Origin of the sequence: Phenylobacterium sp. NIBR 498073 (assembly GCF_027286305.1) — a bacterium.
Taxonomy (GTDB): Bacteria; Pseudomonadota; Alphaproteobacteria; order Caulobacterales; family Caulobacteraceae; genus Phenylobacterium.
Genome location: NZ_CP114599.1, coordinates 2159098 through 2214643 on the forward strand (window position 1 = coordinate 2159098; position 55546 = coordinate 2214643).

General features: G+C 68.9%; 53 protein-coding genes and 1 tRNA gene (2 of these 54 running past the window's edge). 32 read left to right on the forward strand and 22 right to left on the reverse strand.

Features of this window, described 5'->3' with window-relative positions:
* Positions 1-201, forward strand: the 3' end of a protein-coding gene (locus tag O4N75_RS10800; protein WP_269625569.1) for a TetR/AcrR family transcriptional regulator. The gene continues 438 nt to the left of window position 1, outside the view; only the last 201 of its 639 coding nucleotides appear in the window; its start codon lies beyond the left edge, outside the window; its stop codon occupies positions 199-201.
* On the opposite strand, the gene O4N75_RS10805 is transcribed toward O4N75_RS10800, so the two are convergent.
* The 3 genes from O4N75_RS10805 to O4N75_RS10815 all read right to left on the reverse strand — a co-directional run bounded on the left by O4N75_RS10805 (position 198) and on the right by O4N75_RS10815 (position 3672).
* A complete protein-coding gene (locus tag O4N75_RS10805; RefSeq protein ID WP_269625570.1) occupies positions 198-2189 on the reverse strand; it encodes an oligopeptide transporter, OPT family in 1992 nt (663 codons plus the stop codon). The genes O4N75_RS10800 and O4N75_RS10805 overlap by 4 nt on opposite strands.
* 69 nt (positions 2190-2258) lie before the next feature.
* Positions 2259-3470: an acyl-CoA dehydrogenase family protein gene (locus tag O4N75_RS10810; RefSeq protein ID WP_269625571.1), complete on the reverse strand. Its 1212-nt coding sequence runs from the start codon at positions 3468-3470 to the stop codon at positions 2259-2261.
* Between the two features lie 128 nt (positions 3471-3598).
* Positions 3599-3672: transfer RNA gene (locus O4N75_RS10815), tRNA-Cys, on the reverse strand.
* Between the two features lie 157 nt (positions 3673-3829).
* Between O4N75_RS10815 and O4N75_RS10820 the strand changes: the two genes are divergently transcribed.
* The 6 genes from O4N75_RS10820 (at position 3830) to O4N75_RS10845 (ending at position 12237) form a co-directional block, all read left to right on the forward strand.
* Complete coding sequence (locus tag O4N75_RS10820) at positions 3830-4402, forward strand: protein-L-isoaspartate O-methyltransferase (protein WP_269625572.1); 573 nt, start codon at positions 3830-3832, stop codon at positions 4400-4402.
* 174 nt (positions 4403-4576) lie between these two features.
* The gene (locus O4N75_RS10825; RefSeq protein ID WP_269625573.1) at positions 4577-6055 is read left to right on the forward strand and encodes a TolC family outer membrane protein; all 1479 of its coding nucleotides are present in this window, start codon (positions 4577-4579) and stop codon (positions 6053-6055) included.
* A 135-nt stretch (positions 6056-6190) separates the two neighbouring features.
* Positions 6191-6733 (forward strand): DUF2497 domain-containing protein, encoded by a 543-nt coding sequence (locus O4N75_RS10830; protein ID WP_269625574.1) that lies wholly within the window; start codon positions 6191-6193, stop codon positions 6731-6733.
* Between the two features lie 159 nt (positions 6734-6892).
* The gene (locus O4N75_RS10835) at positions 6893-9556 is read left to right on the forward strand and encodes a valine--tRNA ligase (protein ID WP_269625575.1); all 2664 of its coding nucleotides are present in this window, start codon (positions 6893-6895) and stop codon (positions 9554-9556) included.
* Between the two features lie 178 nt (positions 9557-9734).
* On the forward strand, positions 9735-11489 hold the full coding sequence (locus O4N75_RS10840) for a class I adenylate-forming enzyme family protein (protein ID WP_269625576.1): 1755 nt from the start codon (positions 9735-9737) through the stop codon (positions 11487-11489).
* A gap of 16 nt (positions 11490-11505) precedes the next feature.
* Entirely contained in the window at positions 11506-12237 is a 732-nt protein-coding gene (locus O4N75_RS10845; protein WP_269625577.1) for a TlyA family RNA methyltransferase, read from the forward strand.
* Between the two features lie 6 nt (positions 12238-12243).
* On the opposite strand, the gene O4N75_RS10850 is transcribed toward O4N75_RS10845, so the two are convergent.
* The 3 genes from O4N75_RS10850 to O4N75_RS10860 all read right to left on the reverse strand — a co-directional run bounded on the left by O4N75_RS10850 (position 12244) and on the right by O4N75_RS10860 (position 13986).
* The gene (locus tag O4N75_RS10850; RefSeq protein WP_269625578.1) at positions 12244-12543 is read right to left on the reverse strand and encodes a hypothetical protein; all 300 of its coding nucleotides are present in this window, start codon (positions 12541-12543) and stop codon (positions 12244-12246) included.
* 361 nt (positions 12544-12904) lie between these two features.
* Positions 12905-13489: a hypothetical protein gene (locus tag O4N75_RS10855; protein WP_269625579.1), complete on the reverse strand. Its 585-nt coding sequence runs from the start codon at positions 13487-13489 to the stop codon at positions 12905-12907.
* 38 nt (positions 13490-13527) lie between these two features.
* Positions 13528-13986: a glycine zipper 2TM domain-containing protein gene (locus O4N75_RS10860; RefSeq protein ID WP_269625580.1), complete on the reverse strand. Its 459-nt coding sequence runs from the start codon at positions 13984-13986 to the stop codon at positions 13528-13530.
* 172 nt (positions 13987-14158) lie between these two features.
* Here O4N75_RS10860 and O4N75_RS10865 point away from each other — a divergent pair, with 172 nt between their 5' ends.
* Positions 14159-15445 (forward strand): class I SAM-dependent RNA methyltransferase, encoded by a 1287-nt coding sequence (locus O4N75_RS10865; protein ID WP_269625581.1) that lies wholly within the window; start codon positions 14159-14161, stop codon positions 15443-15445.
* Between the two features lies 1 nt (position 15446).
* On the opposite strand, the gene O4N75_RS10870 is transcribed toward O4N75_RS10865, so the two are convergent.
* Positions 15447-16532, reverse strand: coding sequence for a PA0069 family radical SAM protein (locus tag O4N75_RS10870; protein ID WP_269625582.1), 1086 nt, complete (start codon positions 16530-16532; stop codon positions 15447-15449).
* Between the two features lie 76 nt (positions 16533-16608).
* Between O4N75_RS10870 and O4N75_RS10875 the strand changes: the two genes are divergently transcribed.
* Positions 16609-17055 (forward strand): hypothetical protein, encoded by a 447-nt coding sequence (locus O4N75_RS10875; RefSeq protein WP_269625583.1) that lies wholly within the window; start codon positions 16609-16611, stop codon positions 17053-17055.
* Positions 17056-17058: 3 nt separating this feature from the next.
* Here the strand turns inward: O4N75_RS10875 and O4N75_RS10880 are convergent, their stop codons facing one another.
* A complete protein-coding gene (locus O4N75_RS10880) occupies positions 17059-18651 on the reverse strand; it encodes a lytic transglycosylase domain-containing protein (RefSeq protein ID WP_269625584.1) in 1593 nt (530 codons plus the stop codon).
* Between the two features lie 66 nt (positions 18652-18717).
* Positions 18718-19536, reverse strand: a complete 819-nt coding sequence (locus O4N75_RS10885; RefSeq protein WP_269625585.1) for a uracil-DNA glycosylase — start codon at positions 19534-19536, stop codon at positions 18718-18720.
* Positions 19537-19679: 143 nt separating this feature from the next.
* On the opposite strand from O4N75_RS10885, the gene O4N75_RS10890 reads away from it, so the two are divergent.
* The 3 genes from O4N75_RS10890 (at position 19680) to O4N75_RS10900 (ending at position 24074) form a co-directional block, all read left to right on the forward strand.
* Positions 19680-21368, forward strand: coding sequence for an electron transfer flavoprotein-ubiquinone oxidoreductase (locus O4N75_RS10890; protein ID WP_269625586.1), 1689 nt, complete (start codon positions 19680-19682; stop codon positions 21366-21368).
* Positions 21369-21476: 108 nt separating this feature from the next.
* Positions 21477-23180 (forward strand): tetratricopeptide repeat protein, encoded by a 1704-nt coding sequence (locus tag O4N75_RS10895; protein ID WP_269625587.1) that lies wholly within the window; start codon positions 21477-21479, stop codon positions 23178-23180.
* Positions 23181-23186: 6 nt separating this feature from the next.
* Positions 23187-24074: a 4-(cytidine 5'-diphospho)-2-C-methyl-D-erythritol kinase gene (locus O4N75_RS10900; RefSeq protein WP_269625588.1), complete on the forward strand. Its 888-nt coding sequence runs from the start codon at positions 23187-23189 to the stop codon at positions 24072-24074.
* A 72-nt stretch (positions 24075-24146) separates the two neighbouring features.
* On the opposite strand, the gene O4N75_RS10905 is transcribed toward O4N75_RS10900, so the two are convergent.
* Both O4N75_RS10905 and O4N75_RS10910 read right to left on the reverse strand, forming a co-directional pair.
* Complete coding sequence (locus O4N75_RS10905; RefSeq protein ID WP_348649492.1) at positions 24147-25565, reverse strand: ammonium transporter; 1419 nt, start codon at positions 25563-25565, stop codon at positions 24147-24149.
* Positions 25566-25602: 37 nt separating this feature from the next.
* Positions 25603-25941, reverse strand: coding sequence for a P-II family nitrogen regulator (locus O4N75_RS10910; RefSeq protein ID WP_269625589.1), 339 nt, complete (start codon positions 25939-25941; stop codon positions 25603-25605).
* Positions 25942-26287: 346 nt separating this feature from the next.
* On the opposite strand from O4N75_RS10910, the gene O4N75_RS10915 reads away from it, so the two are divergent.
* The 4 genes from O4N75_RS10915 (at position 26288) to ppdK (ending at position 32709) form a co-directional block, all read left to right on the forward strand.
* Positions 26288-26692 carry a hypothetical protein gene (locus O4N75_RS10915; protein ID WP_269625590.1) on the forward strand — a complete coding sequence of 135 codons (405 nt, stop codon included), beginning with the start codon at positions 26288-26290 and terminating at the stop codon, positions 26690-26692.
* An 80-nt stretch (positions 26693-26772) separates the two neighbouring features.
* A complete protein-coding gene (locus tag O4N75_RS10920; RefSeq protein WP_269625591.1) occupies positions 26773-27702 on the forward strand; it encodes a glycine--tRNA ligase subunit alpha in 930 nt (309 codons plus the stop codon).
* Positions 27703-27704: 2 nt separating this feature from the next.
* Complete coding sequence (gene glyS, locus O4N75_RS10925) at positions 27705-29999, forward strand: glycine--tRNA ligase subunit beta (protein ID WP_269625592.1); 2295 nt, start codon at positions 27705-27707, stop codon at positions 29997-29999.
* Positions 30000-30012: 13 nt separating this feature from the next.
* On the forward strand, positions 30013-32709 hold the full coding sequence (gene ppdK, locus O4N75_RS10930; protein WP_269625593.1) for a pyruvate, phosphate dikinase: 2697 nt from the start codon (positions 30013-30015) through the stop codon (positions 32707-32709).
* Between the two features lie 266 nt (positions 32710-32975).
* On the opposite strand, the gene O4N75_RS10935 is transcribed toward ppdK, so the two are convergent.
* Both O4N75_RS10935 and O4N75_RS10940 read right to left on the reverse strand, forming a co-directional pair.
* Positions 32976-33812, reverse strand: a complete 837-nt coding sequence (locus O4N75_RS10935) for a PEP-CTERM sorting domain-containing protein (RefSeq protein WP_269625594.1) — start codon at positions 33810-33812, stop codon at positions 32976-32978.
* 264 nt (positions 33813-34076) lie between these two features.
* Positions 34077-34649 (reverse strand): CAP domain-containing protein, encoded by a 573-nt coding sequence (locus O4N75_RS10940; RefSeq protein ID WP_269625595.1) that lies wholly within the window; start codon positions 34647-34649, stop codon positions 34077-34079.
* A gap of 250 nt (positions 34650-34899) precedes the next feature.
* Here O4N75_RS10940 and O4N75_RS10945 point away from each other — a divergent pair, with 250 nt between their 5' ends.
* From O4N75_RS10945 to O4N75_RS10955, 3 genes are read left to right on the forward strand one after another with little or no spacing between them, the layout of a single operon-like run.
* Positions 34900-35658: a DsbA family protein gene (locus O4N75_RS10945; protein ID WP_269625596.1), complete on the forward strand. Its 759-nt coding sequence runs from the start codon at positions 34900-34902 to the stop codon at positions 35656-35658.
* Between the two features lie 32 nt (positions 35659-35690).
* Positions 35691-36623, forward strand: a complete 933-nt coding sequence (gene yghU, locus O4N75_RS10950; protein ID WP_267234032.1) for a glutathione-dependent disulfide-bond oxidoreductase — start codon at positions 35691-35693, stop codon at positions 36621-36623.
* A gap of 8 nt (positions 36624-36631) precedes the next feature.
* Positions 36632-37258, forward strand: a complete 627-nt coding sequence (locus O4N75_RS10955) for a CoA pyrophosphatase (protein ID WP_269625597.1) — start codon at positions 36632-36634, stop codon at positions 37256-37258.
* A 6-nt stretch (positions 37259-37264) separates the two neighbouring features.
* Here O4N75_RS10955 and O4N75_RS10960 read toward each other — a convergent pair whose 3' ends face one another.
* Positions 37265-37843, reverse strand: a complete 579-nt coding sequence (locus O4N75_RS10960; protein WP_267234035.1) for a TetR/AcrR family transcriptional regulator — start codon at positions 37841-37843, stop codon at positions 37265-37267.
* Between the two features lie 43 nt (positions 37844-37886).
* Entirely contained in the window at positions 37887-38336 is a 450-nt protein-coding gene (locus O4N75_RS10965) for a globin domain-containing protein (protein WP_269625598.1), read from the reverse strand.
* Positions 38337-38421: 85 nt separating this feature from the next.
* On the opposite strand from O4N75_RS10965, the gene O4N75_RS10970 reads away from it, so the two are divergent.
* Positions 38422-38868, forward strand: coding sequence for an Rrf2 family transcriptional regulator (locus O4N75_RS10970; RefSeq protein WP_269625599.1), 447 nt, complete (start codon positions 38422-38424; stop codon positions 38866-38868).
* Positions 38869-38872: 4 nt separating this feature from the next.
* Here the strand turns inward: O4N75_RS10970 and O4N75_RS10975 are convergent, their stop codons facing one another.
* On the reverse strand, positions 38873-39346 hold the full coding sequence (locus tag O4N75_RS10975; RefSeq protein ID WP_269625600.1) for a VOC family protein: 474 nt from the start codon (positions 39344-39346) through the stop codon (positions 38873-38875).
* A 199-nt stretch (positions 39347-39545) separates the two neighbouring features.
* On the opposite strand from O4N75_RS10975, the gene O4N75_RS10980 reads away from it, so the two are divergent.
* The 3 genes from O4N75_RS10980 to O4N75_RS10990 all read left to right on the forward strand — a co-directional run bounded on the left by O4N75_RS10980 (position 39546) and on the right by O4N75_RS10990 (position 45114).
* A complete protein-coding gene (locus tag O4N75_RS10980; protein ID WP_269625601.1) occupies positions 39546-40832 on the forward strand; it encodes a cytochrome P450 in 1287 nt (428 codons plus the stop codon).
* A gap of 357 nt (positions 40833-41189) precedes the next feature.
* Positions 41190-42728 carry a M20/M25/M40 family metallo-hydrolase gene (locus O4N75_RS10985; protein WP_269625602.1) on the forward strand — a complete coding sequence of 513 codons (1539 nt, stop codon included), beginning with the start codon at positions 41190-41192 and terminating at the stop codon, positions 42726-42728.
* Between the two features lie 112 nt (positions 42729-42840).
* On the forward strand, positions 42841-45114 hold the full coding sequence (locus O4N75_RS10990; RefSeq protein ID WP_269625603.1) for a TonB-dependent receptor: 2274 nt from the start codon (positions 42841-42843) through the stop codon (positions 45112-45114).
* Positions 45115-45153: 39 nt separating this feature from the next.
* Here the strand turns inward: O4N75_RS10990 and O4N75_RS10995 are convergent, their stop codons facing one another.
* Together O4N75_RS10995 and O4N75_RS11000 are read right to left on the reverse strand one after the other, a co-directional pair.
* Positions 45154-45435 (reverse strand): DUF2277 domain-containing protein, encoded by a 282-nt coding sequence (locus O4N75_RS10995; protein WP_269625604.1) that lies wholly within the window; start codon positions 45433-45435, stop codon positions 45154-45156.
* 35 nt (positions 45436-45470) lie between these two features.
* The gene (locus tag O4N75_RS11000; RefSeq protein WP_269625605.1) at positions 45471-45917 is read right to left on the reverse strand and encodes a cupin domain-containing protein; all 447 of its coding nucleotides are present in this window, start codon (positions 45915-45917) and stop codon (positions 45471-45473) included.
* 90 nt (positions 45918-46007) lie between these two features.
* On the opposite strand from O4N75_RS11000, the gene O4N75_RS11005 reads away from it, so the two are divergent.
* The 5 genes from O4N75_RS11005 (at position 46008) to O4N75_RS11025 (ending at position 50181) form a co-directional block, all read left to right on the forward strand.
* On the forward strand, positions 46008-46688 hold the full coding sequence (locus O4N75_RS11005) for a GNAT family N-acetyltransferase (protein ID WP_269625606.1): 681 nt from the start codon (positions 46008-46010) through the stop codon (positions 46686-46688).
* Between the two features lie 66 nt (positions 46689-46754).
* Entirely contained in the window at positions 46755-47063 is a 309-nt protein-coding gene (locus tag O4N75_RS11010) for a hypothetical protein (RefSeq protein ID WP_267234050.1), read from the forward strand.
* A gap of 154 nt (positions 47064-47217) precedes the next feature.
* Positions 47218-48711: a hypothetical protein gene (locus O4N75_RS11015; RefSeq protein ID WP_269625607.1), complete on the forward strand. Its 1494-nt coding sequence runs from the start codon at positions 47218-47220 to the stop codon at positions 48709-48711.
* Between the two features lie 2 nt (positions 48712-48713).
* Positions 48714-49745 carry a mechanosensitive ion channel domain-containing protein gene (locus O4N75_RS11020; protein ID WP_269625608.1) on the forward strand — a complete coding sequence of 344 codons (1032 nt, stop codon included), beginning with the start codon at positions 48714-48716 and terminating at the stop codon, positions 49743-49745.
* 1 nt (position 49746) lies between these two features.
* Positions 49747-50181 carry a DUF488 domain-containing protein gene (locus O4N75_RS11025; protein WP_267234053.1) on the forward strand — a complete coding sequence of 145 codons (435 nt, stop codon included), beginning with the start codon at positions 49747-49749 and terminating at the stop codon, positions 50179-50181.
* A gap of 413 nt (positions 50182-50594) precedes the next feature.
* Here O4N75_RS11025 and O4N75_RS11030 read toward each other — a convergent pair whose 3' ends face one another.
* Together O4N75_RS11030 and O4N75_RS11035 are read right to left on the reverse strand one after the other, a co-directional pair.
* Positions 50595-50813, reverse strand: coding sequence for a hypothetical protein (locus O4N75_RS11030; protein WP_269625609.1), 219 nt, complete (start codon positions 50811-50813; stop codon positions 50595-50597).
* A 75-nt stretch (positions 50814-50888) separates the two neighbouring features.
* Positions 50889-52004, reverse strand: a complete 1116-nt coding sequence (locus tag O4N75_RS11035; RefSeq protein WP_269625610.1) for a beta-ketoacyl-ACP synthase III — start codon at positions 52002-52004, stop codon at positions 50889-50891.
* 215 nt (positions 52005-52219) lie between these two features.
* On the opposite strand from O4N75_RS11035, the gene O4N75_RS11040 reads away from it, so the two are divergent.
* On the forward strand, positions 52220-52747 hold the full coding sequence (locus O4N75_RS11040; RefSeq protein WP_269625611.1) for a porin family protein: 528 nt from the start codon (positions 52220-52222) through the stop codon (positions 52745-52747).
* Positions 52748-52830: 83 nt separating this feature from the next.
* On the opposite strand, the gene O4N75_RS11045 is transcribed toward O4N75_RS11040, so the two are convergent.
* Positions 52831-53049 (reverse strand): hypothetical protein, encoded by a 219-nt coding sequence (locus O4N75_RS11045; protein ID WP_267232521.1) that lies wholly within the window; start codon positions 53047-53049, stop codon positions 52831-52833.
* A 291-nt stretch (positions 53050-53340) separates the two neighbouring features.
* The gene (locus tag O4N75_RS11050) at positions 53341-54036 is read right to left on the reverse strand and encodes a hypothetical protein (RefSeq protein WP_269625612.1); all 696 of its coding nucleotides are present in this window, start codon (positions 54034-54036) and stop codon (positions 53341-53343) included.
* Positions 54037-54191: 155 nt separating this feature from the next.
* Here O4N75_RS11050 and O4N75_RS11055 point away from each other — a divergent pair, with 155 nt between their 5' ends.
* From O4N75_RS11055 to O4N75_RS11065, 3 genes are all read left to right on the forward strand, one after another.
* Entirely contained in the window at positions 54192-54851 is a 660-nt protein-coding gene (locus tag O4N75_RS11055) for a DedA family protein (RefSeq protein WP_267232519.1), read from the forward strand.
* A gap of 61 nt (positions 54852-54912) precedes the next feature.
* Positions 54913-55320: a hypothetical protein gene (locus O4N75_RS11060; protein ID WP_269625613.1), complete on the forward strand. Its 408-nt coding sequence runs from the start codon at positions 54913-54915 to the stop codon at positions 55318-55320.
* On the forward strand, positions 55317-55546 hold the 5' end (the start) of the coding sequence (locus O4N75_RS11065) for a sterol desaturase family protein (protein WP_269625614.1). 676 nt of this gene lie beyond the right edge of the window; only the first 230 of its 906 coding nucleotides appear in the window; the start codon lies at positions 55317-55319; its stop codon lies off the right edge, out of view. Before O4N75_RS11060 ends, O4N75_RS11065 begins: the two co-directional genes overlap by 4 nt.

Sequence of the window (55546 nt, forward strand, 5' to 3'; positions counted from 1 at the left end):
CTGGCCCAGGCCTTCGAGGAGGCGCGTCGCGCCGGCGACCTGGCGGGCGACTTCGACTCAGGCGTCGAGGCGGCGAACATGACCGCGGTGCTCGACGGACTGCGCCTGCAGTGGCTGCTGAGCGACGGGGCGGTGTCGATGGCCGGCGGCATGCGCGCCTATGTGACCGGGGTCATCGCCCGGCTGTCGCCGAAGCCCTAGCCCGCTTCCGGCGGCAGCTTGCGGGCTCGGGCTTCGGTCCAGAGATAGAGGCCCAGCACCGTCAGCGCGACGACGCCGGCGCCCGCCCACATGGTCTGCTCGGGGAACGCCTCGGGCGCTACGGCGATGGGCGAGGGGTTGTTGGTCGCCACGATCAGCCCGGCCAGCGCCACGTTGAACAAGCTCTCGCCGACGATGAAGCCCGAGGCCAGCAGCACGCCCAGTCGCTGCGCCGCCGCGCCATGCGGCTTGCGCGACACCCAGCGGTCATAGGCCCAGCCCACGACCGCGCCCAGTACGACGGGCAGGGTGACCGCCGCCGGCAGATAGATGGCGATGCCGACGCCCAGTGGCGGCAGGCTGTACTTGCCCGTGCGCCGCAGCAACTCGTCGACGACGACCAGCACGATGCCCAGCGCCACGCCGACGCCGATGTAGATCCACGGCAGGTCGCCCTGGATCACCCCCTTGGCCAGGGTCGAGATCAGCACCGCCTGCGGCGCGGCCAGCGGCTGGTCGGAGATGGCGTGCAGGTTAGGCGCGCCGGCGAAGCCGAAAGCCCGGTTGAGGATGTCGAGGATCGGCGGGATCACGCAGGCGCCGGCGACGACGCCGACGATCAGCGCCGCCTGCTGCTTCCAGGGCGTGGCGCCGACCAACTGGCCGGTCTTCAGGTCCTGCAGGTTGTCGTTGGCGATGGTCGCGACGTTGAGCAGCACCGCGGTGACGAACAGGGCGTAGGCGACCAGGGCGCCGTGGCCGGTCGGGCCCACCGTGTTGGCCGCCAGCAGCACCAGCAGCAGGGAGGCGCCCAGCACCGAGAGGATGGCCAGGCCCGAGACCGGGCTGTTGGACGAGCCGATCAGCCCGGCCATGTAGCCGCAGACCGCCGCCACCAGGAACCCGGCGATCACCACGTACAGCACCCCACCGGCGATCAGCGGCCAGATCACGCTCTCCAGCGGACCGGCGGCGAGGAAGCTGTGCAGCAGTACGGCCAGCGGCGGCAGGGCGCCCAGGATCACGGCCCCGACGATCCAGATCGGCATGTCGCGCTCGGTCAGCGGCAGGTCTGCGCCCTTGCCGGCGGCCCGCAGGCCGGCGGCGCGGATCGCGCCGGCCAGGCCCGCCCAGACCGGCCCGGCCAGCTTGGCGAGCGTCCAGATCGCCGCCGCGCCGATCGCGCCGGCCCCGATGAAGCGCACGTCCGGCGCCCAGGCGGCCTGAGCGATCTCGGCCGCGGTCCCCGTCGCGGCGGGGTTCATGTGGGTCATGATCGGCACCGCCACGCCCCAGGCGATGGTCGTGCCGACCAGCATGGCGATCCCGACCGCGATCCCCATGAGGTGTCCGGCCCCGATCAGCGCCAGCTGCAGTCCGCCGGCCAGTCCGGTGGCGGTGGTGGGCGTCGGCCGGAACCAGACTGCGATCTCGGCCGCCAGGGCGCGCATCCCGACCGCTGCGGCGATCGCCGCCGAGCCCAGCGATCCGACCACCACTGCGGCCAGGCCGGCCTTGGCTTCCGCGCCGCCCGCCGTCTCGCGCGTGCCCGACCCGACCTTCAGCACCTCGGCCGCCGCGCGGCCTTCCGGATAGGGCAGGTCCGAATTGGTCACCAGCGCGCGCCGCAGCGGGATCGTGTACATGACCCCCAGCACCCCGCCGATCACGCAGATCCAGAACGAGGTCCAGAACGGAAAGCCCGTCCACCAGCCGACCATCACCAGGCCGGGCAGTACGAAGATGATCGACGACAGCGTCCCGGCGGCCGAGGCCACCGTCTGGACGATGTTGTTTTCCCAGATGGTCGAGGTCTTCAGGCCCCGCAGGATCACCATTGAGATGACCGCTGCGGGAATCGACGAGGCGAAGGTCAGCCCGACCCGCAGGCCGAGATAGACGTTGGCCGCGGTGAAGACGACCGTGATCAGGCAGCCCAGGGCCAGACCCCGCAGGGTCAGCTCGATTCGCTTGTCGCCCTGGCCCATGGCCGAATCCCCGCAGAGGCGCAGTGTTCGGGTCAGTTGTGGCCGATCACATGCGCCCCCGCCAGCGGATCAGGTCGACTGGGTGTTGTCGGGCAGGCCCAGGATCCGCTTGGAGATGATGTTGTTCTGGATCTCGGCCGAGCCGCCGTAGATCGACATCGCCTTGCCGCCCAGCCAGCTGCGGACACTCTCAATCTCGTCCTTGCTGAAGGCCTCGCCCTCCCAGCCCAGGCCCTGGTGGCCCATGATCTCGAGCGTCAGCTCGGCGCGGGTCTGGGCGACGTTGGTGGCCGAGTTCTTGAGCACCGAGGCGGCGTTGGTCGCCCCCGACGCGCCTTTCGATTCGGCCGCGGCGCGGGCCAGGGTCAGGCGGTGGATCTGGGCGTCCATCAGGTGCTGGGTCAGCCGCGTGCGCAGGTCGGTGTCGGCGATGCGGCCGTCGGCGTCCAGCTCGAGGTAGCGCTTGGCGATGTCCTGCATCGGCGTCGCCCGCGGGCCGTTGGCCGCGCCCGTCTGGCTGGCCCGCTCGTGCTGCAGCAGCCGCTTGCCGACCGTCCAGCCGACGTTCAACTCGCCCAGCACCGCGTCCTTCTCGGCGCGGGCGTCGTTGAAGAAGGTCTCGCAGAACGGCGAGGCGCCGGCGATCAGCGCGATCGGTCGTGTCTCGATCGCATCCTGCTGCATGTCGATCAGCATGAAGGTGATGCCGTCGTGCTTCTTGGCCTTGGAGTCGGTCCGCACCAGGGCTCCGCACCACTGCGAATGCTGGGCGCCCGAGGTCCAGGTCTTCTGGCCCGTGATCGTCCAGTGGTCGCCGGCGTCGACCGCCTTGGTCTGCAGCGAGGCCAGGTCAGACCCGGCGTTGGGCTCGGAGTAGCCGACGCACCAGCGGATTTCGCCGCGCACGATCGGCGGGATGTGCTTGCGCTTCTGCTCCTCGGTTCCGTAGTCGAGGATGGTCGGCCCGACCATGGTCACGCCCATGCCGAAGGTCAGCGGGTTGAAGGCGCCGATCTTGGCCATTTCCTGCTGCAGCACGCGCGCCTGCTGGCCGCTGAGGCCGCCGCCGCCGTACTCGGCCGGCCAGGTCGGGGTGCCCCAACCCTTTTCGCCCATCCGATTCATCCACAGCAGGACGTCGCCCTGCGGCTTCTCGCCCTCCATCAGGGCGGCGGCGACGCCGGGCTTGCCGCGCAGCGAGGCGGGGAAGTTCTCCTCCAGCCAGGCGCGGGCCTGGGCGCGGAATTCCTCGAGCCCCTGCTCGATTCCGAAGTCAGCCATGTTCGTTCCTCCGCATTTGCGGACAAACTATTGGCTGTCGTGGGCGCGGCAAAGGCGCCCGTCGCGTAACCCTGCGCAGATTTCCCAGCATGGGCCGGGAAGCATCGATCGAATTTTTGGGTGAAATTTGGAGGCCTGACCGAGAATCGAACTCGGGTTCACGGATTTGCAGTCCGCTGCGTCACCACTCCGCCATCAGGCCGCCGCCGGCCGGGGCCGGGGAGGGCGCTTGGCTAACAGAACAGGCCGCTCCCTGCAATCCTCTCTCACAGGTCTCATGGGCCGATTGCCTTAACGGGAGGGGCGGACCTATAAGCGCGCCCAAGTTTCTTATTCTACGTCTGTCCCGTCGAGGAATCATGGCCGCCGATTTCGTCGCCGCCCGGCTCAACATGGTCGAGAGCCAAGTTCGCACCAACGACGTGACCGACGTGCGTTTGCACGACGCCATGCGCGCGATCCCGCGTGAGGCGCTGATCCCGGCGGATAAGGCCTTCCAGGCCTACGCCGACGTCGATGTCGAATATGCGCCGGGCCGCTTCCTGCTGCGCCCGCGCGAAGTCTCCAAGCTGCTGCAAGCGGCCAGGCCGGTCGAAGGCGAGCGGGCGCTGGCGATCGCCGCGCCCTATGCGGCCGCGGTGCTGGAGGCGGTCGGCCTGGATGTCACCCGCTTCGACGCCGGGGACCTCAAGGCGCTTCCTGGCGCGGGCTACGACCTCATCGTGGTCGAGGGGGCGGTCACCCGCGCGCCCCAGACTTGGCTCGACGCCCTGGCCCCGGGCGGACGCCTGTTGGTCATCGAACGGAACGGACCTACCGGCCAAGCTGTTTATTATGTCCGCGCCGACGACGGCGTCGGCCGTCGTACGCTGTTTGACGCCATGGCGCCTGTTCTGCCGGGCTTCGAACCGAAGGCGGGGTTTGCGTTCTAGGTCGAGGCGATCCTCGCGTGCAGATGGCGCACGTGAAACATGGCCGAAACCTTGGGGTGAAAAAAGCTTAAGGTCGCGCCCTCTAGTCCGGCGCTGAATAGGCGGTCATATAGGACCCGGTCTCACTACGCCGTTTCGGGGATAACCATGTTCAATAGTCGTCGCGGAGGTTTGTTGGCCGCGGTCTACAGCGCAGGACTTGCGCTCGCGATCGCCGCGCCGGCGTCCGCCGAAACCCTGGCCGAGGCCATCGCGCTCGCGTACGAATCGAACCCGACCCTTCAGGCCCAGCGCGCCACCCAGCGCGCCCTCGACGAGAACTGGGTCCAGGCGCGGACCGGCTATCGCCCGCAGGCCTCGGTCACCGGTTCGGTCGCCTGGGCCGATCTCCGCACCCCGGGCCAAGGCGACTTCGTCGACACCAACGGCGACGGCATCCGCGACACGCTCATCGCCGGCCGCCGCGACGACAACAGCGCCAGCGCCACCCTGCAGCTGAGCCAGCCCATCTATACCGGCGGCCGCGTCGCCGCGGCGGTGAACGCCGCCGAGGCCGACATTCTGGCCGGACGCGAGCAACTGCGCCGCACCGAAGCCACGGTGATGCAGTCGGTCGTCCAGGCCTATGCCGACACCCGGCGCGACCAGGAAGGCCTGCGCATCCGCGAGGAGAACGTCCGCGTCCTCCAGCGCCAGCTCGACGAATCCAAGGCCCGCTTCGAGGTCGGCGAGATCACCCGCACCGACGTGGCGCAGTCCGAGGCGCGCCTAGCCGCCGCCGAGGCGCAGCTGTCCCAGGCCCAGGCGCAACTGGCCTCTAGCCGGGCGGTCTACGCCGCCGTGGTCGGCCAGAATCCGGGCGACCTGGCCGCCGAGCCGCCGATCTCGTCGTTGCTGCCCGCCGATGTGGTCCAGGCCTACGAGGCCGCCGAGGTCAACAATCCGCAGATTCGTCAGGCCCAGTACGCCGAGCAGGGCAGCCGCGCCCGCCTGTCGGCGGCCCGCGCCGAACGCATGCCCAACCTCGGGGTCACCGGATCGGTCGGCTACAGCGGGATGGCGGATCCCTGGTCGGGCGAGGATTCGTCGCGCGCCGTGCGCGCCGGGGCGACCCTGACCATGCCGCTGTTCACCGGCGGTCTGGTCTCCTCGCGCGTGCGCGCGGCGATGGAGCGCAACAACGCCGACCGGATCAACGTCGAGGTGGCGCGCCGAGCGGTCATGCAGAGCCTGACCCAGGCGTGGAACCAGCATCTGGCCAGCAAGGCGAACATCTCCTCCACCGACCAGCAGGTGAAGGCCGCCCGAATCGCCGCCGAAGGCACCAAGCAGGAGCAGCAGGTCGGCCTGCGCACCACGCTCGACGTGCTGAACGCCGAGCAGGAACTGCGCAACGCTGAGCTGTCGCAGGTCAGCGCGCGCCGCGACGAGTTCGTCGCCAGCTCGCTGGTCCTGGCCCAGATGGGGCAGTTGGAAGGTCCGATGCTTGAGCCGGGCCTGACGCGCTACGATCCGACGACGAACTTCCGCAAGAACCGGATCACCTGGGGCTGGGTGCCCTGGGAAGAACCGATTGCAGTCGTCGATGGCGCGTTTACGCCCAAGACCGTCGAGAAGCCGGTCGCCGCTCCGCCGCCCGCTGCGCCGAAATAGGGTTAAAGTTTTCGTGCACGGTTTCGCCTGACAGGCGATTAGGCGCTTGCGCCTTCTGGCGGAAATTGCAGGATCACACCGTCGCGCCAAGCTTGGCGCGACGGATTCTCTACTCGCACCACCGGCGGCCCCGAAATGTCTGAACAGACCTCGCAAGAACCGACGATGGAGGAGATCCTGGCCTCCATCCGGCGGATCATCTCCGAAGATGACGCGCCGGCGGACGCCGCGGCTCCCGAGCCCGAGCCCGAAGCCGAACCCGTGCAGGCCGCCGCCCCGGTGTTCGAGCCGGAGCCGGAACCGGTCGCCGAAGAAGACGACGGCGCGCTGGAACTGACCGACAAGGTCGAGTCGCTCGGCGATCTCGACGTCTACACCCCCACGGTGAGCGAGGAGCCCGAGGCTCCGGCCTATGAGCCGCCGCCTGCGCCGCCCGCTCCGGCCGTGGACATCGGCGATGGGCTGGTCGGCGCGGTCGCTGCGAGCGCTGCGGCCTCGGCCTTCGGTCAGCTGTCGCGTTCGATCCAGATGCCGGCCGACGGCCGCACCCTGGAGGACGTGGTCCGCGAACTGCTCCGCCCGCTGCTCAAGCAGTGGCTCGACGAAAACCTGCCGGACATCGTCCAGCAGACCGTCGACCGCGAAGTCGAGCGGATCGCCCGCGGCGGCGTACGCTAAACGACCACAAGCACCGCTCAGCCCGGTTCGCCGGGCCCCAAGCCGGGTCTGCACTTTCGTTTTCGCGAGTCCGCTTGGACCCCGCCTGCGCGGGGATGAGCCGATTCCACCGTCATCGCGCTTCCACGCCGATGATCGAAAATGTATGCAGCGCCCCAAATGCTTGAAAAGAACTTCGACCCCAAGACCGCCGAACAGCGCCTCTACGCCATGTGGGAGGGCTCGGGAGCCTTCGCGCCCAGCGCCGACCCGGCCGCCGAGCCGTTCTCGATCGTCATCCCGCCGCCGAACGTCACCGGCTCGCTGCATATCGGCCATGCGCTGAACAACACGCTGCAGGACGTGCTGATCCGCTTTGAGCGGATGCGCGGCAAGGCCGCCCTTTGGCTGCCCGGCACCGATCATGCCGGCATCGCCACCCAGATGGTGGTCGAGCGCCAGCTCGCCGCGGCGGGCAACATCGGCCGGCGCGACATGGGCCGCGACGAGTTCATCGCCAAGGTCTGGGAATGGAAGGCGCAGAGCGGCGGAACCATCACCAACCAGCTGCGCCGCCTCGGCGCCTCCTGTGACTGGAGCCGGGAACGCTTCACCCTCGACGAGGGGCTGTCCGAGGCGGTCCGCAAGGTGTTCGTCACGCTGCACAAGCAGGGCCTGATCTACCGTGACAAGCGCCTGGTGAACTGGGATCCGCACTTCCAGACCGCGATCTCGGACATCGAGGTCGAGCAGAAGGAAGTCGACGGCGCCTTCTATCACTTCGCCTATCCGCTCGAGGACGGCTCCGGCGAGATCGTCGTGGCGACCACCCGCCCGGAGACCATGCTCGGCGACACCGCCGTCGCCGTGCATCCGAGCGACGAGCGCTACAAGGGCCTGATCGGCCGCGCCGTCCGCCTGCCGATCGTGAACCGTCCTGTCCCGATCATCGCTGACGAATACGCCGACCCGGAGAAGGGCTCTGGTGCGGTGAAGATCACCCCGGCCCACGACTTCAACGACTATCAGGTCGGCAAGCGCAACAACCTGCCGATGATCAACATCTTCACCGATGATGCGAAGATCAACGAGAACGCGCCGGCCGAGTATCGCGGCCTGGACCGTTTCGAGGCCCGCAAGAAGGTGGTCGCCGCCTTCGAGGAACTGGGCCTGCTGCGCGAGATCGAGAAGACCCGCCATGCCGTGCCGCACGGCGACCGCTCGGGCGTGGTCATCGAGCCCTACCTGACCGACCAGTGGTACGTCGATGCCAAGGTCCTGGCCCAGCCGGCGATCAAGGCTGTGGAGGAAGGCCGTACGGTCTTCGAGCCCCGGCACTGGGAAAAGACCTATTTCGAGTGGATGCGGAACATCGAGCCCTGGTGCATCTCGCGCCAGCTCTGGTGGGGGCATCGGATCCCGGCCTGGTACGGCCCGGACGGCAAGATCTTCGTCGCCGAGAGCGAGGAGGGGGCCAAGGCGCTCGCCCGCGAACACTACGGCCACGACGAGCCGCTGCGTCAGGACGAGGACGTCCTCGACACCTGGTTCTCCTCGGGCCTGTGGCCGTTCTCGACCATGGGATGGCCGGAAAAGACCAGCGACCTGGAGCGGTTCTACCCGACCAGCACCCTGATCACCGGCTTCGATATCATCTTCTTCTGGGTCGCCCGGATGATGATGATGGGCATCCACTTCATGGGCGAAGTGCCCTTCGACCGCGTCTTCATCAACGCCCTGGTCCGTGACGCCGAGGGCAAGAAGATGTCCAAGTCCAAGGGCAACGTCATGGACCCGCTGGAGCTGGTCGACGACTACGGCGCCGACGCCCTGCGCTTCACCCTGACGGCGATGTCGGGCCAGGCCCGCGACATCAAGCTGTCGCGCCAGCGCATCGAGGGCTACCGCAACTTCGGCACCAAGCTGTGGAACGCCGCCCGCTTCGCCCAGGTGAACGGCTGCGCCCGGGCCGAAGGCTTCGATCCCGCCAATGTGAAGGGCGTGCTGAACCGTTGGATCGTCGGCGAGACGGTGCGCACCGCCCATGCGATCAGCAAGTCGCTGGAAGGCTGCAGCTTCGACGGCGCGGCCAACGGCCTCTACCGGTTCATCTGGAACACCTTCTGCGACTGGTATGTCGAACTGGCCAAGCCGCTGCTCAACGGAACCGACGAGGCGTTGAAGGCCGAGACCCAGGCCACCGCCGCCTGGGCGCTGGACGTGATCCTGAAGCTGCTGCACCCGGTCATGCCGTTCCTCACCGAGGAGCTGTGGGCCCAGACCGCCGACCTCGGCGCCGCGCGCGGCGAGGGGATGCTGATCACCGCTCGCTGGCCGCAGCTGGCCGATACCCTGATCGACCCGGACGCCGACGCCGAGATCGGCCTGATCGTCGCCGCGGTCAGCGAGGGCCGCTCGGTGAAGGCCGAACTCAACGTCCCGCATTCGGCCCGTCCGCCGCTGCTGGTCGTGGACGCCACCGACGCCCAGCGCGCGGTGTTTGCGGCCAACGCCGCGGTCATCGCCCAGACCCTGCGCGTGGCCGAGGTCAGCTTCGTCGAGGAGGCGCCGCAGGGGGCCATCCCCTTCGTCGTCAACGGTGCGACCCTGGCCCTGCCGGTGGCCGAGTTCATCGACCTGACTGCTGAGCGCGCCCGCCTGGCCAAGGAGATTGCCGGCCACGCCTCCGACATCGCCCACGTGATGAAGAAGCTCGGCAACCCGGCCTTCGTCGCCAACGCCAAGGAAGAGGTGGTCGAGGAGAATCGCGAGCGCCTGGCCGAGTCCGAGGCCGCCAAGACCAAGCTCGAGCATGCGCTGAGCCTGCTTGAGGCTGTGGTCTAGCCCACCGGCGTTACGCCGCCCCGCCGATGAATGGTCGGCTGGGGCGGCGTTCGTCCAGCTTTAGTGCGATTACCTGCCGCCGCGTCAAACACACGTTTGCACCGGGCGCTAGGTTATGCTTGTTCACCTACGACGACGCGGGCGCGTTAAGGCCCGTGCGAGCATTAGGAGAACGCCCATGTCCGAGGCTGAGCTGCCCGCTGGTTGGCCCGCCATGTCCATCGCCCAGGCCCATGCGCTGATCACCGCGCCTGGATCGCCGGCTGAGATGGAGACGGTCGATATTCGCGGCGTTCCCACCCGGACCTGGAAGAACCTCCCGCCGTCGCTGCGCTCGATCGTCGAGCTGGGCCGCACCCACGGTGAAAAGGCCTTCCTCGTCTACGAAGACGAACGCGTCACCTACGAAGCCTTCTATCGCGCCGTCTCGGCGCTCGCCCGCCAACTGCAGGCCGATGGCGTGCAGAAGGGCGACCGCGTCGCGGTCATCATGCGCAACCTGCCCGAATGGGTGGTGTCGTTCTACGCTGCAGCCTCGCTGGGCGCGATCGTCACCCCGCTGAACGCCTGGTGGACCGGGCCGGAGCTGGAGTACGGCCTGACCGATTCCGGCAGCAAGGTCGTGCTGATGGACGCCGAGCGCTACGAGCGCCTGACCGAGCATCTGCCCAACTGCCCGGACCTCGTGCGCGTCTATGTCAGCCGCTCGCGCGAAGAGATCGCCCATCCCCAGGTCACCACCCTGGAAAGCGTGCTGGGCGGCGCCAATGAATGGGCGAACCTGCCTGACCAGCCGTTGCCGCCGGTCGACATCCATCCCGACGACGACGCCACCATCTTCTACACCTCGGGCACCACGGGTAAGCCGAAGGGCGCCCTGGCCACCCAGCGGGCGGTCAACTCCAACATCATGGCCGGCGCGGTGGCCGGCGCGCGCGCCTTCCTGCGCCGCGGCGAGAAGCCGCCGGAGCCGGATCCCAGCGCGCCGCAGCGCTCGTCGCTGATCTCGATCCCGTTCTTCCACGTCACCGGCTGCATGGCCGTGCTGAACCCGTCGCTGGCCGGCGGCGCCAAGCTGGTGATGATGCACAAGTGGGACGTGATCCGGGCCTTCGAGCTGATCCAGCGCGAGAAGATCCAGTCGGCGGGCGGCGTGCCGACCATCGCCTGGCAGCTGATCGAGCATCCGGCCCGCGCCAACTACGACCTCTCCTCGCTGGAATCGGTCTCCTACGGCGGCGCGCCGTCGGCTCCGGAGCTGGTCCGCAAGATCAAGGAAACCTTCCCGAAGTCGGCGCCCGGCAACGGCTGGGGCATGACCGAGACCTGCGCCACCGTCACCACCCACGGCGCTGAGGACTACGCCAACCGTCCCGACAGCTGCGGTCCGGCGGTCCCGGTCAGCGACCTGGAGATCCGTGACCCGGCCGACGGCGTCACCGTGCTCGCGCCGAACCAGGTGGGCGAGCTCTGGGCGCGCGGCCCGCAGGTCGTGAAGAACTACTGGAACAAGCCCGAAGCGACGGCCCAGACCTTCGTCGACGGCTGGGTCCGCACCGGCGACCTGGCGCGCCTCGACGAGGAAGGCTTCTGCTTCATCATCGACCGGGCCAAGGATATGCTGATCCGCGGCGGCGAGAACATCTACTGCATCGAGGTCGAGAACGTTCTCTACGACCACCCGGCGGTGATGGACGCGGCCATCGTCGGCATCCCGCACCGGACGCTGGGCGAGGAGCCGGCCGCGGTCGTCACCCTGAAGCCCGGCGCCTCGGCGACCGAAGAAGAGCTCCGCGCCCACGTCGCCGAGCACCTGGCCGCTTTCAAGGTGCCGGTGAAGGTCCGCTTCTGGCACGAGACCTTGCCTCGCAACCCGAACGGCAAGATTCTCAAGAACGAGCTGAAGAAGCTGTTCGTCGAGGAGCAGGCCTAACCCGCCTGGAGAAGGCTTGGGCAAGAAGCGCGCGGATGTCGTCCTGGTCGAACGCGGCCTGTTCGACAGCCGCGCCAAGGCCAGGGCGGCCATCGAGGCCGGCGGCGTCAGCGTCGCCGGCCGTGTGCTGTCCAAGCCGTCCGAACTGATCGACGAGGACGGCGAGATCGCCGCGCTCCCCGCCCATCCCTACGTCGGGCGAGGGGCTCTGAAGCTGGTCCACGCGCTCGATCTCTGGCCGGTGCAGGTCGAGGACCGCACGGTGCTCGACCTCGGGGCCTCGACCGGCGGCTTCACGGAGGTCTGCCTGCAGCGCGGCGCGGCCCGGGTCTTCGCCATCGACGTCGGCCGCGGCCAGTTGCATCCGAAGCTGGCGGGCGACCCGCGCGTCGTGGGACTTGAGGGCGTCGACGCCCGCAGCCTCGACCCGCACCTGATCCCGGTCGCGCCGGATCTCATCGTCACCGACGTCAGCTTCATCGGCCTGGCCAAGGCGCTGCCCGCGGCCCTGGCGCTCGCCGCCGGTGGCGCGGACCTCGTGGCCCTGGTCAAGCCGCAGTTCGAAGTCGGACCCGAGCACGTCGGCAAGGGCGGGCTGGTCAAGGATGAAGCCGCACGCGTCCGGGCGCTGGACGAGGTGGCGGCGTTCCTGCAGCGCTCGGGCTGGATCGTCCGCGCCACCGCCGACAGCCCGATCGCCGGCGGCGACGGCAATTTCGAGTACCTGCTGTGGGCGTGCCGCCCCTGACGTCCTTCAGATCGTGCGCCAGAAAGCCTGCTCGACGCTGAGGCTGTCGAACAGCTGCTTATCCTGCGCCGTCTTGATCGCCGCATGATAGTTCGGGTCGCCCTGGACCTTTTCCATGAGCGCCTCGAGCGCGGCCATGTTGTCGAGCCGCGACACCCAGATGATGTCGTTGTGACCGCCCACTCGGGTCGCCACCTCGATGGCGACGCCGGTCGCCTTGGTTACGACCTGCGCGATCTCCGCCGCCCATGCGACGGCCTCCGGAACCGCTCCTGCGACCCGGGCGCGTGTGGAGAAAATGATCATCTTCCGCTTCCTTGCGGCGCGTCGCGGACGGCGACGGACACGCTCGCCGGCTGCTCGGCGCGGTTCTGCGTCTGCAAAAGAACTGGATGCGGACCCGGGCGACGAGCGCGTCGGATCACAGCGACAGATGCTACCCGGACTCTTGAAATGTAAAGGAAAAAGCGGCTGTCAGGCCTGCCGGGAAACTTGGCGCCGGCCTATCTCAGGTCAGGGTTTCACCGATCCTGGGTGGGCTGGTGCGCCATCTAGTCGTTCAATCCGCACACCTGGGCGGGCGGACAAAAGTGAGAAGCCGCCCGCGCGGGGCGGCGCGGGCGGCTTCAGTCCGTCGAGTACGCCGACGGGCTCCCCCTTGGGAGGCTTAGTCGACGACCTGGAAGTTCCCGTTCGCGTCGGGGCAGACGCGGACGAAACGCTTCTGGGTGCGGCCGTCGGGCAGGTAGATCGGGCTCTCGGCCAGGGTGCAGCCGTCGGTAGCGGCCGGACGTTCGACCACGCGATAGGGCTCGCTGCGGTCGTAATAGCGGCGATCGTCATACGAACGGGCGTAGTAGCCGTTGTCGGCGGGCTGGCCGTAGTAGCCGTTGTAGGTGGTCTGCGGAGCGCGATAGGTCGTGCCGCCGCAGGCCGCCGAGTTCTTGCCGACCGCCGCGCCGCCCAGCGCGCCGAGCGCGCCGCCCAGCAGGGCGCCTTCCGTGCGGGCGTTGCGGGCCGCGGCGTTGGAGCCGATGGCTGCGCCCAGCGCGCCGCCGACCAGGGCGCCGACCGTACCTCGGTTGGTCGAGTCGCGACGGCAGGGGTCGTAGTACGTGTTACCGTAGCTATTGCCGTAGTACGGCGCTGACTGGGCCGCGGCGAAGGTCGGAACGGCGGCGGCCGCGCCGAGCGCCATGACGCCGGCCACGCCCGCGAGCACGCTCTTGGCGAAGGTCGAACGGAAGTTCATTGCAAGATACCCTTTGGGACTGATGCGAGGTCGTTGAGTTAGCTGCGGCCGCTCGGACGCCAGACGCCGTCACGGCCCCGGCAGACCTCGTAGCTGTGGTTGCGACCGCCGTAGTTGTCCTGGACCCAGCGGCAGTTGCTGGGCTGGCTGTAGCTGCTGCGCTGGTAGTTGCTGCTCGAGCGATAGGCGGCCGGGCGCGGCGCGGGGGCAGGGCGGTAGCTGCTGCACTTGCTGTTGCGCTTGCCGATTTCGTGGCCGGCCACCGCGCCGACGGCCCCGCCGAGCAGCGCGCCTTCGGTCTTGGCGCCCTTGGCGGCGACGCCGCCGCCGGCCAGCGCGCCGACCACGCCGCCGACGATGGTGCCCTTGTTGGCGCTTTGGCGTTGCTGCTCACGGCACGGGTCGTAGGACTGGGCCGATGCGATGCTCGGGAACGTCACGACGGGCGCGGTCACGGCGATCATCCCGGCGGCGGCGAGAGCAAGAGCGCGTTTCATCGGCTTATCCTTCATTCGAACTCGGAGGCGGCGCCGAGGCCCCGCCTGCGCTATGGAACTTGGCTGAACGAGTCTGAACGGTGCTTGAGCGGCCCGTTCATGTTCGTTCATCTTCGTTGACGCCTTGTCCCGCTTGGGATTGCGGGGTCGGCGCCATCAGCGAGTTTTGAGCATGCGACGTCCTCGGCCTCATCGGGCCCGCCCCACCGAAGCCCCGTCCGGTCCGCCGGTAGAGGTTCTGATCGAGGCTGTCGGCGGCGAAGGCGACGGCATTGCGGCCGGTCCGCTCTATGCGCCGTTCACCTTGCCGGGCGAGCGCGTACGCCTGGCGGCCGGTCCGCAGCGGCGCGAGGTCGAGGCCGTTCTTGAGGCCAGCCTGCAGCGGGTCTCACCGCCGTGCCCGCATTTCGGCGTCTGCGGGGGATGCGCCCTGCAGCATTGGGAGCACGAAGCCTACTTGGCCTGGAAGGTCGAGCGGCTGATCGGCACCCTGGCCCGCGAGCGGATCGAGACGCAGGTTCTGCCGGCCTTCGCCGCCCAGCCGCACACCCGCCGCCGCCTGGCCCTGCACGCCCGCCAGGGCAAGAAGGACGCCGCGCGCCTGGGCTTCAAGACCCGCAAGTCCTGGGACGTGGTCGACATCAGCGCCTGTCCGATCGCCGACCCGTCGCTGGAGGCGGCGCTCCCGGCGCTGCGCCGCCTGGCTGCGCCGCTGTTCGAGCACCCGAAGTCGGCCCCGACCCTGCACGTCACCCTGACCGACACCGGCATCGACGTCGATATCAGCGGGGTCGAGCGCAAGAGCGGCGGGCTCTCGGCCGACGCCCGCATGCGTATGGCCGAGGTCGCCGCCGAGGCTGACCTGGCGCGCGTCACGCTCGACGGCGAGGTCGCCTACCTGGCCCGCCAGCCGACGGTGCGGCTGGGCCCGGCGACGGTGGCGCTGCCGGCGGGCGCGTTCCTGCAGGCCACGCCCCAGGCCGAGGCTGCGATGGTGGCCATGGCCGCCGAGGCCGCCGCGGGCGCCGAGCGGATCGCCGACCTGTTCTGCGGGGTGGGGACCTTCACCTTCGCCCTGGCCCAGATCGCGCCGGTTTTGGCCGCCGATGGGGCCGCCCCCGCCGTTCGGGCGCTCAACGCCGCCGTGGCGACCGCGCCCGGTCTGCACGGCGTCACCGCCGAGGCCCGCGACCTGACCCGCCGCCCGGTGCTGGCCGAGGAGATGAAGCGCATCGACACCGTGGTCTTCGACCCGCCGCGGGCCGGGGCGGCCGAACAGTCGGCCGAGATCGCCCGCTCGGGCGTGGCCCGCGCCATCGCGGTCTCCTGCAATCCGGCGACCTTCGTGCGCGACGCCCGAACCCTGGTCGACGCCGGCTTCACCCTGGAACGCGTGCTGCCGGTCGACCAGTTCCTCTGGTCGCCGCACGTGGAATTGGTCGGGGTGTTCAGCCGCTAGCTCAGCCGGCGAACAGGTCGCCCTGGTCGCCGGCCTTCGCCGGAACCCTGAACTGCGAGAGGTCCAGCGACGACAGCTTGGCGTCCAGCCCCAGCCGCTTCTTGGCCGCATGGAAGCGCTGCGACAGAAGTTCGGCGATCGGGCCCTCGCCGCGCATCCGCTTGCCCCATTCGGGATCGTAGTCGAGCCCGCCGCGCATCTGGCGGACCAGCGACATCACCCGCCGGGCGCGGTCGGGATGGTCGGTCTCCAGCCATTCGCGGAACAGGTCCTTGATCTCGCGCGGCAGCCGCAGGGCGACATAGCCGGCCCCCTTGGCCCCGGCCTCGGCGGCCCGCTCCAACACCGCCTCCATCTCGTGGTCGTTCAGGCTGGGGATGGCGGGCGCGAACATCACCACCACCGGCACGCCGGCGTCGGCCAGCGCCTTGATCGCCGCGATCCTGCGTTCGGGCGTCGCCGCCCGCGGCTCCATGCTGCGCGCCAGCTTGCGGTCCAGACTGGTGACCGAGATGGCCACCCGGCACAGATTGCGCCGTCCCATCGCCCCAATGACGTCCAGGTCGCGCAGGATCAGCGCCGACTTGGTGATGATCGAGCAGGGGTGCCCGAAGCGCTCCAGCACCTCCAGCACCCCGCGCGTGATCCGCGTCGTCCGCTCCACCGGCTGATAGGGATCGGTGTTGCCGCCGATGTGGATGAACTCAGGCTTGTAGCGCGGCGAGGACAACTCCTTTTCCAGCAGCCGCGCGGCGTCGGGCTTGAAGAACAGCTGGCTCTCGAAGTCGAGCCCGGGCGACAGGCCCATATAGGCGTGGGCCGGCCGTGCGTAGCAGTAGATGCAGCCATGTTCGCAGCCGCGATAGGGATTGATCGAGCGCGAGAAGCCGACGTCCGGGCTGTCGTTCTTGTTGATGATCGTGCGGGCCTTCTCGGGGCTCAGCGTGGTCTTCAGCTGCTGGGGCTCGGCGTCTTCGAGCGTCCAGCCGTCGTCGAACGCTTCGCGGGCCTCGCTCTCGAATCGCCCGCTGGCGTTGGACCGCGCGCCGCGGCCGCGAACCGTGATCTGCTGGGTGAAGGTGCTCACCGTGAAAGCATAGGATCGGGCGCGAACAAAGCAAGAACAAGATTGACGCGGGGACCAAAGCGACACCTTTGGAGCCATGATCTCCGTCATCGTTCCCACGGCCGAATCCGAGCGTGACCTGGCCGCGCTGCTGTCGGTGCTGGTGCCGGCGGCGGTCGATGGCCTGGTGCGCGAGGTGATCGTCGTCGACGCCGGGCCGAGCCAGGCGACGGCGGCGATCTGCGAAGACGCCGGCGCCGACGTCCTCGCAGGCTTCGCCGACGCTCTGCGCCGCGCCAAGGGCGACTACGTGCTGGCGCTGCCGGCTTCGCTGCGCCTGCGGCCGGGCTGGGACGAGAGCGTGCGGCGGCATCTGGAGGATGGCGGCGGGGCGGCCCTGCTGGTGGCGCGCGAGCCGGGGCTGCTGGAACGCCTGGTGGGGCCGAAGCTGGCCGGCGTCCTGGCGCGCGCCCAGGGCCTCGACGGCGTCGGCGATCTTGCCGCCCTGCGCCGCCGCGTCGGCCGCGCAGCGGTCCTCAGCTAGCGGCTAGCGGTCGAGGCGGGCGTCGACGAAGCGGGCCCCCTGCGCCACGGCGTCGAGGGTCTTGGTGTCGAGGCCGAACTTCTTGCGATAGGTCCAGTAGCCCGCCATCACCTTCTCGACGTAGTTGCGGGTCTCCTGGCTCGGCAGGCTTTCGATCAGCATCAGGCTGTCGGCCTCGTCGCCGACCATCTTGGCGGTCTTCAGCAGGGTGCCGGGCCCGCCGTTATAGGCCGCCACCGTGCGCAGGATGTCGTAGCCGACGCCGCGCTCCATCAGCCAGGTCACATAGTCCTGGCCGACCCGCAGGTTGAACGCCGGGTCGAACATCGGGCTCATGTCGGCCTTCAGCTTGTCGTCGCCGGCCGCGCGGGCGGCGGCTTCGGGCATCACCTGCATCAGCCCGACGGCTCCGGCCGGCGAAACGGCCTGCGGGTTGAAGCGGCTTTCCTGGCGCACGATCGCGTAGACCAGCGCCCGATCGATGGTGAATCCGGACTTCGGCTCCAGCACCGGCGTCGGATAGTCCGGCTCGGCGAACGAGCGCGCGCCAGGCAGCGAGGCGGCGAGGTCGGCGTCCGAGGTCAGCGGCGCGTTCAGCGCCAGGATCAGCGACATCCACTGCGAGCGCTCGGCCTCGGTCTTGGCCATGGCTAGCCCGGCGCGCAGCTCCAGCCCGGCCTCGACCGGCATGCCGATCTGGGCCAGCGCGGTGGCGCGGTGGGCGCGGGCGTCGTCGCGGATGAACGGGGTGAGGTGCGCGCTGGGGGCCGAGGCGAAGGCCGCCGGCACGATCTCGCGGACGAGCGGCGGGGGCGGGGCCTCCGAGACGCGATCCAGCGCCTCCAGCCGCACGCGGCGCTCGGCGATCATGCCGTAGAAAGTGGTCGGATGACGCGCCGCCAGCTTCAGGAACCCCTGGGCGCGGGTGGTGTCGCCGGTCTCCTCCAGCGATCGCGCCGCCCAATAGGCCGCGCCCGAGCGCAGCCACGGGTCTTCCTGCTCGTCGCGGGCGACCTGGCTGAAGAAGCTCTGCGCGACCGCGTAGTTCTTGAGGCGATAGGCGGCCAGGCCCGCGATCCAGCGCTCGCCGACGGCTGGGGCCAGATCCATCGCGGTCTGTACGTCGCCGGAATAGAAGGCCTCGCGCGCCTTGCGGGTGCGGTCGGCCGGGGCCTTGCCGGAAATTCCCTGGGCGGTGACCTCGACGCGGCGCCAGTCGGCGCCGGCCAGCAGCGGGGCCTTCAGCGGCTTGCCGAGCGCCGGCTTGCGCTTGCTCGCCAGCATATAGATCCGCTCGGCGCCGGGCAGGTCGCTGTACTGGTCGAGCCACTTGGCCAGGTCGTCATAGCTGGCGACGTGCCCGCCCGGGCGCATCAGCTGGCGGAACGACAGGTGGCCGGCCAGCGAGCGGTCCTTGATCTCGGCGCTCTGCATCTCGGCGTCGATGAAGTCGCCGCGGTCGACGGCGTCGAACGCGGCGGCGTAACGCTTGGCGTCCCACGGGCTCAGGGCCTGTGGCGCGGCGTTCGTCGTTCCGGCGATGGCGGAGCAGATCATGGCCAAGACCGCGATCCGCATGCCCTTGCGTGCCCGCATGCGATCCCCACGTCGCCGCCTCTGCGCGCGGACGACGTGACCCTCAGTTCTCGTGACGGCTAAGTCTTAAGCGTCACGGTCAGGGCGATCAAGCCGTTCGGTCAGGGTCAGAAGGTCGCTCCAGGCCTTCTTCTTGGCCCCCGGCTGGCGCAGCAGGAAGGCCGGATGCAGGGTCGGCATGGCCGGAAGTTCGAAGTTTCCGCTCTCCGAGCGCCACTCGAACCAGCGTCCGCGCAGCGACAGGATGCCTTCGTCGCGCTTGAGCATCGACTTGGCCGACGGCGCCCCCACCAGCAGCAGCATCTTGGGGGCGACCAGCTCGATCGCGCGCTCCAGGAACGGTTGGCAGACAGCCTGTTCCTGCGCCGAAGGGGTGCGGTTGCCGGGCGGGCGCCAGAACACCGTGTTGGTGATGAACACCCGTCCGCTCAGGCCGGCGGCGGCCAGCATCCGGTCCAGCAGCTGCCCGGCCCGGCCGACGAACGGCTCGCCGCGGGCGTCTTCCTCGGCCCCGGGCCCTTCGCCGATCACCAGCAGCGGCGCGTCGGCCGCGCCGCGCGCGAACACCGCCTGCCGCGCGCCTTCAAATTTCAGCGAGCAGCCGTCGAATCCCGCGATCGCGGCCTTCAGCGCCTCGAGGTCCTGCGCGGCCGCGGCCAGCTGCCGCGCCTGGGCCACCGCCGCGGCGACGTCGGAACCCGCGCCGGCCCGGGCCGACGGAGGCGGCGCGGCAAGCGGCTTCTTCTCCGGCGGCTTGGGCGGCACGAACTTGCCCGCCTCGATCCGATCAATGGGCGTATCATGCAGCATGGCGTCGACGCCCGCTTCGGCCCAGAAGGCGAGCAGGCTTTCGGCGACACGATCGAAGGGCACGGCTTGGCTCATGGTACTCTTTAAAGAGCGTCTATAGCCGAGTTCGCGCTTGACCGCCCTTGTACAAGCTTCGGATAAGTCGCCCGACGGATCAACGCCGCGTGAAACAAGGGGGAGGGGAACCCCGCCGCGGCCTTTTGGGAGTTACGGGGATCATGAGCGAGACCATCGCCACTGATACGATTGAACGCGAAGCGATGGAATACGACGTCGTGATCGTCGGCGCCGGGCCCGCTGGGCTGTCGGCGGCGATTCGCCTCAAGCAGCTGGCCGAGGCCGCCGGAACCGAGATTTCGGTCGCGGTGCTCGAAAAGGGTTCGGAAGTCGGCGCCCACATCCTCTCGGGTGCGGTGATCGACCCCAAGGGCATCAACGAACTGCTGCCCAACTGGAAGGAACTCGGCATCCCGCTGGAGACCAAGGTCACCCGCGACAAGTTCGTCATGCTCGGCCCGAACGGCGAGCTCGACATCTCCTGGGTGCCCTTCCCGAAGTGGATGCTGAACCACGGCAACTACATCGCCTCGCTCGGCAACGTCTGCCGCGCCCTGGGCGCCCACGCCGAAGCGCTCGGCGTTGAGATCTATCCGGGCATGGCCGCCTCGGAAGTCGTCTACAACGAAGACGGCTCGGTGAAGGGCGTCGTCGCCGGCGTGTTCGGCATCGACAAGGACGGCAATCCGGGCCCCGACTATCAGCCGGGCATCGAACTGCACGCCAAGTACACCTTCATCGGCGAAGGCGTCCGCGGCTCGCTCGCCAAGCAACTGCAGGCCCGCTTCGGCCTCACCAATGGCCGCGACGCCCAGAAGTTCGGCATCGGCATCAAGGAACTGTGGCAGGTTCCGGACGAGAACTTCGAGCCGGGCCTGACCCAGCACACCTTCGGCTGGCCGCTCGACAACGCCACCGGCGGCGGCTCGTTCATGTACCACTTCGGGGACAACTACGTGGCCATCGGCTTCGTGGTCCACCTGAACTACAAGAACCCCTGGCTCTCGCCGTTCGACGAATTCCAGCGTTTCAAGACCCATCCGACCATCCGCGGCTACCTGGAAGGCGGCAAGCGCGTCGCCTACGGCGCCCGCGCCATCACCGAGGGCGGCTCCCAGTCGCTGCCGCAGCTCTACTTCCCGGGCGGCGTGCTGCTCGGCTGCTCGGCCGGCATGGTCAACGTTCCGCGCATCAAGGGCAGCCACAACGCGGTCAAGAGCGGCATGATGGCCGCCGAGGCCGCCTTCGAGGCCATCCAGGGCGGCCGCGCCAGCGACGAGCTGGTCGGTTATGAAACCGCCTACAAGAAGTCGTGGGTCCACAAGGAGCTGTGGGCCGTCCGTAACTTCAAGCCGCTGTGGTCGAAGTTCGGCACCATTCCGGGCCTCGTGCTCGGCGGCGCCGACGCGATGATCGCCAACATCCTCGGCGGCTGGTCGCCGTGGGGCACGCTGAAGCACGGCAAGTCCGATGCAGAGTCGACGGGCCTGGCCAAGGACTACAAGCCGATCGTCTATCCGAAGCCGGACAACGAGTTCAGCTTCGACAAGCTGTCGTCGGTGTTCCTGTCCTCGACCAACCACGACGAGAACCAGCCCGCGCACCTGAAGCTCAAGGATCCGAGCATCCCGGTGAACGTGAACCTGCCGCGCTATGGCGAACCGGCGCGCCTGTTCTGCCCGGCCGGCGTCTACGAGGTGCTGTACGACGAGGCGGGGAACAATCCGAAGTTCCAGATCAACTTCCAGAACTGCGTTCACTGCAAAACCTGCGACATCAAGGATCCGTCGCAGAACATCAACTGGACGACGCCGCAGGGCGGCGACGGGCCCAACTACCCGAACATGTAAGACCGAAGGGGGCCCTCGCGGCCCCCTTCTTTCATTGGACTCGCGATTTCACCTGAGTTCGTCGTGCACGCCTTGAACTCGCCCCCGAAAGCGCCGAGGTTCCCAGGCATGCGCCGTCTGCTTGTCGCCCTCGCTCCGCTGCTCCTGGTCACCGCCTGCGCGACCGCGCCACAGGGCGTCGCCTGGACGCCGCCGGCCGACGACGGCATGGGCGGTTCGGCCTACGGGGCGTTCCTGGCCGGCCAGGGGGCGCTGAACGACGGCGCCGGCGCCGAAGCGGCCGCCTATTTCGAGCGGGCCGAGATCGAGGGCGGTTCCAGCGACCTGCTGCGCGACCGCGCCTTCACCGCCGCGGTGCTGGCCGGCGACATCCCCAAGGCCGCCGTGCTCGCGCCTGACGGCGTCGACGCCTCCGAAGCCACCAAGCGCCTCGGCCAGCTGGTCAAGGCGGTCGAGCTGATGGCTCAGGGCCAGGGCAAGGAAGCCCAGGCCGCGCTGTCCGGCGACGCCATCGGCTTCCCGCACCGCGGCGCGGCGGCGCTTCTGGCGCCCTGGGCCGCGGCCATGGCCGGCGACACCGAAGGCTCGCTGGTGCGGCCCGAAATGCGCGGCGACCGCGTCGTCGACTATTTCGGCCAGCTCGGCCAGGCCTGGCTATATGAACGCGCCCGTCGCTACGACGAGGCCGAGACCGACTACAAGGCTCTGACCGGCGGCGATGCGCCCGGCGACATCGCCGTCCAGGCCTATGGAGCCTTTCTGGAGCGCCGGAACCGGCGCGCCGACGCCGTGGCGCTCTATGACGCGTCCCTGGCCCTGCAGCCGAACAACGAGAACCTGATCGCCGCGCGCGCCCGCGCGGCGGCCGGCAAGTCGGCCCCGGCTGCGCCGAGCCTGCGCCAGGGCGCGGCCCAGGTGCTGGTCGCTCCCGCCGCGACCATGCTGGCGGCCAAGCAGGAGCAGCTTGGCCTGGCCTATCTGCGGCTGGCGCTGCGGCTCGACCCGAACCGCGACACCGCCTGGCTGATGGTCGGCGACATCATGGAGGCGGCGGGCGACGTCAACGGCGCCCGCGCCGCCTACGCCCGGCCCAAGCCCGGTTCCAGCGACTACAGCGCCGCGCGCGGCAAGCTGGCCTGGAGCTACCAGAACGCCAAGCAGTCCGACGTGGCCCTGAAGATGGCGCAGGAGGCCGCCGCGACCGGCGACGCCGAGGCCAAGCTCACCTACGCCGACCTGCTGCGCGCCAACGAGCGCTACGACGACTCCGCCCAGGTGCTGAGCGGCCTGATCGAGCGCAGCGCCACCCCGGACTGGCGCCTGCTCTACATGCGCGGCGTGGCCTACGAGCGCGCCGGCCACTGGCCGCAGGGCGAGCGCGACCTGAAGGCGGCGCTGGAGCTGCGGCCCGACGAACCGGAGCTGCTCAACTATCTCGGCTACACCTGGATCGACCGCGGCGAGCGGCTGGCCGAGGCCCTGGGGATGGTCGAGCGGGCGGTGGCGGCCAACCCGCAGTCCGGCGCGATGGTCGATTCCCTCGGCTGGGCCCACTACCGGCTCGGCGACTACAAGAAGGCCGTCGACCTGCTGGAACAGGCCGTCGAGCTTGAGGCCGGCGACCCGGAGATCAACAACCACCTTGGCGACGCCTACTGGCGCGTCGGCCGCCGGATCGAGGCGGAATACCAGTGGCGCCGCGTGCTGACCCTGGATCCGGACGCGAAGATCAAGGCGGACGTGGAGTCCAAGCTCGCCTCCGGCCAGGGACCGAAAGGCCCGGCGGCGGCGCCGCGCATTGCCGGTCAGTAGCGCGCCATGAGCCCGATCGCCTTCGCCCCGGCGAAGATCAACCTGTTCCTGCACGTCGGCGCGCCGGGCGACGACGGCTATCACCCGCTCTGCAGCCTGATGGCCTTCGCCGACGTCGGCGACCGGGTGGTGCTGCACGAGGCCGACGTCCTTTCGGTGCGCGTGCACGGTCCGTTCAGCGGGATGCTGGCGGGCGAGGGCGACAATCTGGTGCTGAGGGCCGCGCGGGCCTTGCTGGCCCGGGCGCGGGGGCCTCAGCCCCTGGTCGGGCTCTCGCTGGAAAAACTGCTGCCGGTGGCCGCCGGCCTCGGCGGCGGCTCTAGCGACGCGGGCGCGGCCCTGCGCCTGCTGCGCACGGCCCTGGGCGTGCAGGTCGACGATGTGGAGCTCGAGGCCATCGCCGCCTCGCTGGGCGCCGACGGCGCGGCCTGCCTCTGGGGCCGGCCGGTGCTGGCGCAGGGCAGGGGCGAGCAGCTGTCGCCCGCGCCCGTCCTGCCGCCGATCGAGGCGGTGCTGGTCAATCCGCGGGTCGAGGTCTCCACCCCGGCGGTCTATCGCGCCTTCGACGGGCTCGGCGACTTCGGCGACGTGACGCCGCCGCCGATGCCGGACGCCTTCGAGAGCGTCGAGGAAATGGCCGCCTGGCTCGGTTTCATGCGCAACGACCTGCAGGCCCCGGCCATCGCCCTGGCCCCGGCGATCGGCGACGTCCTGGCGCTGCTGGCCGACGAGCGCGAGACCCTGTTGGCGCGGGTGTCCGGCTCGGGGGCGACCTGCTTTGCGATCTGCGCCAGCGACATCGAGGCCGACGCCCTGGCAGAGCGGGTCGCCGGCTTGCGGCCCGACTGGTGGACGGTCCGCTGCCGGCTCGGCGGTCCCTGGCCGGACGCCTGATCCGGGCCAACGTCCAAAAGAATACGGGGGACCCGAAGGCCCCCCGTTCCCATCCCCCCGTTTTGAGGCGATCTAGTCGTGCAGGGCTTCGCCGTGCTGCGACATGTCCAGGCCTTCGACCTCGGCCTCGTCGCTGACCCGCAGGCCGATCGTGAACTTCACGAGCATCAGGATCAGGAAGGTGGCGATGGCGGTGAAGACGATGGTGACGCCGACGCCCCAGGCTTGGGTCATCAGGCTCGCGCCTTCGCCCAGGCTGTTGACGGCCGGGTCGGCCAGCACGCCGGTCAGCAGGGCGCCGACGATGCCCGCGATGCCGTGCACGCCGAAGGCGTCCAGGCTGTCGTCATACTTCAGCAGGCGCTTCAGCCAAACCGCGCCGAAGTAGCCGGCCGCGCCGCCCAGCAGGCCGATGATCAGCGCGCCTTGCGGGTTCACGAAGCCGGCGGCCGGGGTGATGGCGACCAGGCCGGCCACGGCGCCGGAGGCCAGGCCCAGCATGCCGGGCTTCTTGCGCTCGACCCACTCGATCAGCATCCAGGCGATGGCCGCGGCGGCGGTCGCGACCTGGGTGTTCAGCATCGCCACGCCGGCCAGGGCGTTGGAGCCGACAGCCGAACCGGCGTTGAAGCCGAACCAGCCGACCCACAGAAGGCTGGCGCCGATCATGGTCAGCACCAGGTTGTGCGGAGCCATGTTCTCGCTGCCGTAACCCTTGCGGCGGCCGAGCACGAGGGCGCAGACCAGGCCCGCGACACCGGCGTTGATGTGGACGACCGTACCGCCGGCGAAGTCGAGGACGCCGTCGCCGCCCAGGAAGCCGCCGCCCCAGACCGCGTGGGCGGTCGGCGCATAGACCAGCAGGGACCAGAGCACGGTGAACACCAGCACGGCCGAGAACTTGATGCGCTCGGCATAGGCGCCGGCGATCAGGGCCGGGGTGATGATCGCGAAAGTCATCTGGAACATCACGAACACCGATTCCGGGATCGTGGCGGCCAGGCCGTTCGTGCTCTCCATGGTGACGCCCGACAGGAAGGCGTTCCCGAGCCCGCCGATGACGGCGTTGAGGCCCTCATTGGAGTTGGCGCTGAAGGCCAGCGAGTAGCCGGCGACCATCCAGACCACCGAGATGACCGCGGTGATGGCGAACGATTGGGCGACGGTCGCGATGACGTTCTTGCGGCGGACCATGCCGCCGTAGAACAGCGCCAGACCCGGAATGGTCATCATCAGAACCAGGGCGGTGGAGGTCAGCACCCAGGCGGTGTCGCCGGTGTCGAGGGCCGGCTTTTCGTCTTCGACCGGAGCTTGGGCCGGCGCGGGCTCGGTTACGGGCGCGGCGGCTTCAGGCGCGGCGGCGACCGGTGCGGCGGCTTCGGCCGCCGCCGGCGCGGCCTCCTGCGCGAACGCCGCCGGGGCGAGCATGCCGCCCGCGATCACGGCGGCGAGCGCTAGGCCCGTCAGCTTGTTGAATCTCAGTGTCGTCATTGTCGTTATCCCCTTGTCCCGATGAGTTCGGCGCGCGTCACAGCGCCGCCGTGCCGGTCTCGCCGGTCCGAATGCGCACGGCGTCCTCGACATCGAGGACGAAGATCTTGCCGTCGCCGATCTTGCCGGTGGCGGCCGCCCCCTTGATGGCCTCGACGGCCTTGTCCGCGGCGGCGTCATCGACGACCGCCTCGAGCTTCACCTTCGGAACGAAGTTCACCTGGTACTCGGCTCCACGGTAGATCTCGGTCTGGCCCTTTTGCCGGCCGTAACCCTTCACTTCCGAGACCGTCAGCCCCTCGACGCCGGCCGCCACGAGCGCTTCGCGCACGTCGTCCAGCTTGAAGGGTTTGACGACCGCTATGATCAGTTTCATCGCCTGCTCCTGCTCGCCCCAAGCCAGGGGGCGAGCGCTCGATTTGACCCGCATCCGCCGGAAGATGCGGCTGGCATCCCCCCTCCGACGGCTAAGGGCGACGCTATCGGCGTGCGGCGCGCGGAACGGCGCCTGGTAACTTCTGACCAATGAAAAGGCGCGCTCGGCACGATTGCTGTGCACAACGGGGGTGTGGCGCCTAAATTTGAGGCTAAACGGCGCTCCAGCGGGCGATTGTGGCCGGGCGACGTGGGGTTTGGAGCGGAACAAAAGCCGCGCCCCGAACGCTTGAACGGGACGCATCCTGGTAGTGGGGGCCAGGGGGCGTCATTCGGAGGCGATGACGATGACGATGAAAACCCTGCTCACCACCGCGGCCGCCCTGGCGCTGATCGGCGGCGCCGCCCATGCAGGCGAAGGCGCCAAGAAATCCAAGCCCGCCGACCCCGCCCAGATGCACGGTCAGATGCACGATCAGATGAGGGACGAGACCGGCAAGGCGATGACCCCGCCCGGCGCGGACGCCTCGGCCACCCCGGCCATGCCCGACACCAGCGTGAACCCGCCGGCCAACGACACCGCGGCCATACCGCCGGGCAGCCCCGACGCCTCGGCCGAGGGGGTTCCGGCCTCGGCGACGGTCAGCGCGAACGTCACGACCAACGGGCCCGTGGCCGACACGCCCGAGAACAGGGCGAAGTTCAAGCCGCTGTCGCGGGCCGGCCGGGCGACCACGCCGCGCGGCAATTAGAACAAGGCATTCCGCTTGAAGCGAAGGTCGGCGGGCCCTATGGTCCGCCGACTTTTTTTGCGCCTGCGAAACCCCAACCAATGCCAGCCGATAAGCCGCTTTCGTTTCAGGGTCTTATCCTGAAGCTGCATGACTATTGGAGCCGCCAGGGCTGCGTGATTCTGCAGCCCCATGACGTCGAGGTGGGGGCGGGTACGCTTCATCCGGCGACGGTGCTTCGCGCCCTGGGACCCAAACCCTGGCGCGCGGCCTATGTGCAGCCCTCGCGCCGCCCGGCCGACGGGCGCTATGGCGAGAACCCGAACCGGCTGCAGCACTACTACCAGTATCAGGTGATCCTGAAGCCGAACCCGGACAACCTGCAGGAGCTCTATCTGGGCAGCCTGGAGGCGATCGGCCTCGACACCCGCCTGCACGACATCCGTTTCGTCGAGGACGACTGGGAAAACCCCACCGTCGGCGCTTGGGGCCTGGGCTGGGAAGTCTGGTGCGACGGCATGGAAGTCACCCAGTACACCTATTTCCAGCAGGTGGGCGGCCTGGACGTCTGGCCGGTGGCCGGCGAACTGACCTACGGGCTCGAGCGCCTGGCCATGTACCTGCAGAACGTCGACCACTTCACCGACCTGGCGTTCAACGATCCGGACGGCCCGCTGCCGATGACCTATGGCGACGTGTTCCTTGAAAACGAACGCCAGCAGTCGGAAGCCAACTTCCACCTCTATGACGTCGACACTCTGAAGCGTCAGTTCGAGGATATGGAACGGCAGGTGCCGCGCATCCTGGAGGGCCGCGGCCCCCAGGGCCAGCGCACCGTGCTGCCGGCCTACGACCACGTGCTCAAGGCCAGCCACCTGTTCAACCTGATGGACGCCCGCGGCGCGATCGCCGTGGCCGAGCGCCAGAGCTACATCGGCCGCATCCGCGACCTGACCAAGATGTGCGCCGAAGCCTGGGTTGAAAACGAGGGCGGAAACGCCGCGAAGTCCGACGACGTGGCGAAGGCCTGACCATGCCGCAATTGCTGATCGAACTGTTCTCCGAAGAGATTCCCGCGCGCATGCAGGTGCAGGCCGCGCGCGACCTCGACCGCATGTTCCGCGAGCGGCTGGCCGAGCAGGGCCTGCTGCCGGAGGGGCTGAAGACCTTCTCCGGTCCGCGCCGCCTGACCCTGGTGGCCGAAGGCCTGCCGGCGGCCCAGGGTGACCGCCACGAGGAGCGCAAGGGCCCGCGCGTCGGCGCCCCCGACGCCGCCATCGACGGCTTCCTGCGCTCGACCGGCCTGACCCGCGACCAGCTCACCGAGAAGGACGGGGTGTGGTTCGCCCACATCCACCGCAAGGGCCGCCCGACCGCCGAGATCGCCGCCGAGATCCTCGACCACGTGATCCGCAACTTCCCGTGGCCGAAGTCGATGACCTGGGGCCGCGGCACGCTGCGCTGGGTGCGGCCGCTGAAGCGGATCGTCTTCCTGTTTGACGGCGCGGTCGTGCCGTTCAACATCGACGGCGTCGAGGCCGGCGACGTCACCGAGGGCCACCGCTTCATGGGCTCGGGCAAGCCCTTCAAGGTGAAGGACTTCGATTCCTACCGCGACAAGCTGGCCGCGCACTTCGTGATCCTTGATCCCGAGGAGCGCAAGGACCGCATTATGGACGGCGCGCGCACCCTCTGCTTTGCGCGCAACCTGGAATTGGTCGACGACGACGGCCTGCTGGACGAGGTCGCGGGCCTCGCCGAATGGCCGACTCCGGTGCTCGGCGACATGGACCCTGCCTTTCTGGACCTGCCGCCGGAGGTGATCCGCACCTCGATGCGCACGCACCAGAAGTACTTCGCCGTCTCCGATCCCAGCCGTGGGAACGGCAACGGCGGCCGTAAACTGGCTCCGAACTTCCTGACCGTCGCCAACATCGAGGCGGCCGACGGCGGCAAGGAGATCGCCCGCGGCAACGCCAAGGTGCTTTCCGCCCGCCTCAACGACGCGCGCTTCTTCTGGGACGAGGACCGCAAGGTCACCCTCGAGGAGCGGCTGTCCAAGCTGTCCGGCGTCACCTTCCACGCCAAGCTCGGCACCCTGGCCGAGCGTGTCGAGCGGCTGGAACTGCTGGCCAAGGCGATCGCGCCCCGGGTCGGCGCCGACGTCCCCAAGGCGGTGCTGGCCGCGCGCCTGTCCAAGGCCGACCTCGCGACCGGCATGGTCGGCGAGTTCCCCGAACTCCAGGGCCTGATGGGCGGCTACTACGCCCGCGAAGAGAAGATCAGCCCGGTCGTCGCCGACGCCATCCGCGACCACTACCGGCCGGTCGGCGCCAAGGACGAGGCGCCCGACACCCCGGTGACCATGGCTGTGGCCATCGCCGAGAAGCTCGACACCCTGGTCGCCTTCTTCGCCATCGACGAAAAGCCGACCGGCTCGCGCGACCCCTACGCCCTGCGCCGCGCCGCCCTCGGCATTATCCGCATCCTGCTGGGCTCCGAGGCCCGCGCCCCGGTGCGCGAGCTCGTCGCCGACTGGTACAAGTCGCTGCGTTGCTACGTCGATCCGGGCCGTGCGCTCTACGTCTCGACCCGCCGCACCACCGGCTATCTCGGCCCTGCCTACCGCTCGCCGTCGGAAGTCTTCGAGACCTATGTCGAGGAATTCGAGAACGCGCTGCTCGAAGGCGTGCCCTACGTCGTTTCGACGACCGAGGACTTCGATATCCGCTTCGACCGCTCGGCCGCGGCCGGGGATCCGCCGGAGGGCGAGGTCCAGTACCAGTTCCGCCCCTACGGCGTGGTCGCCGACGAAGTCATGGGCTTCATGGCCGACCGGTTCAAGGTCGCCCTGCGCGACCAGGGCAAGCGTCACGATCTGGTCGACGCGGTGTTCGCGCTCGGCGACGACGACCTGGTGCGCATCGTCGCCCGGGTCGAGGCGCTCGACCACTTCCTGACCGGCGCCGACGGCCAGAACCTGCTGGCCGGCTACAAGCGCGCCGGCAACATCCTCAAGGCCGAGGAGAAGAAGGGCGAGCTGCCGGTTGGCCCTGCCGTCGGCATGCCGGCCGCGCCGAAGGAGGAGGGGGCCCTGATCGCCGCCCTCCAGGCCGCCGAGCCGGCCGTGGCGCAGGCCTTGCAGCAGGAAGACTTCGCCGATGCCATGCGTGCCCTCTCGGGACTGCGCGCGCCGGTCGACGCCTTCTTCGAGGCGGTGCTAGTGAATTCTGAAAACGCGGCGGAACGTGAGAACCGCCTGCGTCTTCTCGTGCAGGTTCGCGATCTCATGGAACGGGTCGCGGACTTCTCGCAAGTGACGGGCTAAGGAGGCCTTAGGAATGTCGACCGATACGCTGACCAAGTCGCGCTGGGTCTATTCCTTCGGGGGCGGCAGCGCCGATGGCGACGCCTCGATGAAGAACCTCCTCGGCGGCAAGGGCGCAAACCTCGCCGAGATGTCTTCGCTGGGCCTGCCGGTGCCGCCGGGCTTCACGATCACCACCGAGGCCTGCGTCCACTACTATTCCAACGACAAGCAGTACCCGGCCGAGCTCAAGGACCAGGTCGTGGCCGGCCTCGCCGTGGTCGAGACGATCACCGGCAAGAAGTTCGGCGACACCGCCAACCCGCTGCTGGTCTCGGTCCGTTCGGGCGCCCGCGCCTCGATGCCGGGGATGATGGACACCGTCCTCAACCTCGGTCTGAACGATGAAACCGTCGAAGGCCTGGCCAAGCTGTCCGGCGACCGCCGTTTCGCCTTCGACAGCTATCGCCGCTTCATTCAGATGTACTCAGCTGTGGTGCTCGACCTCGACCACCACATGTTCGAGGAGATCCTCGACGAGCATAAGGAACGCCTCGACGTCACCGTCGACACCGGCCTGACCGCCGAGGACTGGGAAAAGGTCGTCGCCGACTACAAGGCCGCCGTCCAGCAGGAGCTGGGCCAGCCGTTCCCGCAGGACCCGCACGCCCAGCTGTGGGGCGCCGTCGGCGCCGTGTTCGCCAGCTGGATGAACGACCGGGCCAAGTTCTATCGTCGCATGCACGACATCCCGGAAAGCTGGGGCACCGCCGTCAATGTGCAGTCGATGGTGTTCGGCAATATGGGCGACTCGTCGGCCACCGGCGTCGCCTTCACCCGCAACCCGTCGACCGGCGAAGCGCGGCTCTACGGCGAGTTCCTGATCAACGCTCAGGGCGAGGACGTCGTCGCCGGCATCCGCACGCCCCAGGCCCTGACCAAGATCGCCCGCGAGGAGATGGGCGAGAAGGCGCTCTCGATGGAAGAGGCGCTGCCGGAGGTCTTCCTGCAGTTCAAGGCCGTCGTCGAGAAGCTCGAAAAGCACTATCGCGACATGCAGGACATCGAGTTCACGGTCGAGCAGGGCCGGCTCTATATGCTGCAGACCCGCAACGGCAAGCGCACCGCCAAGGCGGCGCTGAAGATCGCGGTGGACCTGGCCAGCGAGGGCCTGATCACGCAGGAAGAGGCGATCATGCGGGTCGAGCCCGCCAGCCTCGACCAACTGCTGCACCCGACCATCGACCCGGCCAGCCCGCGCGACGTGGTCACCACCGGCCTGCCGGCTTCGCCCGGCGCGGCCACCGGCAAGATCGTCTTCAACTCCGACGAGGCCGAGCGACTCGGCTCGGCCGGCGAGGCGGTGATCCTGGTCCGTGACGAGACCAGCCCTGAAGACATCCACGGCATGCACGCCGCCCGCGGCATCGTCACCGCCCGCGGCGGCATGACCAGCCACGCGGCGGTCGTCGCCCGCGGCATGGGCCGTCCCTGCGTCTCGGGCGCCGGCGAACTGCAGATCGACACCAAGGCCGGCGAACTGCGCGTGCGCAGCCGCGTCTTCAAGACCGGTGACATCCTGACCATCGACGGTTCGCGCGGTGAAATCCTCGCCGGCGCGGTCCAGATGATCGAGCCCGAGCTGACCGGCGACTTCGCCGCCCTTATGGGCTGGGCCGACAAGGTCCGCCGCCTGAAGGTCCGCGCCAACGCCGAAACCCCGCTCGATGCGCGCACCGCCCGCCAGTTCGGCGCCGAGGGCATCGGCCTCTGCCGCACCGAGCACATGTTCTTCGACGAGGACCGCATCGCCGCCGTGCGCGAGATGATCCTCGCCGACGACGAGGCCGGCCGTCGCAACGCCCTGGCCAAGATCCTGCCGATGCAGCGCAACGACTTCGTCGAGCTGTTCACGATCATGGAAGGGCTGCCGGTCACCATCCGGCTGCTCGACCCGCCGCTGCACGAATTCCTGCCGCACACCGAGGCCGATCTCCAGGCCGTCGCCGACGCCACCGGCCTCGACGCCGCCAAGCTGATGCGCCGGGCCAAGGAACTGCACGAGACCAACCCCATGCTGGGCCACCGCGGCTGCCGCCTGGGCGTCTCGTATCCGGAAATCTACGAGATGCAGGTCCGGGCCATCTTCGAGGCGGCCTGCGAGATCGCCGAAAGCGGCAAGGCCGCCCCGATCCCGGAGATCATGCACCCGCTGGTCGCCAAGGGCGAAGAGATGCGCTTCCTGCGCCAGCTGACTGACAAGACCGCACAGGCGGTGCTGAAGGAACGCGGCCGCGAGATCGAGTATCAGGTCGGCACCATGATCGAACTGCCGCGCGCGGCGATCCGGGCCGGCGACCTGGCCGACAACGCCGAGTTCTTCTCGTTCGGCACCAACGACCTGACCCAGACGACCTTCGGCATCAGCCGCGATGACTCCGGCCGGTTCCTGGGCGCCTATCTGGAAAAGGGCATCTTCGAAAAGGACCCCTTCGTCAGCCTCGACCAGGAAGGGGTCGGCGACCTGATCCGCATCGCCGCCGAGCGCGGCCGGGCGGTGCGTCCGAACGTCAAGCTCGGCATCTGCGGCGAGCATGGCGGCGACCCGGCCTCGATCGAGTTCTGCGAGACGGTCGGCCTCGACTACGTCAGCTGCTCGCCGTTCCGGGTGCCGATCGCCCGTCTGGCCGCGGCTCAGGCCGCCGTCGGCGGCATGGAGAAGGACCGCTAGTCTTCCGCGACCGGGCCCGCCTCGCGGCGGGCCCCAAATGCGCCAGACACGAAAAGGCCGCGCGATCAGCGCGGCCTTTGTTGTTTCAGACTTAGCCCCTGGAAGGTCTTAGGCGGCCTTGCCGCGGGCCCGCTCGTCGGCGCGTATGGGAAAGGCCTGCTAGGCTTCCACGAGCGGATGCGAAGCGGATCCCAACGCTCCAGCCACGAAAAAGGCCGCACGATCAGCGCGGCCTTTCTTGTTTCAGGCTTAGTCCTCGGAGGGTCCTAGGCGACCTTGCCGCGGGCCCGCTCGTCGGCGCGCGAGCGGCGCACCATCGAGCCCAGGCCGAAGAAGCCGACGATCATCATCAGCCAGGTGCCAGGCTCAGGGATCGGGCTGGGGCCAGGTCCGGGACCGGGACCGGGACCAGGGCCGGGGCCCGGATCAGGACCGGGGCCGGGACCAGGGCCAGGACCCGGATCAGGACCGGGGCCGGGGCCGGGACCTGGGCCCGGATCAGGGCCAGGACCGGGACCCGGATCAGGGCCGGGTCCGGGGCCAGGGCCAGGAGGCGTCGGTTCTTCTTCGCCGGGCGGGACGTACGTGCCGCCGCCGCCACCGCCGCCGCGCGGGCCGAACACCGACGGGAATCCACCGCCGCCGCCGACCGGCAGGGCGGCCAGGGTCATCGGCGGGGAGGCGTCGGCGATCTCGGCCGGCGGACCGGCGACTTCGTCCAGCAGGCGCTGGGCCGGCGGACGGGCTTCAGGCGGCAGGGCCGCCATGATTGACGGCTTGGTGTCGCATTCGGTCGACGGCGGGGCCGGCACATAGGCCGTGCGCATCGTGTACGACGACTCCGGAAGCTTCTTCATCGGCGCGGCGGGCTTGGCCGCGGCCACGGCGGTGCGCGGCTTGGCGACCGGCTTGCGGGCTTGCACGCTGGCGGCCGGCTTGGCCTTGGCGGGCTTGAGCGCGCGGGCCGGCTTGGCGGCCTTCGGCGCCGCCGGCTTGGCGACGGCGGGTCGCGAGACCTTGATGAAGCAATCTTCGGCGGCGGCCGGCGTAGCGGCGGCCGTACTCAGAATCGCACCCATGACGACATATTTGGCGATCGCCATGTCGTACCCCCCAGATTAACGAGCTCGCCGCTGACGACGACGACGCTCCATGAGGCGCTTTCGCGCCGGCTCGCCACTATCTAGAGGCGAACCTTTCAAACTCCACCTTATAGTATGACGACGTTCGGGGAAACCGGCGTAATCAATTGTAAAGCATGCAATCCCGTTAACGTTGCGCCGTTGCTACGCATCGTGCCTCACGCGCAAGTTTCGCGTTGCAGGAGAATCGCCATGAAGATGCGCCGCGCTGATTCGCCGGTAAGATTACTCGTCAGCGGCGAGTATTCTGTCCAGCTGCGCGGTGATGATGCGCGGCGAGGCCGCGGCGCTGAAGTCCATCACGCACATGGTCTCATAGTCGCGGTGCGGGCCGCAGCTGACGCCGGCCACCTTGAAGGCGGCGGTGAACATGTTGGTCCGGTGCCCGCGGTCGGGGACGCCGCTGTCGATGATCAGGGCGCGCACCACGTCCTCAGGGGAGGGCGGGCCGTAGGCGATGTTCTCGGCGGCCATCGCCGGCGCCGCGCCGTGCCGGCGCACGCGGTCGTAGAAGCGTTCGCCGTCGGCGCTGGCGTGGCCGATGGCCCCGACCGGCCCCTGCAGCGACACATGCTCCAGCGCTGCCGAGGCCAGGCTGTCGTCGGGCCGAAGCGGCGGCAGCGGACGCTGGCGCTTGAGGAACTGCACCGCTTCGATATAGGCGGCGTGGTCGGCCGGTTCGCCGGCGTCGATCAAGGCCTGCTCCCAGCGCGTGACCGGTTCACGCTCGAGGCGTCGGGCGTATTCCTGGGGGTAGGCGCGGGCGAAGTTGATCTCGGCGAGGATCGCGTCTTCCATCGGCCCGGCGCTCGCCGTGGTCGGTGCGCACAGGGCGGCCCCCAGTGCGGCGAGTAGAACGGGATGTAGGAAGCGCGGTTTCAATTGTTTCGCCCATCGATTTCCTGGGCGAAGACTGCAGTATCGCGATGTATTTCAACTTAAGAGTAATGGTTACAATCCTGGTTACCTTAACGCGAAGTCAATATCTGGAACGGCCTCGATTCGGCGTGGCGAGCGGATGCCGCCGATCGGGCAAGGGACGGGCGTGATGAACTTGAAGCAATTGTTGGTCGCCGCCGCCCTGCTGTCGCTGGCCGGCTGCGATGGGCCGCAGAAGGCGCCGGTCCAGAACGACCCGGCGTTTGATCGCCGCCTGCGCGCCTACCTGCTTGAGCACCCGGAGGTCATCCGCGACGCCGCGGCCAAGCTGCAGGCCGAGAAGGCCGCCAAGGCCCGGGCCGTGCTCGCCAAGGCGCAGCCGGCGCTGGAGCGCGACGCGCGCGACTTCGTCGCCAATCCCGACGGCCGCGCGACGGTCGTCCAGTTCTTCGACTACCGCTGTCCCTACAGCCGCGCCGTCGCGCCCGATGTCGAGCGGCTGATCGCGGCCAACCGCGATGTTCGCTTCGTCTTCAAGCAGTATCCGGTGTTCGGCAGCGCCTCGGACTATGCGGCCCGCGCGGCCCTGACGCCCCAGGGCAAGGCCAAGGGCCTGGTGCTGCACCGCGCGCTGATGGCGCAGAAGGACCTCAACCCGGCCCGGACCGACCGCATCCTTGGGCAGTTGGGCCTCAACGCGCGCGACGTAGAGGCCGCCGCCCGCGACCCGGCGATCGCCGAGCAGATCGCCGACACCCGCGAGCTGGCCTTGAAGCTCAATCTGAAGGGCACCCCGACCTTCGTCGTGGCCGGCGAGGTCATTCCCGGCGCCGACATCGAGCGGCTCGAAACGGCCATCGCCCGGGCCCGGGCCTCGGCGCTGTCCAGCGTCGGCGAGGTGCTGACCCGCAATCCGTTCGGGCACTAGCGGCGCGTCGCGCCCTTGGCGTGGGGCGCGCCATGCCCCACCTTGAACCGAACAAGCCGCAACTCGCGGGCGCCCGCCCGCACGCCTGGAGCCCGCTGATGACCGACTACACTCCGCCGAAGGTCTGGACCTGGAACAAGGAAAACGGCGGGCGCTTCGCCAGCATCAATCGTCCCATCGCCGGCCCGACCCACGACAAGGAACTGCCGGTCGGCCGCCATCCGCTGCAGCTCTATTCCCTGGCCACCCCCAACGGGATCAAGGCCACGGTGATGCTCGAGGAGTTGCTGGCCCTTGGCCACAAGGGCGCTGAGTACGACGCCTGGCTGATCAACATCGGCGCCGGCGACCAGTTCGGCAGCGGCTTCGTCGACATCAATCCCAACTCCAAGATCCCGGCGCTGCTCGACCGCAGCGGGCCGACCCCGATCCGAGTGTTCGAATCCGGCGCGATCCTGGTCCACCTGGCCGAGAAGTTCGGCGCCCTGCTGCCGACCGACCCGGCGGCGCGCGCCGAGACCATGTCCTGGCTGTTCTGGCAGATGGGCAGCGCGCCCTATCTCGGCGGCGGCTTCGGCCACTTCTACGCCTACGCCCCGACCAAGATCGAATACGCCATCGACCGCTTCGCCATGGAGACCAAGCGCCAGCTCGACGTCCTCGACCGCCGGCTGGGCGAGAGCGAGTACATCGCCGGCGCCGAGTACACGATCGCCGACATCGCCATCTGGCCCTGGTACGGCGGCCTCGCCAAGGGCGTGCTCTACGAGGCCGGCGAGTTCCTGGCCGTGCACGAGTACAAGAACGTTCTGCGCTGGGCCGACCAGATCGCCGAACGCCCGGCCGTCCAGCGCGGCCGCATGGTCAACCGCACCTGGGGCGAACCGTCGACCCAGCTCGCCGAACGCCACGACGCCGCCGATTTCGACACCAAGACCCAGGACAAGCTGCAATCGGTGGAGTAGGGCGGGGCATGAGCTATCCGTTCACCACCGCCTTCCGGACCGAACTGGCCGCCCGCTGCCAGGCGTTTCCCCGCCTGGCCTACGAGGGGCCCCAGCTCAAGCACGCGGCGGTGGCGATCACCCTGGTGGACGCCGGCGACGGCTCGGGGGAGACGGCTTTCCTGCTGACCCGCCGCTCGGCGACCCTGCGCGCCCACGCCGGCCAGTGGGCCCTGCCGGGCGGGCGCTGCGACGACGGCGAGACCCTGCAGCAGGCGGCGCTGCGCGAACTGCACGAGGAGCTCGGCGTCCAGCTGGCGCCGTCGAACATCCTCGGCGTTCTGGACGACTACGCCAGCCGGTCGGGCTATGCGATCGCCCCGGTCGTGACCTGGCTGGACGACGCCCGCGCGCTGGCCCCCAATCCGGACGAGGTGGCGTCCGTCCACCGCTTCCGGCTCGACCAGATCGCTGGGGACGACGCGGTGGCGTTCGAGACGATCCCTGAGAGCGAGCGGCCGCTGATCCGGCTGAATCTCGGCGAGCACCACATCCACGCGCCCACCGCGGCGCTGATCTATCAGCTGCGCGAGATCGTCGCCGGCCGCGTCACCCGCGTCGCCGACCTCGACCAGCCGGTCTTCGCCTGGCGCTGAGGCGGCTTAGTCCTCGGCGATCAGGGTGTTGAACACCGCCGTGACCTGCGCGACGAACACCTCGCGCTCGCGGCCTTCCAGAGCCTCGCCGCGGATCAGGCGTTCCACCAGGAAGCCGATATAGACGCCGGCCAGCACCCGGGCGCGGGCCTCGGCGTCGGCCCCGCCCATCCAGTTGCGGATCGGCGCCATCAGGCGCTCCTGCACCAGGGTGTTGAGGAACGGTGCCGTCGCCGGCGAGGTCGCCGCCCGCAGCAGGAACTGAAACCGCTGGGTCCGCGCCTCGTCGGCATGCGGGCTGCCGGCCAGCATCCGCGCCATCTCTCCGGCGAAGGTCGCCCGGTTCCAGTCCAACTGCTCATTGGCCTGGAAGGAGTCCTTCAGCGCCTCGACGAACAGCGCTTCCTTGCCGCCGAAGTAGCGTTTGACCAGCGCCACGTCCGCGCCTGCCTCGCCGGCGATGTCGCGCAGCGTGCAGTCATAGCCGGTGCGCGCGAACTGCTTCTTCGCCGCCTTCAGTATGGCCGCGCGGGTGGCTTCGGCGTCGCGCCGGCGGGGGCCTTGGCGTACCAGCGTCTCTGTCATCGAGCGTTGTGTACACCAAGCCGCGCGGCGCGACACCCCGGCCTCAGGCGGCTTCGGCGTCCTCGTAGGCCTGGGCCTCGGCCGCGATCAGGATGTCGGCCAGCATCCAATAGGCCTCGCCCCAGGCCGACAGCACCTCGTCGGTGGCGACGTCGGCGCCCAGCACCTCGCGGATCGCCGGCAGCAGGGCGTTGGCGACATGCGGATAGTGTTCGGGCTTCACGCCGGTGTCGACGTGCCGCGCCACCATGACCTGCACGGCCGGGCCGAGGTTCTCCAGGTGGTCGATGTTCTTGGCGTAGGCGAGGATGGCGCCGGCCAGCCGCCGCGGCTGTTCGCCGCTTTCCTGGGCCGCGCGATCGAACATCGCGGCGATTTCCGCATCTTGGAACAGCCGGGCGTACATCGCCGTCGTGATCTCCAGGCCATGCTTCTGAATGGCGGGAGCGGTGGACTTGACGATGGCCATGGCCTGAGCGGAAGCGACGCGCATTCGAGTCTCCATTAAAGTGGTATATAAAAAGCCGGTATTATAGTTGCTTGATTATCGCAAGCGCGTTTTCCACATAGATCCTGGCATGCAGCTCACCCAGCACACCGATTTCGGCCTGCGCCTCCTGATCGTCCTGACGCGGACGGGCGGCGGCCCGATCTCGCTGCCCAGCTTCGCGGCCGAGCAGCAGCTGTCGTACAATCACGTGGCCAAGGTCGCTCAGGCGCTGGTCCGGGCCGGCTTCATCCGCAGCCTGCGCGGCCGCAACGGCGGGGTCGAACTCGCCCGTTCGCCGGCGGAGATGACGGTGGGCGATGTCGTGCGCGCCCTGGAGCCGGGCATGCGCATGGCCGACTGCGCCAACTGCCAGCTGCGGCTCGGCTGCGAAACCAGCAGCATCCTGGCCGAGGCCGTCGGCGCGTTCATGGCCGTCCTCGACCGGACGACGCTGGAGGTTGCGGCCCAATCGGCGCGACCGGCCTTTTCCGCGTGGAGCGCGGCGACCCGTTCGGACCCGGCCTCGCCGGGCTGAGGGCTCAGCCGCGCCGGGCCGCGTCGATCGCCGCGACGTCGATCTTGCCCATGGTCATCATCGCCTCGAACGCGCGCTTGGCCTCCGCCCCGCCGGCGGCCATGGCCTCGGTCAGGGTCCGCGGGGTGATCTGCCAGGAGACGCCCCAGCGGTCCTTGCACCAGCCGCAGGCGCTCTCCGTGCCGCCATTGGCGACGATGGCGTTCCAGTAGCGGTCGGTTTCGGCCTGGTCGTCGGTGGCGATCTGGAACGAGAACGCCTCGTCCTGCTTGAAGGTCGGGCCGCCGTTCAGGCCGATGCAGGCGACGCCTGCGACGGTGAATTCGACGGTCAGCACGTCGCCTTCCTTGCCGGAAGGATAGTCGCCGGGCGCGCGGCGCACCGCGGTCACGGCGCTGTCGGGAAAGGTCTGGGCGTAGAAGCGCGCGGCGGCTTCGGCGTCGGTGTCGTACCAGATGCAGATCGTGTTCTTGGCCATGGCGGTCCCCTGGTCGCCCGCTGCGGGCGTCCGCTCATAACGTGCGCCACGCCGCCGCGTTCGCCGCATGCGTCCGATTGCTAAGTCAATCGCCGTTGACATAGGGCCGGTCTGCGCTCAACCTTCCGGAAAGTCCGCAGACCCGGCGGCGACGTCGCCGGGGAGAGCAAAAGAGGGCGGGCGACTTGGGAAGGAAGCCATGAATATCTCCGCCAAGATTACCGCTGCCGATGCGGCCGCCGAAATCGCCGCCATGCCGCTGGAGCAGCTCAACCCCGCCAAGGTGTCGCGCTTCTACGACGACACCATCTGGCCGGTGTTCGAGCGCCTGCGCCGCGAAGATCCCGTCCACTTCACGCCGGACAGCGAGTACGGCCCCTATTGGTCGATCACCAAGTGGAACGACATCATGGCGGTCGACACCGACCATGAGTCCTTCTCCTCGGCCGAGGGCATCACCCTGATCAATCAGGTGGCGATGGCCGAGCAGGAAAAGGTCATGGGCGTGCGCCGCCGCGGCGGCGCCGGCTTCATCACCATGGACGAGCCGCATCACAGCCATGCGCGCAAGGCGGTCAGCCCGACGGTGGCCCCCTCGAACCTGCACAACATGGCCCCGCTGGTTCGCGAGCGCGCCGGCCAGATCCTCGACTCGCTGCCGATCGGCAAGGAGTTCGACTGGGTCGACCTGGTGTCGAAGGAACTGACGGCCATGACCCTGGCCACCCTGTTCGACTTCCCGTTCGAGGACCGCCGCAAGCTGACCTACTGGTCGGACATGGTCACCAACCAGCCCGGGCACGGGCCGGTGAAGAGCTGGGAGCACAAGGGCCAGGCGATGATGGAGTGCTTCTCCGCATTCCAGGAGCTGTGGGACCAGCGCGTCAACGCCGAACCGGCCGGCGACCTGATCTCGATGCTGGCGCACAATCCGGCCACCCGCGATATGGAGCTGGCCACCTATCAGGGCAACGTCATCCTCCTGATCGTCGGCGGCAACGACACCACCCGCAACACCATCTCCAGCAGCGTCTACTCGCTGAACAAGAACCCGGACCAGTACGCCAAGCTGCGGGCCAACCCGGACCTGGTGCTCTCGATGGTGTCCGAGACGATCCGCTGGCAGACCCCGCTCGCCCACATGGCCCGCGTGGCCACGCGCGACGTCGAGCTCGGCGGCAAGACCATCAAGAAGGGCGACCGCGTCGCCATGTGGTACATTTCGGGCAACCGCGACGAAGAGATGGTCGATCGTCCGAACGAGTACATCATCGACCGCGAGCGGCCGCGCCAGCACATGTCCTTCGGTTTCGGCGTCCACCGCTGCGTGGGCAACCGAGTCGCCGAGATGCAGCTGACCATCATCTGGGAAGAAATCCTCAAGCGCTTCCCGGAGATCAAGGTCGTCGGCGAGCCCACGCTGAACTGGTCAGCCTTCGTGCACGGGTTCGAGACCCTGCCGGTGATCATTCCGCATCGAGTCTGACCCGGAGACGGGGAGGGGCGCGCCGGCTTCATGACGGCGCGGGGAGATCGGGGTCGAGCGTCTGGAGCGCTCGGCCCCTTTCGTTTTGAGCTCAGCTTTGGGCATGTCCTTGCTTCATGCGGCCAGAAGGCGGGCATGTTGTTTCTATGGTTACATTTGAAACTTTCCGGTCTCGGCCAAGAATAATGCAGTCTCCGGGCAACAGTCTGGCGGTTCTGTAGGCGTCAGGTCGCCCAGATCACTTGGCAGGCGGGGAACTTCTCTGTAGCGCCACTGTCGCGAGGCCTTAAGCTTCGCCATCGCGAGCTTGCGGATCGCGCAAGACAGTAAGACGAGCGCCGCTCACCGGGAGTAGAAATGTCCGACCAGTACGACCGCCCTTCGACCGACCGTCGCAGCTTGATGGCCGGCGCCGCCGCCGCCGCGGCCGGCGCGTTTCTTGCGCCCGGCCTGGCCAGCGCCGCGAGCGCCGACCTCGCGGCGATCCGCAAGGCCGCCGAGGCCGACAAGGCCGACGCCATCAAGCGCCTTCAGGAATGGATCGCGCTTCCGACGGTCGCCGCTGAGGGGCTGAACGTCACCGAAGGTCCGGCCTATATGGCCAAGATCGCCAAGGAGGCCGGTTTCAAGACCGCCGAGATCATTCCGACCGACGGCGTCGACGGCGTGTTCGCCACCCTCGACGTGGGCGCCCCGCGCTGGATCGGCGTCTACTTCATGTACGACGTGAAGCAGTTCGACCCCAAGGAATGGTCGAGCCCGCCGCTCGAAGGCCGCCTGGTCGAAAAGGCCCCGTTCGGCACGGTGATGATGGGCCGCGGCGCCACCAACTCCAAGGGCGGCCAGATCGCGCTGCTCAACGCCCTGCGGGCTATGCGCGCCGCCGGCAAGAAGCCGCCGGTCAACATCGCCCTGATCTGTGAAGGCGAGGAAGAGATCGCCTCGCCGCACTTCCGCCAGATCGCCACCCACCCGAAGGTCCTGCCGATCCTGCAGAAGTGCGAGGGCATCTACGTGCCCGGCCCGGCGCAGGACCGCACCACCGGCGAGGTTTCGTTCACGCTGGGCGCCAAGGGGCCGGTCGAGCTGCAGCTGATCGTCGACGGCGCCAAGACCGGCATCGGCCCGAAGACCGACATCCACTCGTCCGAGAAGGCCCGCATCGACAGCCCGATCTGGCGTCTGGTCCAGGCCCTGGCCACCCTGACCAGCGCCGACGGCAACACCCCGACGCTCGACGGTTTCATGGACAAGGTCCGGCCGCTGTCGGCGCGCGAAAAGGAGCTGATCGGCCAGCTCGCCCAGAAGACCAACGAAGCCGCGATCAAGCAGGCCTACGGCAACAAGGCCTGGATCGACAACCTGAGCTACGAGAAGTCGATCGAGCGGCTGCTCTCGCAGCCGACGATCAACCTGCAGGGCCTGGTCGGCGGCTACACGGGGCCGGGCGGCAAGAGCATCCTGCCGAGCCGCGCCGAGGCCAAGCTCGAGATCCGCATGGTGCCGAACCAGACCTACGAGGACACCGTCCGCCAGCTGCGCGAGCATCTGGACAAGCGCGGCTTCCAGGACGTCCAGATCAACGTCTCGGGCGGCTACGATCCCACCGAGACGGCCGAGGATGCCCGCGTCGTCCAGGCCGCGCTCGGCGCCTACAAGAAGATGGGCATCCCGGTGACGCTGTCGCCGCGCAGCCCCGGCTCCTGGCCGGGCTCGCTGTTCACCCAGCCGCCGGTGGCCAAGCCGGCGATCCACTTCGGGGTCGGCTTCGGGTCGGGCGCGCACGCGCCGGACGAGTTCATCGTCATCGACTCGGCCAACCCGAAGGTGGCCGGCTACGTCGACGCCACCATGGCCCAGGCGCAGTTCCTCTACGCCCTGGCGGAAATGAAATAGCCGAGGCCGCCCCCCGCCCGGGGGCGGCGCTCACGACCAGCAAGAGTTTTGACGACCGCCGCCGCGCCCGCCGGGCCCGGCGGCACGATACTTGGGGGAAGTTCACACAATCATGTCAGTCCAACGTTCATTCCGCGTAGCCTTGCTCAGCGCCTCGGCGAGCGTCGCCGTCGGCGGGGCGGCCCTGGCCCAGTCGGCTCAGCCGCCCGCGGTCGAGGAAGTCGTCGTCACCGCGCTGAAGCGCGCCACCAACCTGCAGGACACGCCGATCTCCATCTCGGCGGTGACCTCGGAGACCATCGCCAATTCGGGCGTGCAGTCGATCGCCGACCTCGGCGCGACGGTCCCCGGCCTGACCTTCGTCAACAGCGGCCCGTCGTTCAGCCGCGTCGTGATCCGCGGCATCAACGCCGCCGGCGAGCCGACGGTCGGCGTCTATTATGACGAAACCCCGGTGACCGGCTCGATCGGCGCAGGCAACAACGCCGGCGGCTCGACCCCGGAACTGCGCCTGTTCGACGTCGAGCGGGTCGAAGTGCTGCGCGGCCCGCAGGGCACGCTCTACGGCTCCGGCTCGATGGGCGGCACCCTGCGCACCATCTACAAGAAGCCGAGCTACACCTTCGAAACCGCCCTGGACGGCGCGGTCTCCAAGACCGAGGGGGCCGGCGACTGGAACTATGAGGCGCAGGGGATGCTCAATGTCCCGCTGGCCGAGGACAAGGCCGCGCTGCGTATCGTCGGCTTCTATCGCGAAACCGCCGGCTACATCGACAACACCTATCTCAACGACAGCGACATCAACGAGATGGAGACCTGGGGCGGCCGGGCGCTGCTGCGCCTGGAGCCGACCGAGAACCTGACCATCGACCTGGCCGCCTACATCAACCGCACCGAGGCCGAGGCCCCGAGCTGGTTCCCCGCGGTCGGCGAGTACAAGTCCGACGCCCGCACCCAGCTGCCGCAGACCGACGACCTGGATCTCTACAGCGTCACGGCCAATCTGGACCTGGGCCCGGTCACGGCGGTGGGCTCGGCCTCCTACATGCGCCGCGAGCTGATGAGCACCCAGGACGTGACCCAGTTCATGCAGGGCTTCCGCACGCCCGCCCGCTGCCAGGCGCTCTACAACCGCGGCGCCGCCTGCAGCACCGACCAGCTGTCGGCCTACTACGCCTATGTGGACACCCAGTACCCGTCGGTGCTGAAGCCGCAGCAGGAGATGGACACCTACACGGCCGAGCTGCGCTTCACCTCGAACTACGAGAGCGCGCTGCAATGGACCGCGGGCGGCTTCTTCTCGGACCGCAAGACTGTCGTCTGGAACCCGCAGGTCGGCGTCGATCCGCGCAGCGGCGCGCTCTATGAGCCCGAAGTGGTCATGACCGGCCGGGTGATCGACGACACCCTGAAGCAGTATGCGGCCTTCGGCGAACTGTCCTTCGACGTCAACGAGCAGCTCAACCTCACCGCCGGCGCCCGCTACTTCAAGTACACCAAGGACATCATCGGCGAGACGCTGGTCCCGTCGATCCTGGTGGGCGCGGTCGTCACCCCGCCGACCCACGTCCAGTCCAATGAAAAGGGCTGGGTGTTCCGCTTCAACGGCTCCTACAAGATCACGTCGGACGTCATGCTCTACGCCGAGGCCTCTCAGGGCTACCGTCCGGGCGGCGCGAACCAGGTGCTCGGCCTGCCGGGCAACCTGACCCCCTACGAGTCGGACCAGCTCTGGAACTATGAAGTCGGCGTGAAGTCGGCCTTCTGGGATCGTCGCGCGACCCTCAACGCCGACATCTTCCAGATCGACTGGAGCGACATGCAGGTTCGGATCCTGACCCCGAACGGCGCCTTCAGCTACATCGGCAACGCCGGCAAGGCCCGCATCCGCGGTCTGGAAGTCGAAGGCGCGGTGAACCCGATCTCGGGCCTGTCGATCACCGGCAACTTCTCGATCATGGAAGCCGAGCTGACCGAGAACCAGCCGGGCGGCGGGACCACCATCCCCAATGCCGGCCTGAAGGGCGACCGCATCCCCTACGTGCCGAAGTTCCAGGGCGCGATCTCGGCCCAGTACGTCTGGCCGCTGACCGAGGGCCTCAACGGCTTCGCCCGCGTCGACTTCAACCACATGGGCAGTTCCTACAACGAGCTGCGCACGAGCTACGTCTACGCCCGCAAGATCGACGCCTATGACCTGGTCAACACCCGGGTCGGCGTCGAATCCGACGCCGGCGGTTGGGGCGCCTACCTCTTCGTGACCAACCTGTTCGACGAGGCGGCGATCTTCTCCAAGAGCGTCGGCGCCACCTCGGCGGGCCGCACCTCGGTGTTCTCGGCCCCGCCGCGGACCATCGGGGTCAACCTGCGCAAGTCGTTCCAGTAACCGGCGACGGGGGCGGCGGCTGGCCCGCCGTCCCCGCAGCTATGCAGGTTGCCTGACGCCGAAACGCTCGGCCGAGCGCGCCTTGGCCTTGGCGGCCTCTTCCTCGCGGTCCTTGGGCCGCGCCGACGTCTCAAGTCCCTCGAACAGCCGCCCAGCGGCCGCGGCGACCTCGTCGACGGCGGCGTCGAAGGCTTGCTGGTTCGCCTTCGAGGGGGCGTTGAAGCCGGACAGCTTGCGGACGAACTGCAGCGCCGCGTCGCGGATTTCCTCGTCGGTGGCCGGCGGGTCGAAATTGAACAGCGTCTTGATGTTGCGGCACATGGCCCGGCGTCTCCCTGTCCTCGGCGGTCGCTCGCCTATCCCGCCGGAACCGCCACCGTCAGTCCATAGGGCCGGCCCAGCTCGATGAGCTTGTCGAGCTCCGGCGCGGTCGGCGAAATCTCGCGGTCGAAATCGGCGAACATGTGCGAGGCGCCCTCGCGCGAGGTCAGCGAGACCATCTCGCCGCCGCCCTTGCCGAACCGGAACCAGTGGGTGGTTCCGGCCGGCAGGTGAACGAAGGCCCCCGCATGGGCGACCAACTCCTGTTCGCCGATGCCGAAGGCGATCTCGCCGGCGACGACATAGAACGCCTCGTCCCAGGGATGGCTGTGCGGCGGCGGGCCGCTGCCTTCGGGACCGATCTGGTGAAAGACCTCGTAGCTGCCGGTGCGATCGCCGCTGGCGAGCACGGTGATCTGCTCGCCCACGACGTTCAGCGGGCGCACTCCGTCGGTCAGCTTGACGACGATTGGCTCGGCCATGTCGGCGCGCTCCTCTTTGAAGGCGTGAAGATAACATCGTTATGCGATGCTCGCCATGACGCCGGCAGCTGGCGGGGCTATGCAGGCGCCATGCCCCATCCGCTCGATCGCCCGGTCTGGTCGGCCCTGACCGACCGCCAGTCCCATCTCGCCCTGCAGCACGGCGCGGCGGTCCGATTTAGCCCCGACTTCGGGCTGTTCGCGGCGCTGCCGGACGCCGCGCCCGAGCGCCTCGCGGACCTAGCCGCCCTGGTCGCCGCCCAGGGCGACGTGGCGCTGGTCGAGGCCGAGCCGCCGCCGCCGGCGCCGGGGCTGGCGGTCCGCAGCCAGGCGCTGTGCTGGCAGATGGTCGCCGAGGCGCCGAACCCGGTGGGCGAGCCGGCTTTCGCCATCGAGGTGCTGACGCCGGCCGACGCCCCGCAGATGCTCGCCTTGGCGACGCAGACCGCGCCGGGCCCGTTCTTCGCGCGCACCCACGAGCTCGGCCGCTTCGTCGGGGTCAAGGAGGACGGCAGGCTGGTGGCCATGGCCGGCGAGCGGATGCAGCCGCCCGGCTACACCGAGGTCAGCGGCGTCTGCACCGATCCGGCCTATCGCGGCCGCGGTTTCGCCGCCGGCCTGATGCTCGAGGTCGCCGCCCGCATCCGCGCGCGGGGCGAGATCCCGTTCCTGCATTCCTACGCTCACAACACCGGCGCCATCGCGCTCTACCAGGCGCTGGGCTTCGATTTCCGCCGCGAGCTGGTGATGACCACCCTGACGAGCAGCTAGCGCTGCGGGCGCGTGCGGGGTTAGGCTCGCCCCAAGCCATAGGGCCCACGCCAAAGGGAGAGAGACATGGCCTTGGAACTGCGGGCCCGCCGCAACCCCGTCGCCGTCGTGGACGCCGCGCCGCGCCGCGTGCGCGCCCATCCGGTCTATGTCGGCCCGCGCGCGACGCCTGCCGGCGCCGTCGGCCTGGGGGCGATGGGCAGCCTGGCGCTGGGGGCCATCGCCTTCGGGGCCTTCGCGGTCGGGGTGCTGGCGATCGGCAAGCTGGCCGTCGGCCGCGTGTCGGTCGGCCGGGCCCGGATCAAGCGCCTGGAGATCGACGAACTGACCGTGCGGCGGCTGACCGTCCTCGATGACGGCGAGCCGCCCCGCTAGAGCATTTTCCGCCAAATCGGCCCCCGGTTCGGCGAAGAAAATGCTCAAACCTCAACGAGAGAGAAGCAAAATCCCGATCCCACGCGATCGGATTTGCTCTAGGTTCCGTGCAAACGCCGCCTTGGAGGCGGCTTCTCGGAGCTAAATCACTGACATGCGTAGGTTCGTTGCGCCGCTGATCGCGGCCCTTTGCCTGCCCACGGCCGCCATGGCCGCCGCCCCCGTCGCCAACGAAGGCCTGGCTCGCATCGAGATGCAGGTCGAGACCGGCTTCCTGAACGCCGAGGAGCGCCAGGTGGTCAACCTGCTGATCCAGGCGGCCGACGAGATGACCGCCATCTACAAGCGCCAGGCCGCGGGGCAGGGGCCGGGCCACGGCTTCTATCCGGACGGCCTGACCAAGGCCGAGCTCGACGCCTACATCGCCGCCCATCCGGACCAGAAGGCCGCGCTGATGGACGGCTACACCGTGGTCAAGCGCCAGGGCGACAAGTTGGTCACCACGCCTTACAGCGTCGAGTACAAGGCCGAGCTCGACCGCGCCGCCGCCCTGCTGGAGAAGGCCGCGGCCATCACCACCAACCCGAGCCTGAAGAAGTTCCTGACCCTGCGGGCGCAGTCGTTCCGGTCCAACGACTACTTCGAATCCGAAATGGCTTGGATGGACCTGGCGGGCACCCCGATCGAGGTCGCGATCGGCCCCTATGAGACCTATACCGACGAGCTCTACGGCCAGAAGACCGCGTTCGAGGCCTTCGTCACCCTGAAGGATCCGGCCGAGAGCAGCGCGCTGGACAAGTACAAGGGCTACCTGCGGGCCATGGAGGAGAACCTCCCGGTCGACGCCAAGTACAAGAACTTCGCCCGCGGCGGCGAGTCGCCCATCGCCGTGGCCGAGCAGGTGCGCGGCGGCGGCGACAACACCATCGGCCCGCAAACCATCGCCTTCAACCTGCCCAACGACGAGCGCGTGCGCGAGGCCAAGGGCGCCAAGAAGGTCGTGCTCTCCAACGTGCTCGGCGCCAAGTACGAGCGGATCCTCAAGCCGATGGGCGAGCGCGTGCTCGTGCCTGACCAGGCCGCCCTGGTCAGCAAGAAGTACATGACGCTTGAAACCCTGTTCCACGAGCTGTCGCACAGCCTCGGCCCGGGCTCGATCGTCGTCGACGGCCGCCCGACCACGGTCTCGGCCGAGCTCAAGGAAATCGCCGGCACGGCGGAAGAGGCCAAGGCCGACGTCATGGGCGCCTACAACATCCTCTTCATGATGGAGAAGAGCGAACTGCCCAAGGCCGAGCGCTCGCAGCTGTTCGCCAGCTACACCGCCGGCGTCTTCCGCGCGGTCCGCTTCGGGGCCGGCGAGGCCCACGGCCGCGGCGCTGCGCTGCAGTACGGCTACCTGAAGTCCAAGGGCGCCCTGGTCTGGGATCCGGCCGCAAAGCGCTTCCGGGTCGACGAGGCCGCCATGCAGGCTGGCCTCACCAGCCTGCTGGCCGAGCTGATCAAGCTGCAGGGCGACGGCGACTACGCCGGCATGAACGCCTTCTTCGACAAGTACGCCAAGCTTGACCCCGAGGCCGAGCGCGTGATCGCGACCTTGAAGGACATCCCGGTGGACATCGCCCCGGTCTATCCCGACAAGATCTGAGCATGAACAGCGAGATCGCCGCCGACCTGCAGGCCTTCCTGGCCTTCGAGCTTGTCCGCCTGGGCAAGACGGAGATCACCGTGGGGGGGCTGGCGGCGGCGATCTTTATCGTCTTCGCCTCGGTGATCGCCGGCCGCATCGCCGCCGGCGCCATCCGCCGCATCCGCGGCCGGGTCGACACCGACGCGGCGCCGTCGATCTACATCTTCGAAAAGCTCAGCACCTACGGCCTGGTGATCTTCGGGATCATCGCCGCCTTCTCGACCCTCGGTCTCGACCTGTCGTCCTTCACCCTGTTCGCTGGGGCCCTTGGCGTCGGCCTCGGCTTCGGCATGCAGGGCATCGTCAAGGAGTTCATCTCCGGCCTGGTGCTGCTGTTCGACAAGCTGATCCGCATCGGCGACTACATCGAGCTGCAGACCGGCGAGCGCGGCGTCGTCGCCGAGATCGGTCCCCGCGCCACCCGCATCCGCAACAATGACGACCTCGACGTCCTGATCCCCAATTCGCGGCTGATCGAGCAGCCGGTCACCAACTGGACCCACCAGAACGGCGCGCGGCGGATGCACATCCCGTTCCGCGTCGCCTACGGCGTCGACAAGGAGGCGGTGCGCGAGGTGGTGCTGCGCGCGGCCCACGCGGTGCCCTTCACCTTGAAGGACACCTCGGTCCGCAAGACCCAGGTCTGGCTGATCGGCTTCGGCGAAAGCGGCCTTGCCTTCGAACTCGTCGTCTGGCCGGCGCTGGAGGCGGTCAAGCGGCCCAACGCCACCCATGCGGCCTACACCTGGGCGATCGAGGACGCCTTGCGCTCCGGCGGCTTCGAGATTCCCCTGGCCCAGCGCGAGGTGCGCGTTCGCTCAGTGTTCGGCGAGGAGGGGGAGGACGCCCTCCAGACCCTGGGCCTGGCCGGTCACGCCGCCGGCCTGCGGCCAGGTCTCGCCAGGGCCAGCACCAATGACGCGGCCGAGGACCTGGCGCGCGGCGCAGAGCAGGACGCCGCCGAAGAGGCCCGCAAACCGAAGGGACGCTGAGATGAAGCCGTTGGCCACCATCGGCTACGAGGCCGCCACCCAGGACGCGGTCATCGACCGCCTGAAGGCCGCCGGCGTCGAACTGCTGGTCGATGTGCGGGCGGTGGCCGCCTCGCGCCGCGCCGGATTCTCCAAGACCGTGCTGGCCGCCAGCCTGGCGGAGGCGGGGATCGGCTATGTCCACCTGCGCCAGCTCGGCACCCCCAAGCCGGGCCGCGAGGCCGCCCGCAAGGGCCGCATCGCCGAGATGACCGCGATCTTCGAGGAGCACCTGGCCGAGCCCGCCGCCCAGCTTGAGCTGGCCGCGGCCAAGGAACTTGCGGCCGAGCGCAAGATCGCGCTGCTCTGCTTCGAGGCCGACCACCGCGGCTGCCACCGCAAGATCCTTGCCGACCGCATCTGTGAAGACCTCGGCTGCGCGATCGAGCATCTCTGAACCGACCTGAGCGACTATTCGCCTGACAAGCCGCGCCGGTTCTGCCTCCTTCGAGGGACTGGAGGAACGCACATGGCCCAGGTATTCGTGTCGCCCCGATTTAAGATTGGCCCTCTCACAACTTGAGAGTGGCCCGATATATCGAAGCGGGGGCAGAGGGTGCGTAGCCAGCCAGGCTTATGGTGGGCTGACAATTCGACCCCGCCGCCGCGACGCCCGGGCTGATGGGAATGGTCGCGCGTTCTTCCTGGTCGACCGATTGCTTTCCCCGGTGCTGCGCTGGACCGGCGCCAAGGGCGTGCAGGGACTGGCCGACCCCGCCGGATTCCCGGTCATCGGCGGTCGGCAGCCGCATCCGCATGGCGATGGATTGGAAGGCCGCGCAGATAAAGGTCGATGACCTCCACTAGCTGTCAGCCGAACCCGCGCTTCAGCTTTTCCAGCGCCGGCGTAATGGTGTCCCAGTAGGGGCGGGCGCATTCGCCGTGCCAGGGGCCGCTCAGACCGCGGACGCCGTCCGGGTCCTCGCGGAAATGCATGTGGGTGGTCGGCTCGCCTGGGCGGATCGGCAGCTTGCACTTGGGGCACCACCGGCCGCGCGGATCGCCGCCGGGAACGTCGTCATAGGCCATCTCGGTACTCCCCCGGGGAACTGAGGTTTAGCTTAGCCCTCAGCTTCCCGGAGGCCGACGCGGCACGGCGCCGCGTCAGCGTTTGCGCACGAACACCGTGCCGGCCGAATAGCCGGCGCCGAACGAGCAGATCAGGCCCGTCTCGCCGCTTTGGAAGTCCTCGTTGGCCTTGTGGAAGGCGATGATCGAACCGGCCGAGGAGGTGTTCGCATATTCATCTAGGATGATAACGTTTTCGCCCGGCGCAGGTTCGCGTCCCAGCACCCGCTTGCCGATCAGTTCGTTCATGTTGATGTTGGCCTGGTGCAGCCACATGCGCTTCAGGCCGGTCGGGTCGATGCCCAGGTCGCCGGCGTGGGCGACGATCATCTCCGAGACCATCGGCACGACCTCGCGGAACACCTTGCGGCCTTCCTGCACGAACAGCTTGTCGGCGGCGCCGACGCCCTCGGGGGCGGCGCGGTTCAGGAAGCCGAAGTTGTTGCGGATGTTGTTCGAGAACTGGGTCTTCAGCCGCGTGCCCAGGATGTCCCAGCCGCCGACGGCGTCCTCCGCCCGCTCGACGATCACCGCGGTGGCGACGTCGCCGAAGATGAAGTGGCTGTCGCGGTCGCGGAAGTTCAGGTGGCCCGAGCAGACCTCCGGATTGACCATCAGCACCGCGCGGGCCGAGCCCGAGCCGACGAAGTCGGCGGCGGTCTTGATCCCGAAGGTGGCCGACGAGCAGGCGACGTTCATGTCGAAGGCGAAGCCCTCGATGCCCAGCGCCTGCTGCACCTCGATGGCCATGGCCGGATAGGCGCGCTGCATGTTCGAGGCCGCGCAGATCACCGCGCCGATCTGGCTGACGTCCTTGCCCCAGCGCTCGATGGCCTGCTTGGCGGCCTCGACCGCGATCTCGGCCAGCACCGAGATCTGGTCGTTCGGGCGTTCCGGAATGATCGGCCGCATCAGGTCCGGATCGACCAGCCCGGTCTTGTCAATGACGAAGCGCGACTTGATGCCCGAGGCCTTCTCGATGAACTCGGCCGACGACGGGGTCAGGGCGACGACTTCGCCGGCGGCGATGGCCTCGGCGTTGGCGGCGTTGAACCGCTCGACATAGGTGTTGAAAGTCTCGACCAGCTCGGTGTTCGAGAGGCTGTGCGGCGGGGTGTAGAGGCCCGTGGCCGCGATCACGGCTTGATGCAAAACGCTGTCTCCGACGACCGCTCCTCTCGTCGAACGGGGAGCTTCGGATCACAGTGATAGCACGTTCGCTTACGGCGTCAGCGGTCGATGTGGCCGCAAGGCAACAGACACAATTCGTCTTCTGATTGTCCCGGCAGGGGCCCTTTCTCGCCCCGTTTGGGCGCGACCAAGCCCGCGTGGCTGGAGATCGCCACGCCTAAGTACGGAGTAAAAACATGAACAAGAACATTTCTCTCATCGCCGCCGTCGCCGCTGTCGCCATGGTCCCCGTCGCCGCCAACGCCCAGGCCGTCACCGGCTACGGCTCGGTCGGCTACAGCCACCACGACCTGGAAGGCGCCGACGTCGGCGCGATCCAGGGCCGTCTGGGCGCCCGTTTCAACCCCTACCTCGGCGTCGAGGGCGAGCTTGGCTTCGGCGTGAAGAAGGACGACGTCTCGATCGGCGGCGTCAACGGCAAGGCCGAACTGAAGAACTCGGCCGCCATCTACGGCGTCGGCTTCCTGCCGGTGGCCCCGAACGCCGACCTCTACGCCCGCGTCGGCTACGGCAAGAGCGAAGGCAAGGTCTCGGTCCCGGGCGCGATCGCCAAGGCCGACGGCAACAGCTGGAACTACGGCGTCGGCGGTCAGTACTTCCTCGACGACAAGAACGGCGTGCGCGCCGACTACACTCGTCACGATTTCGAGGATGACGCCGGCAAGGCCGACGTCTGGTCGGTCGGCTACGTGCGCAAGTTCTAAGCGGCGCATCTAGCCCGAATGGAAAGGGCCGCCTCCTTGCGGGGGCGGCCCTTTTTCATGGTCGCTTGCCTTTCGCGCCGCCGTCAGGCGGCCGCGCTGTGCAGAAAGCGTCCGGCCAGGTCGCCGTTGCGCAGGAAGATGCTCACCTCGGCGGCGCTTCCCGAGCGCGCATAGCGGTCGGCCAGGGCCCGGGCGGCGGCTTCGGCGCGTCCCCCGGCCTCGAAGATAAGTTCGTTGTCGAAGGCTTCGGAACGAACGGCCCAGCCTTCACCGGCGGGCGCGACAAGAATTTGCAGAGCCATGTGAGCTCCTTTTTTTACGCTACTGATTTTTCGGGGTTCGTGACGCCCCTACTAGGCGTCACGATCGAGCATGCAGGCGGCCATTGCATGGCCCCCGCTGGGCGAGGTCAGGCCGGCATTCGGCCCTGTTTAAGATGACATCGACACATGTGCGTCGCTCGCTGGCTCGCTTCCGATGCGAGCAGAGATAGTGCTCCCGTGACGTTTCGCCACCCCAGAAACCCAGAAAAGCGCGTGAAGTTTCACTGAAGGCGCGCTTGCCAGCGCCAAACGGGGCGGCGAGGGTAGGGGCTACGCGCCTGGACCCGACCAGATCGGCCCGGCCAGGATCGCCCCGCTGGTGAAGTCCTGCAGATAGACCTCGAGGCCGCCCTCGCGGGGCTCGTCCTCCTCGCGATAAGCCTTCGGCGCCAGCCGCGCGGCCCGCCAGCGCAGCACGTCGAACTGCAGCCGGGCGACCTTGACCTCGTCCTCGCGGGCCTCGCGGGCGATGGCCCAGGCCAGGTCCGCCAGCATCTCGGCCTGCATCCGGCGGGCCTGCCGGTACATGGCGGCGAAGTCGTCGTGCCCGCGCAGCCACTCATAGACCGTGCCGGTGACCGGCATGTCGTCCTCGCCGCAAATCTCCAGCAGGCTGCGGCCGCTGGCCAGTCGGCGGCAGATTTCCTCGCCGACCTCGGCCCGATAGGCGTCGGGGCGCGCCCAGGGGCGGGCGCGCTTCCAGGCCCGGTCGGCCGCCTTGGCGCGATAGGCGTCCCGCCGCCCGGCCTGCGCTGCGGCCTGCGCCTGTCGCAATGCCGTCCCGAACGCCGGCCGCACGGCGGCCCAGCGGTGCACGGTCGCCGCGCCGGGCATGTCGCGCGGCTTGCAGATCGCTCGCAGGCTTTCGCCGGCCGCGACGCGGCTGCAGATCTGCGCGGCGGTCGCCTCGCAGAACGGCGTCGCCGCGCGTTTGCGCGGGCGCTCGGTTTCGGTGGATTCATGCATCCCGCCAGTATAGCGTGCAGGTGAAACAAAGCAAGAACATACAACGTTCGACGCCGTCATCTGAGGCATCCGCGCCACAAGCTGAAAAACTTGCCGGCCGCGGCCTTGCGACCCCTCGCGCACAGGCGGGAGCAGGCCCATATCGGGCTTCTCCCATGGAAGCGTTCATTCAGAGTCTCGCAGATTTCATCGCCCGGCACGCCGCCTGGGCCGGCCTTGTGCTGGGCGTCGTCACGCTGCTGGAATCGCTGGTCCTGATCGGCGCCTTCATTCCGGCCACCGCCCTGATGGTGATGGCCGGTGGTCTGATCGCCGCCGGCGTGCTCGATCCGGTCCAGGTGGTGCTCTGGTGCGTCGCCGGCGCGATCGTCGGCGATGCGGTTTCGTTCGAACTCGGCCGCCGGCTGGGCCCGCGCGCCCTGCGCCATCCGATGTTCCGGGGGCATCGCCGCAAGGTCGCCCGCACGCGCCTGTTCAACCGCCGCTACGGCGCGGCCTCGATCTTCATCGGCCGGTTCTTCGGCCCGCTGCGCGCCTTCGTGCCGCTGGTCGCCGGGCTGCTGCAGATGCGCCGCCGCACCTTCCAGCTGGCCAACGCCGTGTCGGCGGCGATCTGGGTTCTGGCCATCCTCGCGCCCGGCTATTTCGCCGCCAAGGGCCTGGCCGAACTCGAGGCCTTGGGCGAAGCGCACCTCACCACCATCGCCGCCATCACCCTGGGCGGCCTGGTGATCGTCGGCCTGGTCGCCCGCGAGGTCTTGCGTCGCCGCGTTGCGGCCGGGGCGCCGCCGCTGCTTGCGAAGCCACGCGCCTAGATAGGCTGTCACTTGACGGTCACGTTCGGCGGGCGGACCCTGCCGGCGGGGAGGACCACAAGTGTCGCAAGCATTCTTCGTGCAGTTCGCTGCGTCGGCGGGGGCGATCGCCCTGCTGGTGGGGCTGGCCGCCTGGGCCAAGATCGCCAAGCCGATGACGCCGCTGACCGACGCCAAGGCTCTGGACCTGCTCGCGCAGGAGTTCCCCGGCCGCCCGATCGAGCGCATCTGGGTAGCGGTCGACGGCCGCGGCGCCCTGGCCAAGTCGGGCGCGGCCGCCCTGGTGCTGTGCGAGGTCGGCGACGGCTATGTCGCCCGCCATATCCCCTGGACCCAGGCGGTGGCCTCCTCGTTCCGTGACGGGGTCGTCCGGCTCGACCTGTCCGACGTCGCCGCGCCGCTGGCGCGGCTGGCGCTGCAGAACTGGCCGCCGGCCCCGGGCCCGGACGAGGACCGCCGCGCCGCATGAGCTTCGATCCCGTCACCCTGGCGACGCCGTTCTTCATCCTGGCGATCATCCTGGAGGTGGTGCTGGCGCGCATGGGCCGCACCCGCACCAACTACGAGCCCAAGGACACCGCCGCATCGCTGGTCATGGGGTTGGGCAGCACGCTCGCCGGTCTGCTGACCGGCGGCCTGGTCGTCGCCGCCACGTTGTACGTCTACCAGCACCGCCTGTTCGACATCCCGATGAC

Bases quoted from the DNA above. Each gene is read 5' to 3' on its own strand.
- O4N75_RS10970 (WP_269625599.1), top strand. From the start codon at position 38,422: ATGCAGCTCACCCAGCACACCGATTTCGGCCTGCGCCTCCTGATCGTC.
- glyS (WP_269625592.1), top strand. From the start codon at position 27,705: ATGCCGCAATTGCTGATCGAACTGTTCTCCGAAGAGATTCCCGCGCGC.
- O4N75_RS10990 (WP_269625603.1), top strand. From the start codon at position 42,841: ATGTCAGTCCAACGTTCATTCCGCGTAGCCTTGCTCAGCGCCTCGGCG.
- O4N75_RS10805 (WP_269625570.1), bottom strand. From the start codon at position 2,189: ATGGGCCAGGGCGACAAGCGAATCGAGCTGACCCTGCGGGGTCTGGCC.
- O4N75_RS11055 (WP_267232519.1), top strand. From the start codon at position 54,192: ATGGAAGCGTTCATTCAGAGTCTCGCAGATTTCATCGCCCGGCACGCC.
- O4N75_RS10895 (WP_269625587.1), top strand. From the start codon at position 21,477: ATGCGCCGTCTGCTTGTCGCCCTCGCTCCGCTGCTCCTGGTCACCGCC.
- O4N75_RS10910 (WP_269625589.1), bottom strand. From the start codon at position 25,941: ATGAAACTGATCATAGCGGTCGTCAAACCCTTCAAGCTGGACGACGTG.
- O4N75_RS10850 (WP_269625578.1), bottom strand. From the start codon at position 12,543: ATGATCATTTTCTCCACACGCGCCCGGGTCGCAGGAGCGGTTCCGGAG.
- O4N75_RS10890 (WP_269625586.1), top strand. From the start codon at position 19,680: ATGAGCGAGACCATCGCCACTGATACGATTGAACGCGAAGCGATGGAA.
- O4N75_RS10935 (WP_269625594.1), bottom strand. From the start codon at position 33,812: ATGGCGATCGCCAAATATGTCGTCATGGGTGCGATTCTGAGTACGGCC.
- O4N75_RS10980 (WP_269625601.1), top strand. From the start codon at position 39,546: ATGAATATCTCCGCCAAGATTACCGCTGCCGATGCGGCCGCCGAAATC.
- O4N75_RS11015 (WP_269625607.1), top strand. From the start codon at position 47,218: ATGCGTAGGTTCGTTGCGCCGCTGATCGCGGCCCTTTGCCTGCCCACG.
- O4N75_RS10900 (WP_269625588.1), top strand. From the start codon at position 23,187: ATGAGCCCGATCGCCTTCGCCCCGGCGAAGATCAACCTGTTCCTGCAC.
- O4N75_RS11040 (WP_269625611.1), top strand. From the start codon at position 52,220: ATGAACAAGAACATTTCTCTCATCGCCGCCGTCGCCGCTGTCGCCATG.
- O4N75_RS10905 (WP_348649492.1), bottom strand. From the start codon at position 25,565: ATGACGACACTGAGATTCAACAAGCTGACGGGCCTAGCGCTCGCCGCC.
- O4N75_RS10860 (WP_269625580.1), bottom strand. From the start codon at position 13,986: ATGAAACGCGCTCTTGCTCTCGCCGCCGCCGGGATGATCGCCGTGACC.
- O4N75_RS10865 (WP_269625581.1), top strand. From the start codon at position 14,159: ATGCGACGTCCTCGGCCTCATCGGGCCCGCCCCACCGAAGCCCCGTCC.
- O4N75_RS11010 (WP_267234050.1), top strand. From the start codon at position 46,755: ATGGCCTTGGAACTGCGGGCCCGCCGCAACCCCGTCGCCGTCGTGGAC.
- yghU (WP_267234032.1), top strand. From the start codon at position 35,691: ATGCCCCACCTTGAACCGAACAAGCCGCAACTCGCGGGCGCCCGCCCG.
- O4N75_RS10940 (WP_269625595.1), bottom strand. From the start codon at position 34,649: ATGGAAGACGCGATCCTCGCCGAGATCAACTTCGCCCGCGCCTACCCC.
- O4N75_RS10885 (WP_269625585.1), bottom strand. From the start codon at position 19,536: ATGAGCCAAGCCGTGCCCTTCGATCGTGTCGCCGAAAGCCTGCTCGCC.
- O4N75_RS10915 (WP_269625590.1), top strand. From the start codon at position 26,288: ATGACGATGAAAACCCTGCTCACCACCGCGGCCGCCCTGGCGCTGATC.
- O4N75_RS11005 (WP_269625606.1), top strand. From the start codon at position 46,008: ATGCCCCATCCGCTCGATCGCCCGGTCTGGTCGGCCCTGACCGACCGC.
- O4N75_RS10965 (WP_269625598.1), bottom strand. From the start codon at position 38,336: ATGCGCGTCGCTTCCGCTCAGGCCATGGCCATCGTCAAGTCCACCGCT.
- O4N75_RS10945 (WP_269625596.1), top strand. From the start codon at position 34,900: ATGAACTTGAAGCAATTGTTGGTCGCCGCCGCCCTGCTGTCGCTGGCC.
- O4N75_RS10820 (WP_269625572.1), top strand. From the start codon at position 3,830: ATGGCCGCCGATTTCGTCGCCGCCCGGCTCAACATGGTCGAGAGCCAA.
- O4N75_RS11020 (WP_269625608.1), top strand. From the start codon at position 48,714: ATGAACAGCGAGATCGCCGCCGACCTGCAGGCCTTCCTGGCCTTCGAG.
- O4N75_RS10835 (WP_269625575.1), top strand. From the start codon at position 6,893: ATGCTTGAAAAGAACTTCGACCCCAAGACCGCCGAACAGCGCCTCTAC.
- O4N75_RS10875 (WP_269625583.1), top strand. From the start codon at position 16,609: ATGATCTCCGTCATCGTTCCCACGGCCGAATCCGAGCGTGACCTGGCC.
- O4N75_RS10960 (WP_267234035.1), bottom strand. From the start codon at position 37,843: ATGACAGAGACGCTGGTACGCCAAGGCCCCCGCCGGCGCGACGCCGAA.
- O4N75_RS10995 (WP_269625604.1), bottom strand. From the start codon at position 45,435: ATGTGCCGCAACATCAAGACGCTGTTCAATTTCGACCCGCCGGCCACC.
- O4N75_RS10920 (WP_269625591.1), top strand. From the start codon at position 26,773: ATGCCAGCCGATAAGCCGCTTTCGTTTCAGGGTCTTATCCTGAAGCTG.
- O4N75_RS11025 (WP_267234053.1), top strand. From the start codon at position 49,747: ATGAAGCCGTTGGCCACCATCGGCTACGAGGCCGCCACCCAGGACGCG.
- O4N75_RS10955 (WP_269625597.1), top strand. From the start codon at position 36,632: ATGAGCTATCCGTTCACCACCGCCTTCCGGACCGAACTGGCCGCCCGC.
- O4N75_RS10880 (WP_269625584.1), bottom strand. From the start codon at position 18,651: ATGCGGGCACGCAAGGGCATGCGGATCGCGGTCTTGGCCATGATCTGC.
- O4N75_RS11045 (WP_267232521.1), bottom strand. From the start codon at position 53,049: ATGGCTCTGCAAATTCTTGTCGCGCCCGCCGGTGAAGGCTGGGCCGTT.
- O4N75_RS10975 (WP_269625600.1), bottom strand. From the start codon at position 39,346: ATGGCCAAGAACACGATCTGCATCTGGTACGACACCGACGCCGAAGCC.
- O4N75_RS11030 (WP_269625609.1), bottom strand. From the start codon at position 50,813: ATGGCCTATGACGACGTTCCCGGCGGCGATCCGCGCGGCCGGTGGTGC.
- O4N75_RS10840 (WP_269625576.1), top strand. From the start codon at position 9,735: ATGTCCGAGGCTGAGCTGCCCGCTGGTTGGCCCGCCATGTCCATCGCC.
- O4N75_RS10830 (WP_269625574.1), top strand. From the start codon at position 6,191: ATGTCTGAACAGACCTCGCAAGAACCGACGATGGAGGAGATCCTGGCC.
- O4N75_RS10810 (WP_269625571.1), bottom strand. From the start codon at position 3,470: ATGGCTGACTTCGGAATCGAGCAGGGGCTCGAGGAATTCCGCGCCCAG.
- O4N75_RS11000 (WP_269625605.1), bottom strand. From the start codon at position 45,917: ATGGCCGAGCCAATCGTCGTCAAGCTGACCGACGGAGTGCGCCCGCTG.
- O4N75_RS10985 (WP_269625602.1), top strand. From the start codon at position 41,190: ATGTCCGACCAGTACGACCGCCCTTCGACCGACCGTCGCAGCTTGATG.
- O4N75_RS10855 (WP_269625579.1), bottom strand. From the start codon at position 13,489: ATGAACTTCCGTTCGACCTTCGCCAAGAGCGTGCTCGCGGGCGTGGCC.
- ppdK (WP_269625593.1), top strand. From the start codon at position 30,013: ATGTCGACCGATACGCTGACCAAGTCGCGCTGGGTCTATTCCTTCGGG.
- O4N75_RS11050 (WP_269625612.1), bottom strand. From the start codon at position 54,036: ATGCATGAATCCACCGAAACCGAGCGCCCGCGCAAACGCGCGGCGACG.